General features: G+C 68.5%; 53 protein-coding genes and 1 pseudogene (1 of these 54 only partly in view). 23 read left to right on the top strand and 31 right to left on the bottom strand.

All coding sequences use genetic code 11. The features are described 5' to 3' along the window. Window positions 1–1,355, top strand: partial view of an alpha/beta fold hydrolase gene (locus CyaNS01_RS14250; RefSeq protein ID WP_186697841.1) — the 3' portion only. It extends 118 nt beyond the left edge of the window; 1,355 of the gene's 1,473 nt are visible here — the last part of the coding sequence; the start codon falls outside the window, past its left edge; it ends in the stop codon at window positions 1,353–1,355. Between the two features lie 30 nt (window positions 1,356–1,385). Here the strand turns inward: CyaNS01_RS14250 and CyaNS01_RS14245 are convergent, their stop codons facing one another. Then, a complete protein-coding gene (locus tag CyaNS01_RS14245; protein ID WP_186697839.1) occupies window positions 1,386–2,453 on the bottom strand; it encodes an LCP family protein in 1,068 nt (355 codons plus the stop codon). Window positions 2,454–2,503: 50 nt separating this feature from the next. Beyond that, window positions 2,504–3,700, bottom strand: coding sequence for a formate-dependent phosphoribosylglycinamide formyltransferase (gene purT, locus CyaNS01_RS14240; RefSeq protein ID WP_186697837.1), 1,197 nt, complete (start codon window positions 3,698–3,700; stop codon window positions 2,504–2,506). 89 nt (window positions 3,701–3,789) lie between these two features. On the opposite strand from purT, the gene CyaNS01_RS14235 reads away from it, so the two are divergent. Next, a complete protein-coding gene (locus CyaNS01_RS14235; protein ID WP_186697835.1) occupies window positions 3,790–3,951 on the top strand; it encodes a cytochrome B6 in 162 nt (53 codons plus the stop codon). An 11-nt stretch (window positions 3,952–3,962) separates the two neighbouring features. Here the strand turns inward: CyaNS01_RS14235 and CyaNS01_RS14230 are convergent, their stop codons facing one another. Genes CyaNS01_RS14230 through CyaNS01_RS14220 form a run of 3 tightly spaced genes read right to left on the bottom strand, consistent with a single transcriptional unit; the run spans window position 3,963 to window position 5,677 of the window. Next, entirely contained in the window at window positions 3,963–4,226 is a 264-nt protein-coding gene (locus tag CyaNS01_RS14230) for a hypothetical protein (RefSeq protein WP_186697833.1), read from the bottom strand. A 37-nt stretch (window positions 4,227–4,263) separates the two neighbouring features. Then, on the bottom strand, window positions 4,264–5,358 hold the full coding sequence (gene mraY / locus CyaNS01_RS14225; RefSeq protein ID WP_370561871.1) for a phospho-N-acetylmuramoyl-pentapeptide-transferase: 1,095 nt from the start codon (window positions 5,356–5,358) through the stop codon (window positions 4,264–4,266). A gap of 43 nt (window positions 5,359–5,401) precedes the next feature. Continuing rightward, window positions 5,402–5,677 carry a DUF3134 domain-containing protein gene (locus CyaNS01_RS14220; RefSeq protein WP_186697832.1) on the bottom strand — a complete coding sequence of 92 codons (276 nt, stop codon included), beginning with the start codon at window positions 5,675–5,677 and terminating at the stop codon, window positions 5,402–5,404. Window positions 5,678–5,777: 100 nt separating this feature from the next. On the opposite strand from CyaNS01_RS14220, the gene CyaNS01_RS14215 reads away from it, so the two are divergent. Together CyaNS01_RS14215 and CyaNS01_RS14210 are read left to right on the top strand one after the other, a co-directional pair. Next, a complete protein-coding gene (locus tag CyaNS01_RS14215; protein WP_186697830.1) occupies window positions 5,778–6,038 on the top strand; it encodes a hypothetical protein in 261 nt (86 codons plus the stop codon). Between the two features lie 18 nt (window positions 6,039–6,056). Then, a complete protein-coding gene (locus tag CyaNS01_RS14210) occupies window positions 6,057–7,268 on the top strand; it encodes an argininosuccinate synthase (protein ID WP_186697827.1) in 1,212 nt (403 codons plus the stop codon). Window positions 7,269–7,305: 37 nt separating this feature from the next. Here CyaNS01_RS14210 and CyaNS01_RS14205 read toward each other — a convergent pair whose 3' ends face one another. The 4 genes from CyaNS01_RS14205 to CyaNS01_RS14190 form a co-directional block, all read right to left on the bottom strand. After that, entirely contained in the window at window positions 7,306–7,608 is a 303-nt protein-coding gene (locus tag CyaNS01_RS14205; protein WP_186697825.1) for a hypothetical protein, read from the bottom strand. A 127-nt stretch (window positions 7,609–7,735) separates the two neighbouring features. Next, a complete protein-coding gene (rpsF, locus tag CyaNS01_RS14200) occupies window positions 7,736–8,095 on the bottom strand; it encodes a 30S ribosomal protein S6 (protein WP_186697823.1) in 360 nt (119 codons plus the stop codon). A 110-nt stretch (window positions 8,096–8,205) separates the two neighbouring features. Next, on the bottom strand, window positions 8,206–8,673 hold the full coding sequence (locus CyaNS01_RS14195) for a Tic20 family protein (RefSeq protein ID WP_186697821.1): 468 nt from the start codon (window positions 8,671–8,673) through the stop codon (window positions 8,206–8,208). A gap of 28 nt (window positions 8,674–8,701) precedes the next feature. Further along, on the bottom strand, window positions 8,702–9,589 hold the full coding sequence (locus CyaNS01_RS14190; protein WP_186697819.1) for a shikimate dehydrogenase: 888 nt from the start codon (window positions 9,587–9,589) through the stop codon (window positions 8,702–8,704). A 129-nt stretch (window positions 9,590–9,718) separates the two neighbouring features. Between CyaNS01_RS14190 and dnaK the strand changes: the two genes are divergently transcribed. Then, window positions 9,719–11,644 (top strand): molecular chaperone DnaK, encoded by a 1,926-nt coding sequence (dnaK, locus tag CyaNS01_RS14185; RefSeq protein WP_186697817.1) that lies wholly within the window; start codon window positions 9,719–9,721, stop codon window positions 11,642–11,644. 160 nt (window positions 11,645–11,804) lie between these two features. Here the strand turns inward: dnaK and pstS are convergent, their stop codons facing one another. The 3 genes from pstS to psbQ form a co-directional block, all read right to left on the bottom strand. Next, entirely contained in the window at window positions 11,805–12,809 is a 1,005-nt protein-coding gene (gene pstS / locus CyaNS01_RS14180) for a phosphate ABC transporter substrate-binding protein PstS (RefSeq protein ID WP_370561869.1), read from the bottom strand. Window positions 12,810–12,897: 88 nt separating this feature from the next. Then, window positions 12,898–14,007, bottom strand: a complete 1,110-nt coding sequence (locus CyaNS01_RS14175; RefSeq protein ID WP_186697813.1) for an FAD-binding oxidoreductase — start codon at window positions 14,005–14,007, stop codon at window positions 12,898–12,900. 53 nt (window positions 14,008–14,060) lie between these two features. Continuing rightward, the gene (psbQ, locus tag CyaNS01_RS14170) at window positions 14,061–14,555 is read right to left on the bottom strand and encodes a photosystem II protein PsbQ (protein ID WP_186697812.1); all 495 of its coding nucleotides are present in this window, start codon (window positions 14,553–14,555) and stop codon (window positions 14,061–14,063) included. A 116-nt stretch (window positions 14,556–14,671) separates the two neighbouring features. Here psbQ and purU point away from each other — a divergent pair, with 116 nt between their 5' ends. Then, window positions 14,672–15,538 (top strand): formyltetrahydrofolate deformylase, encoded by an 867-nt coding sequence (purU, locus tag CyaNS01_RS14165; RefSeq protein ID WP_186697810.1) that lies wholly within the window; start codon window positions 14,672–14,674, stop codon window positions 15,536–15,538. On the opposite strand, the gene CyaNS01_RS14160 is transcribed toward purU, so the two are convergent. From CyaNS01_RS14160 to acnB, 4 genes are all read right to left on the bottom strand, one after another. Continuing rightward, window positions 15,508–17,145: a radical SAM protein gene (locus CyaNS01_RS14160; protein WP_186697808.1), complete on the bottom strand. Its 1,638-nt coding sequence runs from the start codon at window positions 17,143–17,145 to the stop codon at window positions 15,508–15,510. The two genes, purU and CyaNS01_RS14160, sit on opposite strands and share 31 nt — an antisense overlap. A gap of 126 nt (window positions 17,146–17,271) precedes the next feature. Beyond that, a complete protein-coding gene (locus tag CyaNS01_RS14155) occupies window positions 17,272–17,694 on the bottom strand; it encodes a hypothetical protein (RefSeq protein ID WP_186697806.1) in 423 nt (140 codons plus the stop codon). Between the two features lie 55 nt (window positions 17,695–17,749). After that, on the bottom strand, window positions 17,750–19,249 hold the full coding sequence (locus CyaNS01_RS14150) for a ClC family H(+)/Cl(-) exchange transporter (RefSeq protein WP_186697804.1): 1,500 nt from the start codon (window positions 19,247–19,249) through the stop codon (window positions 17,750–17,752). Between the two features lie 14 nt (window positions 19,250–19,263). Beyond that, on the bottom strand, window positions 19,264–21,879 hold the full coding sequence (gene acnB, locus CyaNS01_RS14145) for a bifunctional aconitate hydratase 2/2-methylisocitrate dehydratase (protein WP_186697802.1): 2,616 nt from the start codon (window positions 21,877–21,879) through the stop codon (window positions 19,264–19,266). Between the two features lie 126 nt (window positions 21,880–22,005). On the opposite strand from acnB, the gene CyaNS01_RS14140 reads away from it, so the two are divergent. Next, the gene (locus tag CyaNS01_RS14140; RefSeq protein WP_186697800.1) at window positions 22,006–23,088 is read left to right on the top strand and encodes a 3-deoxy-7-phosphoheptulonate synthase; all 1,083 of its coding nucleotides are present in this window, start codon (window positions 22,006–22,008) and stop codon (window positions 23,086–23,088) included. 160 nt (window positions 23,089–23,248) lie between these two features. Then, window positions 23,249–23,572: a hypothetical protein gene (locus CyaNS01_RS14135; protein ID WP_186697798.1), complete on the top strand. Its 324-nt coding sequence runs from the start codon at window positions 23,249–23,251 to the stop codon at window positions 23,570–23,572. A 17-nt stretch (window positions 23,573–23,589) separates the two neighbouring features. Here CyaNS01_RS14135 and CyaNS01_RS14130 read toward each other — a convergent pair whose 3' ends face one another. The 4 genes from CyaNS01_RS14130 to CyaNS01_RS14115 all read right to left on the bottom strand — a co-directional run bounded on the left by CyaNS01_RS14130 (window position 23,590) and on the right by CyaNS01_RS14115 (window position 28,949). Beyond that, entirely contained in the window at window positions 23,590–24,267 is a 678-nt protein-coding gene (locus tag CyaNS01_RS14130) for a diacylglycerol/polyprenol kinase family protein (RefSeq protein WP_186697796.1), read from the bottom strand. 22 nt (window positions 24,268–24,289) lie between these two features. Continuing rightward, complete coding sequence (locus tag CyaNS01_RS14125) at window positions 24,290–25,279, bottom strand: sigma-70 family RNA polymerase sigma factor (protein WP_370561867.1); 990 nt, start codon at window positions 25,277–25,279, stop codon at window positions 24,290–24,292. A gap of 221 nt (window positions 25,280–25,500) precedes the next feature. Further along, the gene (ppk1, locus tag CyaNS01_RS14120; RefSeq protein WP_186697792.1) at window positions 25,501–27,657 is read right to left on the bottom strand and encodes a polyphosphate kinase 1; all 2,157 of its coding nucleotides are present in this window, start codon (window positions 27,655–27,657) and stop codon (window positions 25,501–25,503) included. Between the two features lie 38 nt (window positions 27,658–27,695). After that, a complete protein-coding gene (locus CyaNS01_RS14115) occupies window positions 27,696–28,949 on the bottom strand; it encodes an MFS transporter (protein ID WP_186697790.1) in 1,254 nt (417 codons plus the stop codon). Window positions 28,950–29,088: 139 nt separating this feature from the next. On the opposite strand from CyaNS01_RS14115, the gene CyaNS01_RS14110 reads away from it, so the two are divergent. The 4 genes and pseudogenes from CyaNS01_RS14110 to CyaNS01_RS14100 all read left to right on the top strand — a co-directional run bounded on the left by CyaNS01_RS14110 (window position 29,089) and on the right by CyaNS01_RS14100 (window position 33,966). Next, a complete protein-coding gene (locus tag CyaNS01_RS14110; RefSeq protein WP_225875703.1) occupies window positions 29,089–31,269 on the top strand; it encodes an HAD-IIB family hydrolase in 2,181 nt (726 codons plus the stop codon). Window positions 31,270–31,338: 69 nt separating this feature from the next. Then, window positions 31,339–32,184, top strand: a pseudogene (locus CyaNS01_RS14105) (HAD family hydrolase); the annotation flags it as partial. Window positions 32,185–32,220: 36 nt separating this feature from the next. Beyond that, window positions 32,221–32,715: a cyclic pyranopterin monophosphate synthase MoaC gene (gene moaC / locus CyaNS01_RS14690; RefSeq protein ID WP_225875964.1), complete on the top strand. Its 495-nt coding sequence runs from the start codon at window positions 32,221–32,223 to the stop codon at window positions 32,713–32,715. 6 nt (window positions 32,716–32,721) lie between these two features. Continuing rightward, complete coding sequence (locus tag CyaNS01_RS14100; protein WP_186697788.1) at window positions 32,722–33,966, top strand: molybdopterin molybdotransferase MoeA; 1,245 nt, start codon at window positions 32,722–32,724, stop codon at window positions 33,964–33,966. Between the two features lie 20 nt (window positions 33,967–33,986). Here the strand turns inward: CyaNS01_RS14100 and CyaNS01_RS14095 are convergent, their stop codons facing one another. Next, the gene (locus CyaNS01_RS14095; protein ID WP_186697787.1) at window positions 33,987–34,439 is read right to left on the bottom strand and encodes a molybdenum cofactor biosynthesis protein MoaE; all 453 of its coding nucleotides are present in this window, start codon (window positions 34,437–34,439) and stop codon (window positions 33,987–33,989) included. Window positions 34,440–34,441: 2 nt separating this feature from the next. After that, a complete protein-coding gene (locus CyaNS01_RS14090; protein ID WP_186697785.1) occupies window positions 34,442–34,759 on the bottom strand; it encodes a MoaD/ThiS family protein in 318 nt (105 codons plus the stop codon). 82 nt (window positions 34,760–34,841) lie between these two features. Here CyaNS01_RS14090 and moaB point away from each other — a divergent pair, with 82 nt between their 5' ends. Further along, the gene (moaB, locus tag CyaNS01_RS14085; RefSeq protein WP_186697783.1) at window positions 34,842–35,351 is read left to right on the top strand and encodes a molybdenum cofactor biosynthesis protein B; all 510 of its coding nucleotides are present in this window, start codon (window positions 34,842–34,844) and stop codon (window positions 35,349–35,351) included. Here the strand turns inward: moaB and CyaNS01_RS14080 are convergent. Continuing rightward, complete coding sequence (locus CyaNS01_RS14080; protein ID WP_225875702.1) at window positions 35,348–36,382, bottom strand: GTP 3',8-cyclase MoaA; 1,035 nt, start codon at window positions 36,380–36,382, stop codon at window positions 35,348–35,350. The two genes, moaB and CyaNS01_RS14080, sit on opposite strands and share 4 nt — an antisense overlap. A gap of 29 nt (window positions 36,383–36,411) precedes the next feature. After that, complete coding sequence (locus CyaNS01_RS14075; RefSeq protein WP_225875701.1) at window positions 36,412–37,101, bottom strand: molybdenum cofactor guanylyltransferase; 690 nt, start codon at window positions 37,099–37,101, stop codon at window positions 36,412–36,414. 149 nt (window positions 37,102–37,250) lie between these two features. Between CyaNS01_RS14075 and CyaNS01_RS14070 the strand changes: the two genes are divergently transcribed. Both CyaNS01_RS14070 and CyaNS01_RS14065 read left to right on the top strand, forming a co-directional pair. Further along, complete coding sequence (locus CyaNS01_RS14070) at window positions 37,251–38,816, top strand: NarK family nitrate/nitrite MFS transporter (protein ID WP_186697781.1); 1,566 nt, start codon at window positions 37,251–37,253, stop codon at window positions 38,814–38,816. Window positions 38,817–38,895: 79 nt separating this feature from the next. Continuing rightward, window positions 38,896–41,103, top strand: coding sequence for a molybdopterin oxidoreductase family protein (locus CyaNS01_RS14065; RefSeq protein WP_186697779.1), 2,208 nt, complete (start codon window positions 38,896–38,898; stop codon window positions 41,101–41,103). Here the strand turns inward: CyaNS01_RS14065 and CyaNS01_RS14060 are convergent. After that, entirely contained in the window at window positions 41,046–41,534 is a 489-nt protein-coding gene (locus CyaNS01_RS14060; protein ID WP_186697776.1) for a nitrate reductase associated protein, read from the bottom strand. The two genes, CyaNS01_RS14065 and CyaNS01_RS14060, sit on opposite strands and share 58 nt — an antisense overlap. Further along, window positions 41,524–42,642 (bottom strand): anthranilate phosphoribosyltransferase family protein, encoded by a 1,119-nt coding sequence (locus CyaNS01_RS14055; protein ID WP_186697774.1) that lies wholly within the window; start codon window positions 42,640–42,642, stop codon window positions 41,524–41,526. The genes CyaNS01_RS14060 and CyaNS01_RS14055 overlap by 11 nt, the downstream gene beginning before the upstream one ends. 246 nt (window positions 42,643–42,888) lie before the next feature. Here CyaNS01_RS14055 and CyaNS01_RS14050 point away from each other — a divergent pair, with 246 nt between their 5' ends. The 3 genes from CyaNS01_RS14050 (at window position 42,889) to CyaNS01_RS14040 (ending at window position 45,143) form a co-directional block, all read left to right on the top strand. After that, window positions 42,889–43,038: a hypothetical protein gene (locus CyaNS01_RS14050; protein WP_186697772.1), complete on the top strand. Its 150-nt coding sequence runs from the start codon at window positions 42,889–42,891 to the stop codon at window positions 43,036–43,038. 50 nt (window positions 43,039–43,088) lie between these two features. After that, window positions 43,089–43,295 (top strand): hypothetical protein, encoded by a 207-nt coding sequence (locus CyaNS01_RS14045; protein WP_186697770.1) that lies wholly within the window; start codon window positions 43,089–43,091, stop codon window positions 43,293–43,295. Between the two features lie 282 nt (window positions 43,296–43,577). Beyond that, a complete protein-coding gene (locus CyaNS01_RS14040; protein ID WP_186697768.1) occupies window positions 43,578–45,143 on the top strand; it encodes a ferredoxin--nitrite reductase in 1,566 nt (521 codons plus the stop codon). Here CyaNS01_RS14040 and CyaNS01_RS14035 read toward each other — a convergent pair. Beyond that, the gene (locus CyaNS01_RS14035) at window positions 45,075–45,461 is read right to left on the bottom strand and encodes a hypothetical protein (RefSeq protein ID WP_186697766.1); all 387 of its coding nucleotides are present in this window, start codon (window positions 45,459–45,461) and stop codon (window positions 45,075–45,077) included. The two genes, CyaNS01_RS14040 and CyaNS01_RS14035, sit on opposite strands and share 69 nt — an antisense overlap. Window positions 45,462–45,637: 176 nt before the next feature. On the opposite strand from CyaNS01_RS14035, the gene CyaNS01_RS14030 reads away from it, so the two are divergent. From CyaNS01_RS14030 to CyaNS01_RS14015, 4 genes are all read left to right on the top strand, one after another. Continuing rightward, window positions 45,638–47,023 carry a hypothetical protein gene (locus CyaNS01_RS14030; protein WP_186697764.1) on the top strand — a complete coding sequence of 462 codons (1,386 nt, stop codon included), beginning with the start codon at window positions 45,638–45,640 and terminating at the stop codon, window positions 47,021–47,023. After that, window positions 47,020–47,808, top strand: coding sequence for a uroporphyrinogen-III C-methyltransferase (gene cobA, locus CyaNS01_RS14025; protein ID WP_186697762.1), 789 nt, complete (start codon window positions 47,020–47,022; stop codon window positions 47,806–47,808). Before CyaNS01_RS14030 ends, cobA begins: the two co-directional genes overlap by 4 nt. A gap of 108 nt (window positions 47,809–47,916) precedes the next feature. Next, window positions 47,917–48,141: a hypothetical protein gene (locus CyaNS01_RS14020; RefSeq protein ID WP_186697760.1), complete on the top strand. Its 225-nt coding sequence runs from the start codon at window positions 47,917–47,919 to the stop codon at window positions 48,139–48,141. 690 nt (window positions 48,142–48,831) lie between these two features. After that, window positions 48,832–49,713: a formate/nitrite transporter family protein gene (locus CyaNS01_RS14015; protein ID WP_186697758.1), complete on the top strand. Its 882-nt coding sequence runs from the start codon at window positions 48,832–48,834 to the stop codon at window positions 49,711–49,713. Window positions 49,714–49,840: 127 nt separating this feature from the next. Here CyaNS01_RS14015 and cynS read toward each other — a convergent pair whose 3' ends face one another. Next, entirely contained in the window at window positions 49,841–50,302 is a 462-nt protein-coding gene (cynS, locus tag CyaNS01_RS14010) for a cyanase (RefSeq protein WP_186700865.1), read from the bottom strand. A 337-nt stretch (window positions 50,303–50,639) separates the two neighbouring features. Between cynS and CyaNS01_RS14005 the strand changes: the two genes are divergently transcribed. Further along, complete coding sequence (locus CyaNS01_RS14005) at window positions 50,640–51,116, top strand: redox protein (protein ID WP_186697756.1); 477 nt, start codon at window positions 50,640–50,642, stop codon at window positions 51,114–51,116. 41 nt (window positions 51,117–51,157) lie between these two features. On the opposite strand, the gene CyaNS01_RS14000 is transcribed toward CyaNS01_RS14005, so the two are convergent. The 3 genes from CyaNS01_RS14000 to CyaNS01_RS13990 are packed head-to-tail and all read right to left on the bottom strand — an operon-like array spanning window position 51,158 to window position 54,485. After that, the gene (locus CyaNS01_RS14000) at window positions 51,158–52,051 is read right to left on the bottom strand and encodes a transglutaminase family protein (RefSeq protein ID WP_186697754.1); all 894 of its coding nucleotides are present in this window, start codon (window positions 52,049–52,051) and stop codon (window positions 51,158–51,160) included. Continuing rightward, window positions 52,036–53,019, bottom strand: coding sequence for an alpha-E domain-containing protein (locus CyaNS01_RS13995; protein WP_186697752.1), 984 nt, complete (start codon window positions 53,017–53,019; stop codon window positions 52,036–52,038). The genes CyaNS01_RS14000 and CyaNS01_RS13995 overlap by 16 nt, the downstream gene beginning before the upstream one ends. Continuing rightward, the gene (locus tag CyaNS01_RS13990; RefSeq protein ID WP_186697750.1) at window positions 53,013–54,485 is read right to left on the bottom strand and encodes a circularly permuted type 2 ATP-grasp protein; all 1,473 of its coding nucleotides are present in this window, start codon (window positions 54,483–54,485) and stop codon (window positions 53,013–53,015) included. Before CyaNS01_RS13990 ends, CyaNS01_RS13995 begins: the two co-directional genes overlap by 7 nt. Window positions 54,486–54,527: the final 42 nt, after the last annotated feature.

Below are 54,527 nucleotides of genomic sequence, written 5' to 3'. Positions count from 1 at the left end.
TGCGGCTCAGCGAATTCGAGAATCCAGAACGTTTCTGGGCCGGCACCAGCGACCTGGCTGAACTGAACCGTGCCACCAATGGGGCCGTGGACCGGCAGATGCGGGCCATCTTCGACACGCCGTTGCCGGTGCAGACCCGCGACGTGGTGAGCCAGGCCGCCGGATCGCCCCTGCTTCAGCAGGTGTTGCTGGCAGCCTCAGCCCTCGGCCAGGTGGATGGACTGCCGCTCGACGCCTCCGGGCAGGAGCTCACCGAGGTGCTGAACCGGGCCAGCACCGACGGCCAGATCACCCTCTACACGCTGCTGCGGGCCATCCCCGGCGAGTCGGTCACCGTGGATCTCCCGGGCGCCGTGGCCAGTCTGCAGCGGCTGACCCGGCAGCAGAGCCAGGCCCGGGCCCTGGTGGAGAGCGTTCCAGCGGCCAGCGTGGCGCCGGCACGCAGCGCCCCTGGATCCCGACCGGTGCGGCGCAGGGTGCGCACCATGGCCGCACCCCACCGCGACACACCGCTGGAGGTGGTGCTCGTGGAGCCCAGCTCGGGGGCCAATGGCCGCGTGGTGGTGATCTCCCATGGCCTCTGGGACAGTCCGGAGGCCTTCGAGGGCTGGGCCTCCCATCTCGCCAGCCATGGCTACAGCGTGGCCCTGCCGAACCACCCCGGCAGCGACGCCACGCAGCAGAAGGCGATGCTCTCGGGTCAGACGCCCCCTCCGGGGCCCGAAGAGCTGCGGCTGCGGCCCCTGGATGTCTCGGCGGTGATCGATGGCATGGAAGCCTCCAGGGTGGTGGTGCTGGGCCATTCCTGGGGGGCCACCACGGCCCTGCAGCTGGCCGGCACGCAACCCAGTTCCAGGTTGCTGCTGGAGCGCTGCGACGACCTCGGCGATCCAGAGCGCAACATCAGCTGGGTGCTGCAGTGCAGCTTTCTCAGCTCCGCCGATCAGGCGAGTCTCGCGGATCCGCGGGTGATCGCGGTGATGGCGGTGAGTGCCCCCGCCAGTCTGCTCTTCGACTACGGCGCCGGGGCAGGGATGCAGGCCAGGGCCCTGGTGGTGACCGGCAGCCGTGACTGGGTGGTGCCCCCGGATCCGGAAGCACTGGATCTGGTTCCCCCGGTGCTGCGGTTCGGCCATCAGCTCGTGGCGGCCGACGGCGGCGATCACTTCAATCTGCGGGCTGAGGCTGGCGGCAACGGTGGTCCGCTGCGCGGCCTGGTGCTGGCCTGGAGCGATGCTGCCTTTGCGGCCGGTGCAGCGGCGAAGCCAGCACTCCAGGCGCCCCCCCTGCTGGGGCCTGGAGGCTGGGGCAACACCGACATCCCGCTGATCCTGATGCCGAGCCCCACCCCCTGAGGGGAATCGGCTGGGCCCAGGCCGCGGAACCTAAAACGCAGGGTTGTCGTAGGCGCCCTGCCCGCTGGCGCTGCTGCGCTCTGAGAGGGTGTGGCTGGGGAAGTCGTCCAGGCTGTGGCTTGGCAAGTCGTCAACTGGGGCCGGGTAATTCACATTGCTGTCGGGCATCCAGTAGCTCAGGTCGTTGTGCCAGAACAGGCGACCCGGCACCTGGGCTGAGGTCAGGCTTGGGGTGGCAGCCATGGCAGACACGAGCTGACCCATCTCGATCAGCGACAGGTCGGTCTGGATGTCATCGCCGGCGATCTCCGCCAGTTCCGGCACCCGGGAAAAGCCACTGGGTTGAATCAGCTTGCGAAACACCTCGGAGAGCACCAGTTTCTGCCGCTGCATCCGGCCCAGGTCGCCCAGTTCATCGTTCCGGTAGCGCAGGAAGCCCTCCAGGCTCTCGCCCCTGAGCAGCTGGGGTCCGGGATAGAGGTCGATGTAGAGGCCCTGGGCGTTGTCGATGTAGTACATCCGCTTGGGCACATCAACCTCGATGCCACCGAGCGCCTCGGCCAGGCGTTCCACGGCCCTCAGGTTGACCCGCAGGTAGCGCTCCACCGGGCGATCAAGCAGCCGCCCCAGCTCCCGCTTGGTGGTGTCGATGCCACCGAAGGCGTAGAGGGCGTTGGCCTTGATCACCCCCAGGTCCTCGGATTCCACGAAGGTGTCGCGAGGCACCTGGGTCAGCTGGGTGCTGCCATCCTTCACCTGCAGGATGAACATCACATCGGTGTTGTCGGCCACCCGGTCGGTGCCGAGCACCAACACCTGGCGGTTGCCATTGGCAAACGGGTTCACGATCGTGGCCAGCTGCTCCTTCGGAGCGTTCAGCCAGGGGCCCAGGGCCTGGCTCATCAGCCCTGGCAGAGGTCCAGCCATGGCCACACCACAGGCGAGGCCCACGCTGAAGGGAATCAGCGGCAGCCTGCGGCGACGGCCAGGCGTGCCCTCCTTTGGCGTCCCAACGCCGCGGCGCCGCTGGCCAAGCACCGTGAGGCGGCCTGGTTCCCTGGCTTCGTGGTGTGGGGGAACCTGTTGGGCCTGGCTCATGATGCTCCTGTCGCGCGCACCATAAGGGGCCCAAGCCCGTTGCACCAGGGTCAGCCGGCCACAACGTTCACCTGGCTGGCGGCCCGGTCCGCGCCTTGGCGGGCCGCCTCCACACTGCTGCCGCGGGCCAGGGCCACCCCCATGCGGCGATGGGGGCGCGCCGTGGGCTTGCCGAACAGCAGCACCTGGGTGCCTGGCTCCACCAGGGCTTGCGCCACTCCGGTGTAAGCCACGGCCTCCAGGTCGCGATCCGCCAGGATCACCCGGCTGGCCGCGGGCCCCAGGCTCTCGATCGCTGGGATCGGCAGCCCCAGCACGGCCCGCAGGTGCAGCTCGAATTCACTCAGGTTCTGTCCGATCAGGGTCACCAGGCCGGTGTCATGGGGGCGGGGGGACAGCTCGGAGAACACAACCTCCAGCTCTGCGTTGCCGTTCCCGTCCGCCCGGCGGCAGAGAAAGAACTCCACCCCGAACAGCCCCGCTCCCCCCAGGTTGTCGGTGACCCGCTGGGCCATGGCCGTCGCCTGGGCCAGGGCGCCTGCGCCGATGGCCGCGGGCTGCCAGCTGCACTGATAGTCGCCCCGTTCCTGGATGTGACCGATCGGAGGGCAGAACAGGGTGGGACCCTGCCACTGCTTCACGGTGAGCAGGGTGATCTCCAGCTCGAAGTGGAGAAACTCCTCCACGATCACCCTGGTGCCCGTGCCGCGTGCGCCGGCCTGGGCGGCGTCCCAGGCCGCCGCGATCTGCTCTGGCTCTCGCACCACGCTCTGCCCCTTGCCGGAGGAGCTCATCACCGGCTTCACCACCACGGGCCAGCCGAGCGGCTCGGCGGCGGCGGCCAGCTCCTCGGCGCTCTCGGCGTAGGCGAAGCGGGCCGTGCGCAGCCCCAGCTGCGTGGCGGCCAGATCGCGAATCCGGTCGCGGTTCATGGTCATGGCCGTGGCCCTGGCCGTGGGAATCACGGTGATGCCCTCGGCCTCCAGCTCCGCCAGGGCGTCCACCGCCAGGGCCTCGATTTCCGGGATCACCAGATCCGGCCGGTGGGCGCGCACCACCCGGCGCAGGGCATCGGCGTCTGTCATCGCCACCACCTCGGCGTGGTCGGCCACCTGCATCGCCGGGGCGCCGGGATAGCGGTCCACCGCCACCACGCGGCAGCCCAGGCGCTGGGCCGCGATCGCCACCTCCTTGCCCAGTTCACCACTGCCGAGCAGCAGCACCGTGCGGGGGAAAGAGCTGGTCATGATCCTGCGGTGTGGGCTGGTGCCGATCCTCCCTTACCCGGCTGCCGCCCCCACCCTGCTAGAGAGAGCACCATCAGCGGCAGGGAGCCATGGGCAGCCTGATCGGATTCAGCACGGCGGCCGACACGGCTGATGGACTGGTGTTCGGCTGGGACATCACCACCTTCCAGAACGGTGCCCTGCTCTATCTGGGCCTGTCCTCCCTGGCCTTCGTGGTGGTGTGGGTGCTGGGCTACCTGCGCAGCCGCTGAATGGCTGTGGCTCAGGCGTCGTCGCCAGCGGCCTCCTCGCCGCTCCAGAGGGCAAGCTGGCGCACGGCCGGCTCCTCGCTCACGAAGCCATAGGCCTCAAACACGGCCGGATCGCTGTGGGTGATCCTCTGGCCTTCCGGCCCGAGCTGGAGGCAGAAGCCTTCGCGGGCCATGCGTCGCATCAGCAGGGCGGCCTCCTCGAAGCGGGCGGCCATCGCTTCGAGGCTGGCGCAGTCCGCGGTCAGACCACTCTCGTTCCAGATGAAATAGGCCATGCGACGGACGCCCGGGAAACAGCGGCATTCAGCGGGGTCAGGGCAGCAGCACCAGGCCCAAGACCACCAGTAGCAGGCTCGCGCCCCAGAAACGGATCACCACCTGCTCTTCCCCCAGCCCGCCCAGCTCGAAGTGGTGGTGCAGGGGAGCCATGCGCAACAGGCGTCGACCCTGGCCATCGGCACGCTTGGTGGCCTTGAACACCCACACCTGGGCGATCACCGAGAGCGATTCCGCCAGAAACACCCCTCCCATCAGCAGCAGGGGCCAGAGACTGTTGCTGAGCAGGGCGACGGCGCTGAGGGCCGCCCCCATGGCCAGGGAGCCGGTGTCGCCCATGAACAGCCTGGCCGGGTGGCGGTTGTGGGCGAGGAAGCCGAGCCAGCAGCCGGCCATGGCCACGCAGAAGGCCGCCAGCGCTGGATCCCCCTCGTGGCCGCGCAGCATCAGCTGCAGCCCCAGGCCGGTGAACACCACTGCGCCGCAGCCGGCCGCCAGGCCGTCGAGGCCATCGGTGAGGTTCGTGGCGTTGCTCTCGGCCAGGAACACGAACAGGCCCAGAGGCCAGATCAGCAGCCCCAGGGGCAACAGCCAGCCCAGGGGCAGGGCCACGCTGATCGGCTCAGGGCCACCCAGCCACTGGCCCTGCCAGGTCCAGAGCAGGAACAGCACGGCCGCCCCCGCCTGGAGCAGCAGCTTCCCCCGGGGCTTGAGCCCGGTGTTGGTGCGGCGGGTGAGGCTGCGCCAGTCGTCGACCGCGCCGATCGCCATGTAGGCCAGGGTGATCGCCGCCACGGCCAGCAGGCGCGGATCGGCAGGGCTGATCAGCCCCCCCACGATCACCCCCACCGGCACCACCAGCAGGCCCCCCATGGTGGGGGTGCCGGCCTTGGTCAGGTGGGCCTGGGGGCCGTCCTCCCGGATCACCTGCCCCATCTTGAGGCGCTTCAGCCTGGGCACCCCCCATGCCGTGACGAGCGCCGCGACCAGGGCCGCCAGCAGCAGCGGAGCCGTGAGCATCGAGTTGGCGATGAAGCGATCGCTCGCCAGGCAGGCAGCCAGCAACAGCAGGCCGAGCAGCACAGCCGCCCGCTGGCTGCTGCCGGAGCGGGGAGGAGCGGTAGGGGTCACTGTCACCGGCAATGGTCGCCCCAGTGTCCCTGACGACCTGACGTCAGTCTTCCCAGGCTTCGTCCTGCTGCTCGTCGGCCTGGTTGTACTCCTCCTTCTCGCCCATCAGCGCCGAGAGCTCCTCTTCCTCCACGGTGCTCACATCGGTGGAGGCGGTTTCCTCGTCCGCCACCAGGCGGCCACTGGATTCCAGCCAGCTCAGCAGATCGGGCTCATCGCGCAGGGGCAGCACCGGCGCCAGCTCCTGGCGGCCGTAGCGGGTGAGCGAGGGGTTGATGCTGTCGAGACGGCTGAGGCTGGAAGGGGAGAGCGTGCTCATGCAATCAGGCGTCCGGAGGATGGCGGCGGCCCTGGAGCTGCCGCAGGCCTGCAGTAGGCCAATCCATTACCTTAGCCGCTGGGCTTGCCAGCAACACTCCATGCCAGTCCCGGCCCCTGTTGCCCCCGGCCCGTTCCGCTCGGTGCTGCGCCTGTGGGCCCTCGCCCTGGCCGTGAGCGCGGGCCTGAGTGCTGCCGGCGAGCGCTGGCCCCGTCCCCTGCCGGTGGATCCCGCCCTGGTCACCCTGCTGCTGCTGGGTCTGCCCCTGCTGGTGGGGCTCTGGCTGCTGCTGCGCTGGCGACTCCCCGCTGAGCCTGCACTGGGCACCCAGGCAGACCACGGTGGAGAATCGGGCGACTGAGCACATGGAGCGCTGTTGATGGGCCGGGCCAAGAAGGCTGTACTGGCGTATTCCGGCGGGGTGGACACCAGCGTCTGCATCCCCTACCTGATGAAGGAGTGGGGCGTGGAGGAGGTGATCACCTTCGCTGCCGACCTGGGCCAGGGTGACGAGCTGGAGCCGATCCGCCGCAAGGCCCTCGCTGCCGGCGCGGCCCAGTCGCTGGTGGGCGATCTGATTGAGCCCTTCATCCGTGAGTTCGCCTTTCCAGCGATTCGGGCCAATGCCCTCTACGAAGGCCGCTACCCGCTGTCCACGGCGTTGGCACGGCCGCTGATCGCCCGCCGGCTGGTGGAGATCGCCCGGGAGCTGGGCGCTGACGCGGTGGCCCACGGCTGCACCGGCAAGGGCAACGATCAGGTGCGCTTCGATGTGGCCATCGGTGCCCTGGCCCCCGACCTCAAGGTGCTCACCCCGGCGCGGGAGTGGGGCATGAGCCGCGAGCAGACCATTGCCTACGGCGAGCGCTGTGGCATCCCCTCGCCGGTGAGCAAGGGCTCCCCCTACTCGATCGACCTCAACCTGCTGGGTCGCTCGATCGAGGCGGGCCCCCTCGAGGATCCGGCCGTGGAGCCCCCCGAGGAGGTGTTCTCCATGACCCGCTCGGTGCAGGACGCCCCGGCGGAGCCCCAGACGATCACGGTGGACTTCGAGCACGGTGACGCCGTGGCGATCGACGGCGAACGGCTCGACCCGGTGAGCCTGATCCGCCGCGCCAATGCCCTGGCCGGCCTGCATGGCTTCGGGCGGCTGGACATCATGGAGAACCGGGTGGTGGGCATCAAGAGCCGCGAGATCTACGAAACCCCTGGATTGCTGCTGCTGATCCGCGCCCACCAGGAGCTCGAGAGCCTCACTCTGGCGGCCGACGTGCTGCGCACCAAGCGTCAGCTGGAGCAGCAGTGGGCCGATCTGGTGTATCAGGGCCTCTGGTTCGGCCCGCTCAAGGACGCCCTCGATGGCTTCTTCGAGCGCACGCAGCGGGGGGTGAACGGCTCCGTGCGGGTGAGGCTGCACAAGGGCAATGCGATCGTCGTGGGGCGCAGCAGCGCCAACGACAGCCTCTACGTGCCGGACATGGCCACCTATGGCGCCGAAGACCTGTTCGATCACCGGGCTGCCGAGGGGTTCATCTACGTGTGGGGTCTGCCCACCAGGCTCTGGGCCGCCCGTCACAGGACCAGCCCCTGACGAGCGCCGACCTGGCTGCAGGTCAGCGGCCCCAGGCTCAGGGGGGGGCAGGGCCCAGCCCGAGGGCGTGGCGCAGAGCCCCGCCGAGACCCTCTCGGGCCGGCGGAGCGGCCTCCAGCGGGGCCAGAGCCGGGGCTTCGGCATCGGGGGGGGCAGGTGCCTGCAGCTGCTGCTGCCGCAGCAGCGTGTTTTCAGCCAGCAGCCGTTCGCGGTGACCCAGCATCGGCTTCAGCCGCTGTTCAAAGCGCTGCTCGAAGATTTCCGGCAGGCTCTCAAGCAGGCCTCGATGGGCGTCCAGCTGCTCCCTGATGGCATCGAGCTGCTGCTGCAAAGAGCTCAACCTCTGGTTGAGCTGGTCAGCCTGGGCAGCTTTGTTGTGAGGCTGGGGGGATTTTCCTTGACCCATTGTCGCGATCCGTGGGTGCACTGTTCAGCGCACCCGGGCTGAGGAGACGGTGGGAACTGGCTCAGGCCGAGACCGGCTGAGGGGAGCCCTCGCTGGCGGCACCGGGCGCGACCCGGGGAGCCGGCATGGGGCCGTCCTGCTTGACGGTGAGGTAGCGGATCACATCTTCTGAGAGGCGCATGGCACGCTCCAGCAGGGCAACCTGCTGGCCGTCACCGTTGTGGTTCAGCTGGACGTAGACCCCTTCGCGGTGCTTGTTGATCGTGTAGGCCAGGCGGCGCTTGCCACGCATCTGGCAGTCGAGCACCTCAGCGCCGGCCTCCACGACCAGATCGCGGTATTTGGTGATGTGGCTCTCCACCTCTTCCTCCGGGATGTCCGGACGAAGGATGTACATCGTTTCGTAATAAGGCTGCGTCATGGGGTCGCCGTGTCGGGAAAGCCGCGCGGGGCAGGAGGAGGGCGGTGGCCGATGGCGAGAGGCCATCAGCGACGGACTGCCCAACCTATCAGCGCAGCCGCAGGGCCCACTCAGTAGAGCTGCATACGCACGGCGGCTGACACGGCGGGCAGGTCGGCCTCCTCGCCCCGCAGGCTCTGCACGATCCCGAAGGCCACCAGCACCAGGGCCCCCAGGAACACCGTGTTGCTGAGGGTGCGCAGGGCGAAGCCAGCCCCCAGGGGCGCCAGCAGGATGCTGAACACCAGCGACACCAGCACCAGCACGATGTCGATCAGAATGGCCTGCAGCACGCTGAAGCGGATCAGGTAGGGCACACGCTGGTTGCGCACCACCGCCAGGAACAGCACCAGGAACACCAGGAAGCCGCCGAAGGGCACCGCCTGCTGCAGCAGGGCCACCGGCAGGGCCGGCGCAGCGAGCCACTGCAGCAGCGGAAACATGGCGAAGAGGCTGCGCCCGAATGGCAAGGCATCTGCCCAGGGCAGGAGATAGGCCAGGGCGGCCAGCAGTCGCTGCCACAGCGGGGCGCCTTGCATGGTGGAACGCACAACGGATCAGCGCAGGCTAGGGAGTGCGGGCCAGGGCGCGTTCCGCCGCGGCGCGCATTGCCTCCACCGGCACCGCCTCGCGGCCGCTCCACAGCCGCAGCGCCTCCGCCCCCTGCTGCACCAGCATCTCCAGCCCATCGATGCCATGGCAGCCGCGTTCGGCGGCGGCCCGCAGCAGGGCGCTGGGGCGGGGCGTGTAGATCAGGTCGTAGACCCAACAGCCGCTGCCCAGGCCAGCGAGGGCTGCGGCCTCCAGCGGGCAGGCCAGGGCGGCGGCTGGCTGGCCGGGCGAGGCCATGCCCACCGGCGTGGTGTTCACCACCAGCTGGCTGGCCGGCAGCAGGGCCGGCAGCTCCTCCCAGCTGCTCCCTCCGAGCTGGGGTGCCCAGCTGCGGCAGGCCTCCAGCAAGGCCTGCCGCCCCGCGGCACGGCGGCCCACCACCTGGATCGAGGCGCAGCCGAGCTCCACCAGGCCCGCCACCACGGCCCGGGCGCTGCCGCCGCAGCCCAGCACCAGCGCCCCGCTGCCCTGCCAGCTGCCGGCCTGCCGCAGCGGCGCCAGGAAGCCCTCCACATCGGTGTTGGTGCCCAGCCAGCCCCCCTGGCTGCGGCGCACCAGGGTGTTCACGGCCCCCACCCTGGCGGCCAGGGGGCTGAGTTCGGCGCAGAGCGGTGCCACGGCCTGCTTGTGGGGCAGGGTCACGTTGAGGCCGCGGCAGTCGAGGGCCTCCAGGGCGCCGACCACGGCGGCCAGGCTCTCGGCCGGGGTGGGCAGGGCCAGGTAGATCCAGTCGAGCCCCAGGGCGGCCAGGGCGGCGTTGTGCATCGCCGGCGAGAGCGAGTGCCGCACCGGATCGCCCAGCACCCCCACCAGGGCCGTGGACGCGGAGATCGGCGGGGCCATCACGGGCTTGGGCGGCAGGGGCGGCCCCAAAACCGTAAGCGCCTGTTCGGGAACCACACCTCGCCTGTCACCGTCCCCTCTGATGAGGATGCATGAACGCACAACGAACCACTGAGGAGGTGGACATTCATGGGAAAGGTTGTTGGTATTGACCTCGGCACCACAAACAGCTGCGTCGCCGTGATGGAGGGCGGCAAGCCCACGGTGATCGCCAATGCGGAGGGCTTCCGCACCACCCCTTCGGTGGTGGCGTACACCAAGAACCAGGACCAGCTGGTGGGGCAGATCGCCAAGCGCCAGGCGGTGATGAACCCTGAAAACACCTTCTATTCGGTGAAGCGCTTCATCGGCCGCCGGGTGGATGAGGTGAATGAAGAGTCGAAAGAAGTGAGCTATGGCGTGGAGAAGGCCGGCTCCAACGTGAAGGTGAAGTGCCCGGTGCTCAACAAGCAGTTCGCCCCGGAGGAGGTGAGCGCCCAGGTGCTGCGCAAGCTGGCAGAAGACGCCGGCAAGTACCTCGGTGAAACGGTCACCCAGGCGGTGATCACCGTGCCCGCCTACTTCAACGATTCCCAGCGCCAGGCCACCAAGGACGCCGGCAAGATCGCCGGCCTGGAAGTGCTGCGGATCATCAACGAGCCCACGGCGGCGGCGCTGGCCTACGGCCTCGACAAGAAGAGCAATGAGCGCATCCTGGTGTTCGACCTCGGTGGCGGCACCTTCGACGTGTCGGTGCTGGAGGTGGGTGATGGCGTGTTTGAGGTGCTCTCCACCAGCGGTGACACCCACCTGGGCGGCGATGACTTCGACAAGGTGATCGTCGATTACCTGGCTTCCAGCTTCAAGAGCAACGAAGGCATCGACCTGCGCCAGGACAAACAGGCGCTGCAGCGCCTCACCGAAGCGGCCGAGAAGGCCAAGATCGAGCTCTCCAGCGCCACCCAGAGCGAGATCAACCTGCCCTTCATCACGGCCACTCCCGAGGGCCCCAAGCACCTCGATCTCACCCTCACCCGGGCCAAGTTCGAGGAGCTGGCCTCCAAGCTGATCGACCGTTGCCGCGTGCCGGTGGAGCAGGCCCTCAAGGACGCCAAGCTCTCCAGCAGCGAGCTCGACGAGGTGGTGATGGTGGGGGGGTCCACCCGCATCCCCGCCGTGCTTGAGCTGGTCAAGCGCGTTACCGGCAAGGCCCCCAACCAGACGGTGAACCCGGATGAGGTGGTGGCCGTGGGTGCTGCGATCCAGGGCGGTGTGCTCGCCGGTGAGGTGAAGGACATCCTGCTGCTGGATGTCACCCCGCTCTCCCTCGGGGTGGAGACCCTCGGCGGGGTGATGACCAAGATGATCACCCGCAACACCACCGTTCCCACCAAGAAGTCGGAGGTGTACTCCACCGCGGTGGACGGCCAGACCAACGTGGAGATCCACGTGCTGCAGGGTGAGCGCGAGATGGCCAGCGACAACAAGTCGCTCGGCACCTTCCGTCTCGACGGCATCCCCCCCGCCCCCCGCGGCGTGCCCCAGATCGAAGTGACCTTCGACATCGACGCCAACGGCATCCTCAGCGTGACCGCCAAGGACAAGGGCAGCGGCAAGGAGCAGAGCATCTCGATCACCGGTGCCTCCACCCTCAGCGACAATGAGGTGGAGAAGATGGTGAAGGATGCCGAATCCAATGCCGCCGCCGACAAGGAGAAGCGCGAGCGCATCGACCTCAAGAACCAGGCCGAAACCCTGGTGTATCAGGCCGAGAAGCAGCTCGGCGAACTCGGCGACAAGGTGGGCGCCGAGGACAAGAGCAAGGTAGAGACCTCCTCCGCCAAGCTCAAGGAGGCCCTGGAGAAGGAAGACTTCGACACCATCAAGTCTGAACTTGAGGTGCTGCAGCAGGCGCTCTACGCGGCCGGTGCCGCTGTGTATCAGCAGGCCGCAGGAGCTGAGGCGGCTGCGGCTGGCGCCAATGGCAATGGCACGTCCGCCGATGCCGCTGCCGGTGCCGGTGCCGGTGCCTCCAGCGACGACGTCATCGACGCCGAATTCACCGAGAGCAAGTGAGCTGGCCGGGGAGGTCCTCCCTCCCCGAGACTCCTCTCCCAACTCCCCATGAAAAAACTCCCCCATCTGGGGGAGTTTTTTGTGGGTGCACCTATGAGAGAGAAGACCAGGTGTGAGCGAGAGGACCAGGCTCACCCGCCGGTTCACCTGGTCGAGGGGCTCACTCCGAGATCATGGCCACCGCCGCCTTGGCTTTCTCCACAACCGAGGGAGGCAGGGTCACATAGCCCAGCTCCGGTGCCAGGGACTGGGCCGGTTCGGCGAGCATGGTGTTGAACACCTTCTGCAGCAGGGGGGTCTTGTCGCCGTTGCCGCTCTTGTAGGCCAGGATCCAGGTGAAGGTGACGATCGGGTAACCCTTGGCAGGATTGGGGTTGCTGCCGGTGAGATCCTCACCCAGATCGATCGAGGCGAGGGCTTCGCTCTCGGTGGCATTGGTGGGCATCACCACCTCGCCGGAGCCGTTTTCCAGCGCTGCGGACTGGAGGGGATCCTTGACGAAGGCCACTTCCACGTAGCCGATGCCCCCTTCGAGCTGGGTGAGCTGGGCCGCCACACCCTCATTGCCCTTGGCGCCCACGCCGGTGGGCCAGTTCACGGCCTTGTCGGCGCCGGGGCCAGCCTTCCACTCCGGGCTCACGGCGGCCAGGTGGTTGGTGAAGTTGAACGTGGTGCCCGAGCCGTCGGAGCGGTGCACGATGGTGATCGTCTTGTCGTCGCAGCCCAGCTCGCTGTAGTTGGTGATCTTGCCCAGGAAGATGTCAGCCAGCTGCTGTTGGCTGAGCTTGAGCTCGCAGCCGGGGTTGTTGTAGGCCACGGCGATGGCTCCGGCCGTCATCGGGATCTGGAGCACGCCGCGCGGCATCTTGGCGATCTCCTCCTCGCCCATCGGCTTGTCGGAGGCGCCGAAATCCACGGTTTCAGCCAGGAACTGGCGTACCCCGGCCCCGGAACCCACGGACTGGTAGTTGACGTTGACGCCATCGGCGCTCATGTCCTTGAACCAGCGCTGGTAGATGGCCGAAGGGAAGGAGGCCCCGGCTCCGTTGAGCGTGCCGGTGATGCCGCCCCCGCCTCCGCCGGTGCCGCCGCAGGCAGCGACAGAGAGGGTGAGGCCCGAGAGGGCAAGAGCGGCGGTGGAGCGGCGCAACAGGCCGGGAAGCATGGTCATGACTGCGGTGGCGGTGAAGAGAGGGAACGACGTCACCGTTTTGACCGTACGCAAGTCTGGCCCCGCTGGGATTAACGCCTTCTTAAGGGCGAGGCGTCGTCTGCTCGATCTGCTCCAGCACCCAGGCGGCCGAGGCCGGGGCCAGCAGCACCCCGTTGCGGTAGTGGCCGCTCACCAGCCAGAGGCCCGGTTGCAGCTGCTCGTGCAGCGGGGCTGGCCGGCCCACGGGCCTGGCCCGGCAGCCCTGCCATGCCTCCACCACGCTGGCCTGCTCCAACCAGTCGAGGCCGGCGTCGCCCCAGTGGCGCAGCCGTGCCTGCTGGTCGGGATCGGCCCGGCTGCCTGCTTCCAGGGTGGCGCCCAGCCAGAAGGTCGCTTCAGCCCCCAGGTCGGGCCGGGGCACCAGGTTGAGGCCGCGCCACACGGCCACCCCGGGCCAGGTCCAGGGGCCTGGGGCGGAGCGCCGCAGGGCGAGGGCCTGGCCGAGCACCGGCTCCATCGCGAGGCTGGATCCCAGCGACTGCAGCAGAGCAGGGCTGGCCAGACCGGCGGTCAGCACCACGTGGGCCAGCCCAGCCACCACCTCGCCGCCCTCCAGCAGCAGCCGCCAGCGCCCCGGACCGTCGCGCTCAATGGCGCCCACCCTCTGACCCGCCGTCGTCAAGCCGCTGTCACGGCCGTCGGCGAGCAGGGCGGCCATGGCGGCAGGGGGATCGATCTGGCCATCCAAGGGCGAATGGAGTGCCCCGATCGCCCCAGCGGGCAGGGCCGGCTGCAGCGTGGACAGCCGCTCGCGATCCCACAGCTCCAGCGCCAGGCCCAGCTGCTGCCGCTCGGCCACCAGCGCCTGTTGCCGCTGCCATTCCTCAGGCTCGGCGGCCAGCCACAGCAGCCCCTGGCGCCGGGACACCGGCTGCCCGCGCTCCGCCAGCTCCTGCAGCCAGCTGTGCCAGAGGGCCAGGCTCTGCTGACGCAGATTCCAGGCGCGGCCGCGGCTGCGGTGGAACACCTGCGCCATCAGCACCCCGAGGGCCGCGCCGCTGCCACTGCGCTGGCTGCCGCCGGCCAAGGCGTGCTTCTGGGTGAGGCCGGGGGCAGCCAGCGACGGGTCGATCAGCAGCACCCGGTGGCCCTTGCGCTGCAGCAGCCAGGCGCAGCACAGGCCCACCACGCCTGCCCCCACCACCGCCACGGACGGCGTGGACCTGCTGGAAGCTGGCGAGGCGGCGTCAGCCAGGGGGGCCGTCAGGTCTGCTTGAGGTCGGCCTGCACCTGCTCGGGGAGGATCTGGGCGTAGCGGCCGAAGCCACTGGCCACCTTGATGTAGGACTTGCGCAGCTGTTCGCCGTCCTGGAGCCGGGCGGCCTCATCGAGCTGGGCCATGGACTGCTTGAGCTGGGCGGCCAGCTTCTCGGCCTCAGGACGATCGGCCGGCAGCAGACGCTGGTTGATGTAGCTCATCTGCCGCCCCACCTCCTGCATGGGTCCGCGCAGCAGATTGCGGGTGAAGGTCCAGTCGCGATCCCCCACCAACGTGGCCAGTTCGGGCAGGCGATCCCTGGCGGCCAGGAAGCCCTCGGCCTGGCGCTCGATCACGGCGATGTCCTCGGCGCTGAGGCTGGGGGGCTTGGCCTGGCTGCCGCTGCAGGCGCTGAGACCGAAGGTGAGCACTCCCACCAGGGCCACCAGGGCAAGACGCTTCAGCAGGGCACGAAGCGAGGAGACCATCTGGGCGGCCATGGGCGAGCAGCTTGGGCAGGGCTGACTGTACGTCGGTCCCCCCACGCAGACCCGGGGCCGCGGCGGAACCGGCGGGGTCCGGCGTCACAATGCTCCCTGTGCCGGGCCCAGGGCCGATGAGCGTGCCGAGCGCGATCCTGCAGCTGATCTGCCCCGACCGGCCGGGGCTGGTGAGCGAACTCTCCGGCTGGGTGGCCGCCAATGGCGGCAATATTCGCCATGCCGATCACCACACCGATCTCGGCGCCGGACTGTTCCTGAGCCGGATCGAGTGGGCCCTGGAGGGCTTCGGCCTGCCGCGGCTGAGCATCGCCCCGGCCGTGGCAGCCCTGGCCCGGCGACTCGACGGGGAGGGCCTGCTGCACTTCTCCGATGCCATCCCCAGGGCGGCCATCTTCGTGAGCCGTCAGGAGCACTGCCTGGTGGACCTGCTCTGGCGCGTGCGCGCCGGTGAGCTGCCCATGCAGGTTCCCCTGGTGGTGTCCAACCATCCGGACCTGCGGGAGCTGGCGGAGGGCTTCGGGGCGACCTATGTGCACGTGCCGGTGGCCGCCGCGGACAAGGAGGCGGCGGAAGCGGCCCAGCTGGCCCTGCTGCGCCAGCACGGCATCGAGCTGGTGGTGCTGGCCAAGTACATGCAGGTGCTCAGCTCCGACTTCCTGGAAGCCCTGGGCCGCGAGCCCGCCCAGGTGATCAACATCCACCACTCCTTTCTGCCCGCCTTCCAGGGGGCCCAGCCCTACCAGCGCGCCTGGCAGCGGGGGGTGAAGCTGATCGGTGCCACGGCCCACTACGTGACCGAGGAGCTGGACGGCGGTCCGATCATCGAGCAGGCCACCGTGCACGTGAGCCACCGCGATGAGGTGGAGGATCTGATCCGCAAGGGGCGCGATACGGAGCGCCTCGCCCTGGCCAGGGCTGTGCGTCTGCATCTGCGCCGCCAGGTGATGGTCTACCGCGGCAGGACGGCGGTGTTCGACTGAGCGGGCTTCAGCGGCTCAGCTGCTGCCGGCTGCGGCAGGCTGCGGCGGGCGTGCTCCGCCAGCACCGCCTGGCTCAGGGGGCCATCGAGGTGGTCCCAGGGCAGCACCCGCCCTGGCTCCCAGGTGGCGTGGACCACCGCGTCCCAGGCGGGTGGCAGCGGCAGGCCGACGGGCCGTTGCACCGTGTCTGCCAGCACGGCCCGGTAGGCCCGTTTCCAACCCCCGAGGCTCTCGTGGCTGCCCCGGGCCGCCGCGATCACCGGTGCCAGGCGCCGGTCGCTGCGGGAGAGCAGGGCCTGGATCACACTCCAGCCGTAGCTCTCGGGGCGCAGCTCGACGCCCTTGGGCCGCAGCCGCTTGGCCAGCCGCTTGAGGTGCTGTTCGGCCTCAGGCCTCACCCCCTGCCACTGGAAGGGGGTGTGGGCCTTGGGCACGAAGGTGCTCACGCCGAGGCTGAGCCTCAGGCCTGGGGTGGCCTTCTTGAGCTGGAGCAGCAGATCGGCGGTGGCCTCGATGTCGGCTTCCGTTTCCGTGGGCAGGCCAGCCATGCCGTAGAGCTTCAGGCCGCTGAGACCTCCCTCGCGGGCATAGCGGGCCGCGGCGAAGATCTCCTCGGTGGCGAGTTTCTTGTTCACCAGCTCCCGCATGCGCTCGCTGCCGCTCTCGATGGCGATCGTGAGCGATTTGCTGCCCCGCTTGGCCAGGATCCGGCCCAGTTCCGGCGTCACCGTGGCGGCCCGCACCGAGCTCACGCTGACGCGGGTGCCCTCGAAGCGATCGCCATCCAGCCACTGCAGCAGCTCGGCGAACTGGGGGTGCTGGGTCACCGAGGCCCCCAGCAGCCCGAGTCGCTGGGTCACGGCCAGGCCGGCCTCCACCGCCGGGATCAGGCCGTCGTCCAGGGAGGGGGTGCGGAAGGGAAGGGTGAGGTAGCTCGCCAGGCAGAAGCGGCACAGCTCCGGGCAGCTGCGCACCACTTCCACCATGTGGATCGAGGGCCAGGCCGCCTCGGGGGTGACCACCATCGAATGGCTCAGGGTGTTCCCCTGCCAGGTCTGTTTGGCCACCCGCTCAGGCAGGCCCGGCGCCAGCGGCCTCACCCCCAGCAACGTGCCGTCGGGGGCGTACTCCGGCCGGTAGAGCGACGGCACATAGATCCCGGGCACCTGGGCCAGCCTGGCCAGCCGTTCGGCTCTGGGAGCCTGTCGGCAGGCCTGCAGGGCCTCGATGAACGCCGGCAGCAGCAGTTCGCCGTCGCCCAGCAGCACGGCATCGAAGAAGGGGGCGAGGGGCTCGGGGTTGGCCGTGAGCACCGGCCCGCCGCCGAACACGATCGGATCGGTGTCGCCCCGCTCGCTGGCCCAGATCGGAATCCGCTCCTGCTCCAGCAGATCCAGTAACACCGGCCCGTCCAGCTCCCAGCTGAGCGACAGGCCGAACAGGTCGAGGGCCGCCCCGCGGCCGCGGCTGCGGCCATGGGGCGGATCGCCCTGGTCGGTGAACAGGCGGCGCACGTCCACGTCGGTGCGGCGGGCCAGACTGGCCCACACCACCTGGTAGCCGAGGCTGGTGATCCCCACGCTGTAGCTGCTGGGGAAGGCCAGCACGGCCCGCAGGGCGCCAGCCTCGGGCTGGGCCGGCTCAAACAGCAGGGTTTCCTGGTGCAGGGGAAAGCGAGACCTTGGTCTCCCTAGCGTCTCACCCTGAGCAGGGGGGCGCTGCCCCCGCCTGCCTCACTTGCCGATCAGGGCTGAGAGCGGACCCATCAGCCCGGAGATGGCTGAGGAAGTTTCGCCCTCGGTCGGGTTGCTTTGGTCCACCGTGCTGATCAATTGCTGGGCACCCTGATCAATCATGGGCCACTTGTCCCCGGCCAGGGGCTGGATCACCGGGGCGGCCTTCTGCCACAGGGCTGAAAAACCGCCCAGGGTGGCCAGGGCCGACTGGAGGTTGCCGCTGTTGAGCTCGGTCTTGCCCTTGCTGAGCAGATCCAGCACCGGGGTTACGGCGGGGGTCAGGGCGGCTTGCCCGGTGGCGGTGGCGGCGTCCCTGACGGCATCCGGCATGGTCTGGCTCACCTGCTGGCAGCCGCTCAGCAGCAAACCCCCGGCCAGGGCTGCGGCGGCGAGTTTCGGCAGGGCTGGCTGGCGGACCATGGGGGCATCGCAACGTTCTCTATGAACGTATTGGCGATGGAACGGCCTGGCCACATCACTCCGGCTTCGTTTGCACGTCTTGATCTCCCTTGGTCCTGGGAACGGGGCGAGGGCGCAGCGGCACCGTGTTGAGCCGCAGGCTCTCCGAGCCGGAACTCCCCTCCCCTCCGCTGGTTTGCACCGGCACCATCAGCCGCTTGAACAGCGACTGGGGATGGAGCATCTGGGCCATCACCAGGCTGCCCAGGCAGGCGATCAGCACCGGCCGCAGGATCAGCAGATTCTTGGTCACGGCGAAGGTGAGAAAGGTGGCGCTGATCGGCGCCCGGGCGCAGGCGGCCATGAAGGCCCCCATGCCGGCGAACACGGCGGTGCTGGGCGCGTCCGGGCCCAGCTGTTCCACCAGCGCCGCCCCCGCCAGCCCCAGCGCTCCGCCCAGGGTGAGCATCGGCGCGAACAGGCCGCCCGGGGTGCCGGCGGCGGCGGCGATGCCGGTGGTGAGAAACACCACCAGGAAGATCGCCAGAGCCTTGGTGAGATCCACGTCGCCCTCGGCGATCGCCTGGCGGATCCCGGCCCGGTTGATGAAGTCGGCTGGCAGCCAGGCATCGGCCACCCCCAGCAGGCAACCGGTGACGCCCATGGCGGCCGGCAGGGGAACCTGCCAGCGCAGCCGCAACCGCTGCAGCCCCACCACGTAGCGGCAGTAGAGCTCCGCCGCCAGGGCCACCACGGCCCCCAGGGCGAACAGCCACAGCAGGTCGATCGGCCGCACCACCACGAAGGTGTTCACCTGGCGGGACAGCTGGAAGATCGCGTTGGATGGGCTGGCGGTGGAGTCCGGATCGAGGTTCACCAGGCGGGCCAGGCCGAGCAGGTCGGCCCAGGTGTCGGCCCAGAAGGTGGTGACCAGCACCAGCAGCATCACCACCGGCCTGGCGCCCTGCAGCAGTTCCTCAATGGCATAGAGAAAGCCCCCGATCGGAGCGCGGAACACCGCGGCCACCCCAGCGCCGCCGCCGGCGGCCACGATCATGCGCCGGAAGGCGTTGGGGGCCCGCAGCAGCCGGGCCATCTCCCAGCCCACCGAGCTGCCCATCTGCACCGAGGGTCCCGAAGGGCCGAGGGGAAAGCCGCAGCCGATCGCCACGATCCCGGCCACCAGCTTCACCGCCGCCACCTGGAATCCCATCGGCACCGACTGGCGGCGCAGGAACTGCATCACCTGGGGGATGCCCGAGCCCTGGGCCGCCGGGGCCAGGGTCTGCACCAGCAGCCCGGCCAGCAGGCCACCGCCGCCGCCGATGGCGGGCAGCACCAGCCAGTTCGGTCCGAGCTCCTGCATCTGGATGCGCCAGCGCCCCAGGCCTTCCAGGCCGCTGCGAAACAGCACGGCTGCGGTGGTGGCCCCCAGGCCCGTGATGATCAGGGCCAGCACCACCACGAACCAGCGGTGCTGCAGCAGCCGCAGGATCGAGGAGCTGGGAACCGGCTGCAGATGCGGCAGGCCCAGACCTCTCTGCTTCTTCGGCCTGCGCCAGAGGCGACCCAGCATCGGGTCGCCCTCCCCTACACCCCTGCCAGCACCTGGGCCTCCCGCTCGGCGCTCACCACCCGGCCGGAGTCGCCGAAGCCCTCGATCTGATCGAAGTTGAGGTAGCGGTAGAGCTCGGCGCCGTAGGGATCGATCTTCTCGGCGGCGATGGCCAGATACTCCTGCTTGCTGGGGATGCGGCCCAGCTGGGCACACACCGCCGCCAGCTCGGCGCTGCCCAGATACACCTGGGCGCCGTTGCCGAGGCGGTTGTTGAAGTTGCGGGTGCTGGTCGAGAACACGGTGGTGTTGTCCTCCACCCGCGCCTGGTTGCCCATGCACAGGGAGCAGCCCGGCATCTCCATGCGCGAGCCGGCCGCCTCGAAGGTGGCGTAGTAGCCCTCCTCCTTGAGCTTCTCCTCGTCCATGCGGGTGGGGGGGCAGACCCAGAGGCGGGCGGTGTTCTGGCCCTGGCCCTCCAGCACGTTGGCGGCGGCGCGGTAGTGGCCGATGTTGGTCATGCAGGAGCCGATGAACACCTCGTCCACAGCGGCGCCGGCCACCTCCGAGAGCGGTTTGACGTTGTCGGGGTCGTTGGGGCAGGCCAGGATCGGCTCGGTGATGGCGGCGAGATCGATCTCGATCACGGCGGCGTACTCGGCGTCGGCGTCGGCCTCCATCAGCACCGGATCGGCCAGCCAGGCCTCCATCGCCTTGATCCGCCGCGCCAGGGTGCGGGCATCGCCGTAGCCCCGGGCGATCATGTTCTTGAGCAGCGCCACGTTGCTGCGCAGATACTCACTCACGGTGTCCACCGAGAGCTTGATGGTGCTGCCGGCGCAGGAGCGCTCCGCGGTGGCATCGGTGAGCTCGAAGGCCTGCTCCAGCTTCAGATCCGGCAGCCCCTCGATCTCCATGATGCGGCCGTTGAACACGTTCTGCTTGCCCTCCTTGGCCACGGTGAGCAGCCCCTGCTGGATGGCCACGTAGGGGATCGCGTTCACCACATCGCGCAGGGTCACCCCGGGCTGGAGTGAGCCGGAGAAGCGCACCAGCACCGATTCAGGCATGTCGAGCGGCATGGCGCCGATGGCGGCGGCGAAGGCCACCAGGCCCGAGCCGGCCGGGAAGGAGATGCCGAGGGGGAAGCGGGTGTGGCTGTCACCGCCGGTGCCCACGGTGTCGGGCAGGAGCATGCGGTTCAGCCAGCTGTGGATGATGCCGTCGCCCGGCTGCAGGGCCACGCCACCGCGGGAGGCCATGAAGTCGGGCAGCTCGGCGTGGGTCTGGAGGTCCACCGGCTTGGGATAGGCGGCGGTGTGGCAGAAGCTCTGCATCACCAGATCGGCGCTGAAGCCCAGGCAGGCCAGCTCCTTCATCTCATCGCGGGTCATCGGCCCGGTGGTGTCCTGACTGCCCACGGTGGTCATCAGCGGCTCGCAGGCGGTGCCGGGTCGCAGGCCGCTGAGGCCGCAGGCCTTGCCCACCATCTTCTGGGCCAGGGTGAAGCCCTTGCCGGTATCGGCGGGAGCACTGGGGCGGATGAACAGGTCGGAGGGGGGCAGCCCCAGCTGCGCGCGCACCTTGTCGGTGAGTGAGCGGCCGATCATCAGGGGGATGCGGCCGCCGGCGCGCACTTCGTCGGTGATGGTGCTGGGCTTGAGCTCGAAGCGGGCCACGATCGTGCCGGCGTCGGCTTCACCGGCGGCACGCTCGATCGTGCCTTCGAAGGGACGGATCGTGATCACGTCCCCGGAGGCCAGGGCGCTGACGTCGCACTCGATCGGCAGGGCGCCCGAATCCTCGGCGGTGTTGAAGAAGATCGGTGCGATCTTGCCGCCCAGCAGCACGCCGCCGCCGCGCTTGTTCGGCACGTGGGGGATGGTGGAGCCCGTGTGCCAGAGCACCGAGTTGATCGCCGACTTGCGGGAGCTGCCCGTACCCACCACGTCGCCCACGTAGGCCACGGGGTGGCCCTTGGCCTTGAGCTGTTCGATCAGGGCAAGGCCGTCCGGCATGCGCGTCTCCAGTATCGCCATGGCGTGCAGAGGGATGTCGGGACGGGTGGTGGCGTGGGTGGCGGGGGAGAGGTCGTCGGTGTTGGTCTCACCCTCCACCTTGAACACCGTCACCGTGATCGCCTCCGGCAGGGGGGGCTTGGCGGTGAACCACTCTCCGGCGGCCCAGCTCTCCACCACCCGGCGGGCCTGGGGGTTGGTCTCGGCCAGCTCCAGCACGTCGTGGAAGGAGTCGTAGACGAGCAGGGTGCGGCTGAGGCCCGTGGCCGCGGCCTCGGCGATCGCCCCATCGCTGCTGCTGAGCAGCTCGATCAGGGAGCCCACGTTGTAGCCGCCGATCATGGTGGCCAGCAGCTCCACTGCCCGCACCGGGGTCACCAGGGGGCTGCTGGCCGTGCCCTTGGCCACAGCCGTGAGCCAGCTGGCCTTCACGTAGGCCGCCTCATCCACTCCCGGCGGAATGCGTTCCGTGAGCAGGTGCAGCAGCATCTCCTCCTCCCCCTGGGGAGGGGCCTGCAGCCATTCGGTGAGGGCCTGAACCTGTTCCGCCGTCAGCGGCAGGGCCGGCACGCCCAAGGCCTGCCGCTCAGCGGCGGCTGCGCGATAACGCGTGAGGAAGGTGTCTGCAGCCATGCCCGGAACGGTCGATCAGACCTCCATTGTTCAGCGCGGCGCCGCCAGTTGTTGGTGTGCGCTGCTGCAAATGGGCGCTGACTAGGGTGTCGGGTGGTCAAGAGCCCACCGCTGCAGCTTCGTCCCATGCACGCCACCACCAGTGATCTCCATGTGGTGGAGACCCGCCCCCTGGTGGCTCCCGCCCTGCTGCATCGCGAGCTGCCCATGGGGGAGGCCGCGGCGGCCACCGTGCAGGGGGCCCGGCAGCGGATCCAGTCGATCCTGCATGGCCGTGACAGCCGCCTGCTGGTGATCGTGGGCCCCTGCTCCGTGCACGACATCACGGCCGCCAAGGAGTACGCAGGGTTGATTGCGGAGGCCCGACAGCGCCACGCCGCCGAGCTGGAGGTGGTGATGCGGGTGTACTTCGAGAAGCCACGCACCACCGTGGGCTGGAAGGGTCTGATCAACGACCCCCACCTGGACGGCAGTTACGACATCAACACCGGCCTGCGCCTGGCCCGCGAGCTGCTGCTGCATGTCACCGAGCTGGGCCTCCCGGCCGCCACGGAGCTGCTGGATCCGGTGGTGCCCCAGTACATCGCCGACCTGATCAGCTGGACCGCCATCGGCGCCCGCACCACCGAGAGCCAGACCCACCGGGAGATGGCATCGGGGCTGTCGATGCCGATCGGCTTCAAGAACGGCACGGACGGCACCATCGCCACAGCCATCAACGCCGTGGAGGCCGCCGCCCGCCCGCACCATTTCCTGGGCATCAATCAGGAGGGGTGCGCCTCGATCGTCACCACCACGGGCAATCCCGATGGTCACCTGGTGCTGCGGGGGGGCAAGGGCGGCAGCAACTACCACCCCGAGGCTATCGAGGCGGCGGCCGGGGCCCTGGAGGCGGTCGGCCTGCCGTCGCGGCTGCTGGTGGACTGCAGCCATGGCAACTCCAACAAGGACTACCGCCGCCAGGCCGATGTGGCCGCCGAGCTGGCCGAGCAGGTGGCGCGCGGCAGCTGTCACCTGATGGGCGTGATGCTGGAGAGCCACCTGGTGCCGGGCCAGCAGAAGATCCCCGCCGACCTGAGCCAGCTCACCTACGGCCAGAGCATCACCGATGCCTGCATTGATCTCAACACCACTGAACAGGTGCTGGATCAGCTGGCCGCCGCCGTGCGCGCGGCGGCCTCAGAGCGGCGGCCCCTGGCCATCGCCTGAGCTCCCATGCTTAGCCATTGAGGCTGCAGTCATCCAGGTTGCAGTGATTTAGCACTCAACACTTGAGACTGCTACCTGTTGCTATTGCAATGAAATGTTCGCTCTGGACAGCTTGCCATTGAGCTCTCCATAGGGTTGTCTGGCTGTTGTTGGAGCCGTCATGACTTACCTTCTCCAGTTCTGTGGCCTCAGCGATCCATTGCAGGTGTTCTACCTGGAGCAATCGAGGGGCCCGGCTGTGGCCGGCTTCCGGCCGTTCCAGCTCGATGAGCTGCTCGGCTGGGCCCAGGGCATCGGTCAGCAGCGCCACTGGGATGCCGCGCTGATTCACCGCACGGTGATGCAGGCCTGGATGGAGCGGGCCGACCTGATCCGCCAGTGGCAGCTGCGGCTGAAGGAGGAGTCAGGCGACCGGCTGGTGGTGGCGGCTCTGGGCACCTCCGTCGACTGGGAGCGGCGCTGCGAGGATCTGTTTCGGGCCTGACGCCCAGCCAGCCCGACTCAGCTGGGGCCCAGGGCTTGCCACAGCCAGGCCACCCCCAGCGGCACGGTGAGGTTGTCGATCCCTGCCACCCCCACCTGTTCCAGGGCGGTGGCGGCCAGGGCGATCGGCAGCACCCAGAGAGGAGAGGGACCCGTAGCGACGCTGGCCAGCAGGATCAGCACGACAGCGCTGGCCAGAGCCATCACCGCCGTGCCCAGCAGGGAGCGTCGCTGGCCCAGCACCTGCCAGCTCGGCGACGGGCGCAGCGGCCCGATCAATCCGGCCAGGCCGTCCCCGACGGCCATCACCAGCACCCCCGCCGCCACTGTGGCCGGTTGCTGGGGCCAACAGCACCAGAGCAGCAGGGCAATGGAGGCGCCGTAGGCCACCGTGCCGTAGCTGCGGCGGCCCACATCCTCCACCGCCGGCAGCAGGCGCAGGCGGTGATTCAGGGCGGCCAGCAGAGTCACCAGGGCCGCTGCTGGCACGGCGATCTCCCGCGCGATCCCCAGCCCCCAGGCGATCGGCACGACCGCGCCTGTGCCGATGTGCACCAGCTTGCGGCTCCATTCCCGTGGTGCCTCGCCCGCTTCCTGGCCCCAGCGGCGCCGCAGCAGGGTGGCCCCGGCGGCCAGCACAGCCAGCCAGGAGAGCACGGCCAGCACCCCCACCAGCTGCTGCTGCCAGCCCTGCACGCTCAGTGCCGCCCCATCGCGTTCAGGCCGCCTGCTGGTAGTTGCTCATCAGCCGCAGCTTCATGATCGCCTTGGCCTCCAGCTGCCGCACCCGCTCGCGGGACACGTTGATCAGACGTCCGATCTCGGCCAGGGTGAGAGGCTCGGAGCCCTCCAGGCCGAAGCGCAAGCGGATGATCTTCTGCTCCCGTTCGTTGAGCTGGGAGAGCCAGGCGCCGAGGTGCTCCTTCTGGATGTGGCGATCCATCGAGTCGAAGTGTTCGTTGCTGGCCGGATCGGCGATCAGCTCGCCCAGGGTGCTGCGATCCTCTTCGCCGCGGGCGTGGGCATCGAGGGAGGCGCAGGGGGCGCTCTGGGCCATCAGCTCCTCCAGGTCCTGGGGGCGCATGTCCATGGCATGGGCCAGCTCCAGGCGGTTGGGTTGCCGTCCGAGCCGATGGGAGAGCTCCCTGGTGATGCGGCGCATCTTGGAGAGCTTCTCGCTGATGTGGATCGGCAGGCGGATCGTGCGGGCGCTGTTGTCGATCGCCCGGGTCATGCCCTGGCGAATCCACCAGTAGGCGTAGGTGGAGAACTTGTAGCCCATGGCCGGATCGAACTTGTCCACGGCGCGCTCCAGGCCGATGGCCCCTTCCTGGACCAGATCCAGCAGCTCCAGGCCCTGATTCTGGTACTTCTTGGCCACGCTCACCACTAGGCGCAGGTTGGCCGCCATCATGCGATCCCGCGCCCTCTGGGCCATGCGGATCTGGCGCGTCTGCTTGGGCGTGAGCTCCTCGAGAGGAACAACCTGCATACGCTTGCCGGCCTGAACGTGATGGGCCAGCTCAATTTCTTCGGCCGGCGTGAGAAGTGGCACACGGCCAATGTTGCTGAGATACCAGCCGATGGAATCGGCACTCAGGCGGCCCGAAGCCCGTGCACTTGGCGTGCGTGATTTTGAAGCTGATGCGGCCGGCTTTTTGACGTCAATCAAGTTGACGTCCGAACCGGATTGCAAAGGCGTCCCCACACCCATGCCTCCGAAATTGAATGTGGGCGGAATGTAGCACTACTGACCTGAAGGCAAGGGGTAAATTGCGAAGACTTTCGGAAATGCGACCCACCAATGCATGCTTTGGTGTCTACCGATGCATTTCTTTGTCTCAACCGGGTCCTCCGCCCTGCCTCGCTGCCTGAGTTGTTCTCGGTGGGAGGTTACCGCCTGGCCCGTTCAGGTCAAGCCTGGAGCCTTCAGGCCACGGCCTTGCGGGCCGGGCTGAGGCCGCCGCGCCAGCGTTCCATCAGGGTGGCCTGGGCCCGCTGGCCGTCGCCATCGCTGGGCAGCTGCTCAAAGCTGCCATCGCCGCGCATGTGCCAGCCGCCGGCGTCATTGAGGTAGAGGTCCAGCACCGCTTCCAGCTGGTGGCGCAGGGTCGGATCCTCGATCGGGGCCACGGCCTCCACGCGGCGGTCGAGGTTGCGACTCATCCAGTCGGCACTGCCTAAGTACACCTCAGGCTCGCCAGCGTTGGCAAACCAGAACACCCGGGAGTGTTCGAGGAACCTGCCGATCACACTCACCACCCGGATGTTGTCGCTGATTCCTTCCAGACCCGGCCGCAGGCTGCACATGCCCCGGATCACCAGCTCGATCGTCACGCCGGCCTGGGAGGCCTCATAGAGCAGGGCAATGATGCCCGGATCCACCAGGGAATTCATCTTCGCCCTGACGTGGCCACCTCGACCAGCCCTGGCGTGGTCGATCTCCCGCTGGATCAGCCCCAGCTTGCGCTTCCGCAGTGTCACTGGAGCCACCAACAAGCGGCGGAAGCTCTGCTGCTTGGAGAAGCCGGTGAGGTAGTTGAACAGCTCCACGAGATCGGCACCGAATTCCGGCCTGGCCGTGAGCAGTCCGAAGTCGGTGTAGAGGCTTGAGGTTCTGGCGTTGTAGTTGCCGGTGCCGATGTGCACGTAGCTGTTGAGCCGCTCCTTCTCCTTGCGCACCACCAGCAGGATCTTGGTGTGGGTCTTCAGGCCCAGTACCCCGTACACCACATGCACGCCGGAGCTCTCCAGGCGCTTGGCCCACTGAATGTTGTTGTCCTCGTCGAAGCGGGCCTTGAGTTCCACCAGGGCCATCACCTGCTTGCCGTTCTCGGCCGCCCGGATCAGGGCGGCGATCACGGCCGAGTCCTTCGAGGTGCGGTAGAGCGTCATCTTGATCGCCAGCACCAGCGGATCGTCGGCCGCCTGATTCAGAAACTCCTCCACGGAGGTGGAGAACAGGTCGTAGGGGTGCTGCAGCAGCACATCACCCCGGCGAATCACCGAGAAGATGCTCTCGAACTCCTCCGCCTTGAGGGAACCGTCCTCCAGCAGGCCCTTCTGGGCGCGGGCCAGCAGCGGGCTGGTGCGGCCCTTGTGGGGCCGGTCCTTGAGCTGGGGCAGCGGCACGACCAGCAGGCTCATCAGATCGTCGAGCCCGAGGGGGCCGCTGACCCGGTAGACATCCTCCTCTTCCACGGCGGTGCCCTGCATCAGCAGCTGCAGCACCGACTCCGGCACCTCGTCGGCCACCTCCAGACGCACCACCTCGCCACCGCGCCGACGCTTGCGCAGGCCCTCCTCCAGGGCCTCCATCAGGTCGTCGGCTTCGAGATCGCGCAACTCCAGATCCGCATCGCGGGTGACGCGGAAGAAGTAGTGGCCCTCCACGCTCATGCCCGGGAACAGAAGTTCCAGGTTGAAGGCCACCACCTGCTCCAGCGGCACGGCGCTGAACACCGGGGCGGGATGGCGCCCACTCAGCTCGGTGGGGATCTGCACGAAGCGGGGCAGGTTCTTCTGGGGCACCTTCACCCGGGCGAACTCCTGCTGACCGGTGTCGGGGTCACGCACCAGCACCGCCACGTTGAGGCTGAGGTTGCTGATGAACGGAAAGGGGTGGGAGGGGTCCACCGCCAGGGGCGTGAGCACCGGGAAGATGGCGGAGCGGAAGTAGTCGTCCACCCAGTGGCGCTGGGCCTCATTGAGATTGGCGTAGTCGATCATCAGCAGGCCGTACTCCGCCAGATGGCTCTTGAGCGAGTGGCGGTAGTGCTGCTGCTGCAGCTCCAGCAGGGGCCGCAATTTGGCCTGGATCGCCTCGAGCTGCTGCTGGGGCGTGAGGCCGTCATCGCTGAGGGTGGTCAGTCCGGCATCCACCTGTGACTTCAGCGAAGCCACCCGCACCATGAAGAACTCGTCGAGGTTGTTGCTGAAGATCGCGCTGAACTTGGCCTGCTCCAGCAGCGGCGTGCGTTCATCGAGGGCCTGAGCCAGCACCCTGTAGTTGAACTCGATCCAGCTCAACTCCCGGTTGATGTAGAGCTCGGGAACGACGAGCGGTGTTGTCTGGGCTGGAGGCATGGTTGAAAGGTAGCAATCGGGTCGGGCCGGCTCGGGTATCAGCCTGACTTGACGGAGCGGTTCGGCAGTCCTCCAGCCACCAGCGCCACGACCCCCAGCATCAGGGCGATGCCGAGCCACAGCGGGCTCCTCCAGCTGATGGTCTCGAAGGCCAGGCCCCCCAGCGGCGGGCCGATGAAGCCCGCCAGACTCTGCAGTCCCTGCAGGCTGCCCAGGGCGGCCCCCTGGCCGGAATCGTCGAGCCGGCGCGACACCAGGGAGCGCAGGCAGGGGGTCACCAACCCGGTGCCCAGGGCCAGCAGGCCCACACCGTTGAATACCAGCGTCGTGGCGTTGGCGCGGTCTGCCAGGGCCACCAGCAGGCAGCCTGCGATCACGAAACCGAGGCCGGCCAGGCTGAGCCGCCACTCACCGAAGCGCTTCACCAGCGGACCGATCAGCCCCCCCTGCACCACGGTGGCGACCAGGCCCACCACCAGGAAGGCGGCACCGGCCAGGCCCGGGCCCCAGTCGAAGGCCTGCTTGAAATAGAGCACCAGCACGGCGGTGAAGCCGCTGAAGCCGAGAAAGAACAGAAAGAAGGCGGCGCAGAGCCGGCGCACCTGGGGGTTGCTGAACACCCTTGCCAGCTGGCTGAAGGGTTGCAGGTCGCGGCGCCGCGGCAGGGGCAGGCGCGCCTCGGGGGGATGGGTCTCCGGCAGCACCGCCAGCACCAGCACCAGGTTGAGCACCGCGATGCCCACGGCGATCATCAGCGGCAGGATCACGTTGATGCGGCCCAGCAGTCCGCCCATGGCCGGCCCCAGGATGAAGCCGAGCCCGAAGGCCACCCCGATCAGGCCGAAGGCCTTGGCCCGCTTCTCCGGCGGGGTGATGTCCGCCAGGGCGGCGCTGGCGGTGGCGGCGGTACCGCCGCTGACGCCGTCCACCAGCCGTCCCAGGAACAACAGGCCCAGGGGCAGGGCACTGCCGGCCGCCCAGGGAATCGTGCTCCAGTCGATCGAGAGGGTGAGGGCGAACAGGCCCAGGCCGAGCACCGATCCGCCCACGCAACCCGCGATCACGGGGCGGCGGCCGAGATGGTCGCTGAGGGCGCCGATCAGCGGCGTGAAGCTGAACTGGGCCAGGGCATAGCTGCCGGCCAGCAGCCCGAGAATGCGGCCATCACTGCTGAACCCCGCCAGCAGAAAGGGCAGCAGCGGAAAGATCAGCGACTCGCTGAGGCGGTCGTTGAGCAGCGTGAGGAAGGCGCAGGCCAGGGTGGAGGTGCGCGAACGCTGCGGAGGGGCCACGGGCACGGAGAAACGTGATCTCACCCTCCCATGGCCCGCTGCCGCTGCTCCTGTCTCCCCCGGCGGCCAGACGCCTTCTTGCTCCCTGGGTCGTCTTCGATCAGGCTAGAGGGGCTCCCCGCTGCCTGTCGCCATCCCGTTGCCAGCCCAGTCCGAGTCTGAGCCCGGCGGTTCCGCAGCGCCGCTGCGCCTGCTGCTGATCAGCCTGCATGGCCTCATCCGCGGCCACGATCTGGAACTGGGCCGCGACGCCGACACGGGCGGCCAGAGCAAATATGTGGTGGAGCTCTCCCGGGCGCTGGCTCGCCACCCCCAGGTGGCGGGGGTGGATCTGGTGACCCGGCTGGTGGCCGATCCGGCTGTGAGCGCCGACTACGCCGTGCCGCTGGAGCCGCTCGGGCCCGGGGCCCGGATCGTGCGCATTGAGGCCGGTCCGGCGGAGTACCTGCGCAAGGAGGAGCTCTGGGACCACCTCGACAGCTTCACCGACAACCTGCTGGCCTGGATCCAGGCCCAGCCCCAGCGGCCCGATGTGCTGCACAGCCACTACGCCGATGCCGGCTATGTGGGAGTGAGGCTGGCCCACCGCACTGGACTGCCCCTGGTGCACACCGGCCACTCCCTGGGGCGGGACAAGTACCGGCGGCTGCTCTCGATGGGGCTGTCGCTGGAGCAGATCGAGAGCCGATACAACATCTCGCGCCGCATCGATGCCGAGGAAGAGGTGATCACCCAGGCCTCCCTGGTGATCACCAGCACCCGCAATGAGATCGAAGATCAATACGGGCTCTATGACGGTTCCATCCCCGCCAAGATGGTGGTGATACCGCCGGGCACCGATCTCGAGCAGTTCCACCTGCCTGAGGCCGCCCCGAACGGCTCGTCTGATCACGACATCGCCGCTGCCGAGTCGTTCAAGGCCAGCCTGGCGTGGTTTCTGAAGCAGCCGCAGAAGCCGATCATCCTGGCCCTGTCACGGCCCGATCTGCGCAAGAACCTGATCACGCTGGTGGAGGCCTACGGCGCCAGCCTGCCCCTGCAGGAACAGGCCAACCTGGTGATCGTGGCCGGCAACCGCGATGACATCCGCGATCTCGATGAGGGTCCGCAGGCCGTGTTCATCGAGCTGTTGGTGGCGATCGACAGCCATGGGCTGCATGGCCGGGTGGCGCTGCCCAAGCATCACAGCGCCGAGCAGGTGCCGATGATCTACCGCCTGGCCGCGGCCTCGCGGGGGGTGTTCATCAATCCGGCCCTCACCGAGCCGTTCGGGCTCACGCTGCTGGAGGCGGCCGCCAGTGGCTTGCCCGTGGTGGCCACCGAAAACGGTGGACCGGTGGACATCATCGCCAACTGCCGCAATGGCCTGCTGGTGGACCCCCTCAACACCGGGGCCATGGCCGAGGCTCTGCTGGCGATCCTGGCCGACTCCCGCCGCTGGCAGAGCTTCTCCAGTAACGGTGCCCGGCTGGTGGCCCGCCACTACTCCTGGGACGCCCATGCCGAGACCTACCTGTGCAAACTGCGCCACCTGGTGGAGGGCAGTCTCGACGTGCCGGCACCACCGATGGTGCGCAGCACCCGCGGCCACAGCAAGGCTCTGTTCTCGGCGGTGGACAACACCCTGCTGGGCGACCGGGCCGGCCTCGACCAGCTCAGCGCCGTGCTCAGGGAGCGCGGCAACGACTGGCTGTTCGGCATCGCCAGCGGCCGCCGCCTCGATTCGGTGCTGGGCATCATCCGCGAGTACGCCATTCCCCTGCCGGACATCCTGATCACCAGCCTGGGCACGGAGATCTACTACTCGCCGAACTGGTTGCCCGATCTGGCCTGGGCCTCCCACATCAACCACCTGTGGACCCCGTGGGTGATCCGGCGGCTGCTGCGGGAACTGCCTGGGCTGCACCTCCAGGCGCGCAACGAACAGAGCACCTTCAAGTTGTCGTATCACTACGACGGCGCTCTGGCTCCCGCGGTGGAGGAGGTGCGGGCCCTGCTGCGGCAGCACGAGCTGTCGGTGAATCTCACCCTGTCCTTCGGCCAGTATCTGGATCTGGTGCCGGCCCGCGCCTCCAAGGGCCAGGCGCTGCGCTTCGCGGCCCAGCGCTGGCGGATCCCCCTGGAGCGAATCCTGGTCACCGGCGGTTCAGGGGGCGATGAAGACATGCTGCGCGGCAACACCCTCGGCGTGGTGGTGGCCAACCGCCATTGCGAGGAACTCTCCAACCTGGGCGAGACGGAACACATCTACCTGGCCTCCCAGTCCCATGCCCGGGGCATTCTCGAGGCGATCGACCACTACGACTTCCTCAGCCTCTAGCCCCTGGACCAGCGCCCCCCCGCGCCAGACTTGTCGGGCGTAGACGTGTGGGGAGGGCCCCCTCGGCTGATGGCCTCCGATCCCCGCTCGGCTTTGCAACCGCCAGCTCAGGCTGGCCAACGGCCGCTGCCCCCCTCACGGCTGCTGCTCTGCAGTGATCTCGACCGCACCCTGGTGCCGAACGGCCACCAGAGCGAATCCAGCGCAGCCCGGAGCCTGTTCGCCCGCCTGGTGCAGCGGCCCCAGGTCACCCTGGCCTACGTGTCCGGCCGGGATCCGGCCCTGGTGGCCGAGGCGATCGAGCGCTACTCCCTGCCCGAGCCGGCCTGGGTGGTCGCCGATGTGGGCACCACCATCCTGGAGGTAGGGCCGTCCGGCTGGATCCGGCAGCGGGGCTGGGATGGGGCGATCGCCGCCGACTGGGGCGGCCGCAGCGGCGAGGCGCTGTGGCCGCTGCTGGAGCACCTGCCGGAGCTGCGGCTGCAGGAGCCCAGCCACCAGAGCCTCCACAAGCTGAGCTTCTATGTGGACCCGGCCCTGGAGGTGGCACCGCTGCGGGCCCGCATCGAGGCGCGGCTGGCGCAGGAGGGGGTGGCGGCCAGCGTGATCCACAGCCTGGATGAGCCCGCCGGCGTGGGCCTGCTGGATGTGCTGCCCGCTTCAGCCACGAAGCTGCACGCCGTGCGCTTCCTGATGGCCCAGCTGGGCTTCGGCCGCGACGACACCCTGTTCGCCGGTGACAGCGGCAACGACCTGCCGGTGCTCCAGAGCGAGCTGCGCTCGATCCTGGTGGCCAACGCCGATCCCGCGTTGAAGCAGGCCCTGGGCCTGCCCGCTGCCGCCCGGCAGCAGCTCTATCTGGCCCAGGGGGAGTTCATGGGCATGAACGGCAACTACGCCGCCGGGGTGGTGGAGGGTGTGGTGCACCACTGCCCCGGCGCCGCGGCCTGGTTGGAGGCACCGGCGCTCACCCACCTGAACAGCCGCGGCGAGGCCCGCATGGTGGAGGTGGGGGAGCGGCCCCCCAGCCTGCGCAGCGCCGTGGCGGAGGGCTTCATCAGCATGGACCCGGCGCTGCTGGCGGCGGTGCTGGAGGGCCGCACCGCCAAGGGGGATGTGCTGGCCGTGGCCAGGGTGGCGGCGATCCAGGCGGCCAAGCGCACCTCGGAGCTGATTCCCCTCTGCCACCCCCTGGCCCTGACCGGTCTGGACGTGACGATCGAGCCGGCGCAGCAGCGCTCCGGTCTCAGGGTGGAGGTGGCAGCCCGCACCACCGGCCCCACCGGGGTGGAGATGGAAGCGCTCACGGCCGTGCAGGTGGGTCTGCTCACCCTGTACGACATGGTGAAGTCCCGGGATCCCGCCATGACCATCGGGCCGGTGCGGCTGGTGCGCAAGGACGGTGGGCGGAATGGGGCCTGGGTCCGCCCCGAAGCGGAGGTCTGAGCCGCCATGACAGAACCGTTCCCCGCTGAGGGCCTGCCGCTGGACGTCGCCCGCCGCCAGGTGCTGGAGGCACTCCACCCCCTCCCCGGCTCGGAAGAGCTGCCCCTGGCCGCGGCGCTGGGCCGGGTCACGGCCGCGGCGGTGGTGGCGGCCCAGGCGGTGCCGGGGTTCCGTGCCTCGATCATGGATGGCTACGCCCTGGCTGGCTCGGCGCCGCCGCCGCCCCTCGGCAGCCGCTGGCGGCTGGTGGGACGCTCCGCCCCCGGCGCCCCGTTCGAGCGCCCGCTCCAGGCCGGCGAGGCCCTGCGCATTCTCACGGGGGCTCCGGTGCCTGAGGGCTCGGAGCGGGTGCTGCCCCAGGAGCTGGCGGGGGTCGATCCAGCCGGCACCGAGCTGGTGTTGCAGCGCGAGGCTGGAGCCAACCCCTGGATCCGGGCGGCCGACGAGGAGGCTGCCCCCGGCCAGGTGCTGATCGGGGCCGGCCAGCGCCTGGGGCCCGCCGACCTGGCCCGGCTGGCCAGCTGCGGCGTGGCCTGCCTGCCGCTGCGGCCGCAGCCGCGGCTGGGCCTGCTGATCAGCGGCGATGAGCTCACGCCGGTGGGGCAGCCGCGGCCAGCGGGGGCGATCTGGGAGAGCAACGGCACCCTGCTGGAGGCTCTGCTGGCGCGGCTGGGCTACGGCGTGCAGGCCCCCCTGGTGGTGGCCGATGACCCGCAGAGTCTGCGGCGGTCCCTTGAGCAGCTCGCGGCCAGCTGCGATGTGGTCGTGAGCACCGGTGGGGTGTCGGCGGGCGACAGCGACTGGATCCGTCCCCTGGTGGAGGAGCTGGGCGCCGTGGCGTTCTGGAAGCTGCTCCTCAGGCCGGGCCGCCCCTTTGCCTTCGGGGCGGTGCTGGGCCGGCCGTTCTTCGGGCTGCCGGGCAACCCGGTGGCGGCGGCGATCACGGCGCTGCAGCTGCTCTGGCCGGCCCTGCAGCGGCTGGAGGGCGCCGAGGTGACCCTGCTGCCGCGCCTGCAGGTGCAGCTGGCCACGCCCCTGCGGCGTTCCCCGGGCCGGCCTGAGCTGGCCCGGGCCCGCCTGGAGGTGGGGCCTGCGGGCCAGCTCCTGGCCCGGTTGGAAGGCAGCCAGGCCTCTTCCCGGATCGGCTCGTTGCAGGGGGCAGACCTGTTGCTGGAACTCCCCGCCGACTGCGCTGGCCTCGAGGCGGGGGCCAGCGTCTGGGCCCAGCTGCTGCGGCTGCCGATCTTCTAGGGCGGCGGCCCCTTGGGGCCTCAGAAGGCGGTGTTGCCCTCCACCCAGCGGCTTGCGCCGCTGCGCAGCCACTCCCGTTTCCAGAACGGCGCGTCGTGCTTGAGGGCCTCCAGCAGGGCCTGACAGCAGCGCTGGGCGGGCCCGCGCCGGTCAGCGGCCACGGCCACCAGCACGATCGCCTCGCCCGGCAGCACCCGCCCCACCCGGTGCTGCACCAGCAGGGCGCTGGCGCCATGGTGCCGGCCCAGCTGCTCGGCCTGGCTGCGCAGGCAGTGCTCCGTCATGCCGGGATAGTGCTCCAGCTCCAGGGCCTCCAGGGGCTCCCCCCGGCCGTCGTGGCCCCGCACCCGGCCGATGAACCAGGCTTCAGCGGCGCTGGCTCCACGTGGCCCATCGGCCTGCGCCCGCTGCCAGCCCTCCAGGTGATGCAGCGGATCGAATGGCTGGGGCTGGAGCGCGAGGGTCAGCTCCACGCTCAACCTCCGCTGATCGGCGGCAGGAAGGCCAGCTCGTCGCCCGCCTGCAGGGGCTGCTCCGCCGCGGCGAAGCGCTGGTTGATGGCAACGCGCAGACCGGCCGGCCAGCCCCGGCGGAGAGGGGTGGAGGTTCTGGAGGCTGGTTGTTCCGGCTCAGCGAGTCCCAGCTGCTCCCAGATCTCCAGGGCCGTGACCGGCTCCCGTGCCGGCAGGGCCAGTTGCCGTTCGCTCCAGCCGGCCCGCTCCCGCAGTGAGGCGAACAGCAGCACCCGCAGCGGTTGCTCCGCGTTGCTCTGACCCAGGGCTGGCTTCGGCATGGCTGGCGGCTGAGGGCCCTGCAGCGCAGGGGCCTGAAGCCGGGTTCAATGGACCCACAATGGCGCTTTGGAGCCGATTCGGGTGGGTCTTGCCATTGCCTTGCTCACCGTGTCGGACACGCGCACCCTGGCGGACGACCACTCCGGTGCTGCCCTGCTGGAGCGCCTGCAGGCCGCGGGCCACCGGCTGGCCGATCGGCAGCTGGTGCCCGACAACCGCTACCGCATCCGCGCGGTTCTGAGCAGCTGGATCGCCGACCCCGCCGTGCAGGTGGTGATCAGCTCCGGCGGCACCGGGCTCACCGGCCGCGACGGCACGCCCGAGGCCGTGGCACCGCTGCTGGACAAGACGATCGACGGCTTCGGTGAACTGTTCCGGGTGCTGTCCTTCGAGACCATCGGCACCAGCTCCCTGCAGAGCCGCTGCCTGGCGGGGGTGGCCAACGGCACCGTGGTGTTCGTGTTGCCAGGCTCGCTCGATGCGGTGCAGACCGCCTGGGACCGGCTGATCCAGGCCCAGCTCAGCGCCGAGACCCGTCCCTGCAACCTGGTGCAGCTGCTGCCCCGCCTGGGGGAACCCAGCGGCGACTAGCCGCCCAGGTAGGCCATCTCGGCGTGGGGAAGGAAGGCTCCCGGCTGCAGGTGGGCCCGCTCTTCGCTGTAGCGATCGTGGCGCTGGCCCCACAGCGCCTGCAGCCGGGCGCGCAGACCGGCCGCATCGGGCCGCGGCCGCAGCCAGGGCTTGAGGTCGGTGCCGGCGGTGCCGAACAGACAGGTGTAGGCCTGGCCATCGGCCGTCACCCGCAGCCGGTTGCAGTCGCCGCAGAACGGCGCCGAGATCGATGCCACCACGGCCAGGTGCAGGTCGTCGTCGCGATCCAGGTAGCGCCAGCGGCTGGCGGTGCCGTGGTGGGCCCGGCCCTGGGGCTGCAGGGGCCAGCGGCTCCCGATCCGCTCAACCATCTCGGCGGCGGTGAGCACCTGGTCTGGGCTCCAGCCGTTGCGGTTGCCCACATCCATGAACTCGATCAGGCGCAGCTCCACCCCCAGCTCTCTGGCCAGGCGCGCCAGGGGCAACAGCTGGTCAGCGTTGCGGCGCCGGTCGATCACCGCGTTGAGTTTGAGTTGCCCGCGCCCGGGATCGAAGCCCGCCTCGCGGGCATGGCGGACGCCTTCCAGCACCCGGGCCAGCAACAGCTCGCCCTGGTGGGCCCGGCCGCTCATGAGCGCCACGCTGGCGCCATCGGCGCCATCGAGGCTGATGGTGATCCGATCGAGGCCCGCCTGCCGCAGGGCCCTGGCCCGCGCGGCCGTGAGCAGCACCCCGTTGGTGGTGAGGGCGACCTCGCGCAGGCCGGCAGGTTGACGCAGGTCCTGCACCGCCTCGATCAGGGCCTCCAGCTCCTGGTGCAGCAGCGGTTCGCCGCCGGTGAGCCGCAGGCTCGAGAAGCCCAGGCCGGCGGCCACGGCGATCAGCGTGCGCCGCTCGCCAGGGCTCAGCAGCTCCGGTGGGTCGTGGTCATCGGGGCAGCAGTAGGGGCAGGCCAGGTTGCACCGGGCCGTCAGGGAGAGGCGCAGCACGCCGGGGCGCCGGCCCAGCTGGTCGAGAACGGCAGCAACCACGGCGGCTTAGCGCACAGAGAACGATGCCGTCAGCCTGTCGCCCGGGGCGCCGGACTGACGAGCCCGGCGGGCCGGGGCCCCGGCCAGTCTTCGGGGCGGTTGCAGTTGTGCAGGGCGCTGGCGGGCAGCAGCACGGGGTGGATGGTGTGGCGGGCCAGCCAGCTGTGCATGCTGCGGTGCCCCTGGGCCAGCCAGCTGTGCAGATCGCGGCGCAGGGCCTCACTGGCGGGGTAGATCCCCAGCAGGGGGTGCAGGCGCGCTCCATCGCAGGCCACAGATAGTTGCCGGGGCCGTTCCTCGGCGCTGCGCTGCAGCTGGTCGAGGCTGGGCCGATCCAGCCAGGGCATGTCCACCGGGCAGAGCAAAAGGCGCTCGCCGGGGTGGCAGTGCATCAGATGGCCCAGGGCCTGCAGGGGGCCCTGGGGGGGGATGGGTTCCTCGATCAGCTGCAGGGAGGCAGCCAGGGGCAGGCCCTGGCCCAGCCGGCTGAACCAGCGCAGCTGCTCTGCCAGCTGGCGATGGCTCGGGTGATTGCTGCAGAGGCTGATCGGGGCCTCCAGCTCAGCCAGCAGCCCCAGGGTGTGGCTGAGCCAGCTCCCCCCGGCGGGATGGTCCAGCAGGGCCTTGTCCCGGCCCATGCGCCGGCTGCTGCCGCCACTCAGCAGGCAGCAGCGCAGGGGGGCCTGGGGCGGGATCAGTTCCAATGGCGTGGAATCCAATGGCGTGGAACAGCATCGGCTGATCTCGGTAGCGTCAACCACAGAAATGAATCAGACGCTCTGGTGTAGTTGCCGAGCGGCTTGCATGAAGCGCCGCCCATCAGGTCTGGCTCAGCGTTCGGAAGCTTCGATCATAATTCCACCTCGACATGCTCGGTGAACTCTGGTCTCTCCAGGGGAGATACAAGACGCTGCATCTCACCTGGTTTGCGTTCTTTCTTACTTTTGTTGTCTGGTTCAACCTGGCGCCGCTGGCGACCACCGTCAAAGCTGATCTGGGCCTCACGGTGCCCCAGATTCGCACCGTTGCAATCTGCAACGTGGCCCTCACCGTGCCGGCCCGCATCCTGATTGGAATGCTGCTCGACAAGTACGGGCCCCGCCTCACCTACTCGGCGCTGCTGGTTTTTTCGGCTTTCCCCTGCCTGTTGTTCGCCTTCGCTCAGGATTTCAACCAGCTGGTGGTGGCCCGCCTGCTGCTTTCGATCGTGGGCGCCGGCTTTGTGATCGGCATTCGCATGGTGGCTGAATGGTTCCCGCCCAAGGAGATCGGCCTGGCTGAAGGCATCTACGGCGGCTGGGGCAACTTCGGTTCCGCTTTCTCGGCCCTCACCATGGTCACCCTGGCCGGCTGGCTCTCCTTCGGAGGTGGTTTCGCGGTCGATGGCGTGGTGCTCAACTGGCGCGGCGCCATTGCCCTCTCCGGCATCATCGCCGCCATCTACGGCGTCTTCTACTACCTCAACGTTGAAGACACCCCGCCTGGCCGCACCTACCAGCGCCCCGCCAGGACGGCTGGCCTGGAGGTGACCTCCATGCGGGACTTCTGGGGCCTGATCGGCATGAACGTGCCCTTCGGCGTGATCCTGGCCGTGCTGGCCTGGCGCCTTCAGAAGGTGAAGTTTCTCGATGACACCGGCTTTGCCATCGCCATCGTGCTGGTGCTGCTGTTCTTCGGGTTCCAGACCTGGGGCATCATCCGCACCAACAAGGAGTTGATCGCCGGAACCAAGGTGTATCCCAAGGAGGATCGCTATGAGTTCAAGCAGGTGGCCATTCTCGAGCTCACCTACATCGTGAACTTCGGCTCGGAGCTGGCCGTGGTGTCCATGCTCCCCACCTTCTTCGAAACCACCTTTGACCTGCCCAAGGCCACAGCGGGAATCCTGGCCTCGGCCTTCGCGTTTGTGAACCTGGTGGCACGTCCCGGCGGCGGCCTGCTCTCGGACAAGCTCGGGTCGCGCAAGTCGACGATGGGCTTCCTCACGGTTGGTCTTGGTTTCGGCTATCTGCTGATGAGCATGATCAAGCCCGGAACGTTCGTCGGTTCCGCCGGCATCCTGCTGGCCCTGGTGATCACCATGCTGTGTTCCTTCTTTGTGCAGGCAGGGGAAGGATCCACGTTCGCCATGGTGCCGTTGGTGAAGCGTCGGGTCACAGGCCAGATTGCCGGCATGGTGGGCGCCTACGGCAACGTGGGTGCCGTGGCCTACCTCACCATCTACAGCCTGCTGCCGCTGTGGTTGTCCGGCGCCGCCGATGCCGAACCCACCCCCGCCGTGGTGGCTGCCTCCAACAGTGCCTTCTTCCAGGTTCTGGGTGTGGCTGGTCTGATCGTTGGTTTCCTCTGCTACTTCGTGCTGAAGGAGCCCAAGGGATCCTTCGATGAGCTCCACGAAGGAGAAACGGCTGTGGCTTCCGCGCCGCTGGTCTGATCCGGGTCCTCAACCGCATCGCTGCTGAGGGGCAGGCCCTGGGTCGGCCCCTTTTTTATCCGCCTGTTCTCTGAGCCCCATGGCTGCTTCCCCACCAGGCTCGGTGCGCTCCCAGTGCCCCTACTGCGGCGTGGGCTGTGGCCTGGAGTTGCTTCCCCCTGCTGCCAAAAATCAGCCCACCCGGCGCGACGCCGACGGCCTTCCCCTCTGGGGCACCCGGGGGGATCGGCGCCATCCCTCCAGCCTTGGGCAGGTGTGCATCAAGGGGGCCACGGTGTGCGACACCCTGCGCCACGGACGGCTCAGCCAGCCGCTGGCTCGCGCCAGCCTGGACGAGCCCTTCCAGCCGATCAGCTGGGATCAGGCCATCGATCGCATCGTGGCCCGGATCCGCACCTCCCTGGCCAGCAAGGGCCCCGGAGCGATCGCCATGTATGGCTCCGGCCAGTTTCACATCGAGGACTACTACGTCGCCCAGAAGTTGCTCAAGGGGGCGATCGGCACCAACAACTTCGATGCCAACTCGCGCCTGTGCATGAGTTCGGCCGTGGCGGGCTATGCCCGCAGCCTCGGCTCCGATGGCCCCCCCTGCTGCTACGAGGATCTCGACCACTGCGCCGTGGCCTTCCTGATCGGCACCAACACGGCGGAGTGCCATCCGGTGCTGTTTCAGCGGCTGCTGAAGCGCAAACGGCGCCAGCCCGGCAGCGTCACCATCGTGGTGGTGGATCCCAGGCAGACGGCCACCAGCGACGCGGCCGACCTGCACCTGGCGATTCGCCCCGGCACCGACCTGGTGCTGATGCACGGCCTGGCCCATCTGATGGTGCAGGCGCTCACGATCGACGTGGAGTTCATCGAGGAGGCCACCGAAGGTTTCGCCGCCTATGCCGAACTCCTGCAGGCCTGGACCCCCGAGCGGGTCAGCCGGCTGTGCGGCATCTCTGAGGCGGCCCTGCGGCAGCTGGCCCAGCTCTGGGGCCAGGCCCCCAGCGTGCTCAGCCTCTGGTCGATGGGCCTCAACCAGAGCGTGGAGGGCACCGCCAAGGTGGCGGGCCTGATCAACCTGCACCTGCTCACCGGCCAGATCGGCAAGGTGGGAGCGGGGCCCTTCTCCCTCACCGGCCAGCCCAATGCCATGGGCGGCCGCGAAGCCGGTGGGCTGGCCCACCTGCTGCCGGGCTATCGCACGGTGGTGGATCCCTCCCACCGGGCCGTGGTGGAGGCGGCCTGGCGGTTCGGGGCCGGCGCGATCGATCCCGCGCCTGGCCTCGACGCCTGGCGGCAGGTGGAGGCAATGGAGTCTGGTGCCCTTGATCTCTGGTGGGTGGCGGCCACCAATCCCCTGGTGAGCATGCCGAACCTGGAGCGGGTCAAGGCCGCCGTGAGCCGCTGCCCGTTGGTGGTGCTCAGCGATGCCTATGCCGACACCGAGACCGCCCAGTACGCGCACCTGCTGCTGCCTGCGGCCCAGTGGAGTGAAAAGCCCGGGGTGATGGTGAATTCAGAGCGGCGGGTCACCCTGTGTCCGGCCTTTCGGCCGCCCCCCGGAGAGGCCCGCCCCGATTGGCAGGTGTTCGCGGAGGTGGGCCGCAGGCTGGGCTTCGTTGAGGCCTTCAGCTACGGCTCCGCGGCGGAGGTCTACGCCGAGCTGGCCGCCCTCACCGCCGATCGGCTCTGCGATCACTCCGGCCTCAGCCACGCCCTGCTGGCCAGCGAGGGTCCCCAGCAGTGGCCCTTCCCCTGCGGCTCAGCTCCCAGCCAAGAGCCCCGGCGCCTGTACACCGATCACCACTTCCCCACCGCCAGTGGTCGGGCCCGCTTCATCGCCGAGCAGCCCATGGGCCTGGCGGAGCCTCCCAGCGACAGGTATCCTCTGGTGCTCACGGTGGGCCGTTACCTGGGCCAGTGGCACACCATGACGCGCACCGCCAAGGTGCCTCGCCTCAACGCCCTGCATCCTGAGCCCCTGCTCGAGATTCACCCCGAGGATGCCGGCCCCCTCGGCCTGGAGGATGGCGCCATGGCCGAGATCCGCTCCCTGCGTGGCACGATCACGGCCCGGGCGACGGTGACCGAGCGCATCCGACCGGGCACCGTGTTTCTGCCGATGCACTGGGGCTTCATGCAGGAGCAGGCCTGTGAGGCCAACGCCCTGCTGCACGAGCAGGCCTGCCCGATCTCCAGGCAGCCCGAACTCAAGGCCGCCGCCGTGGCCGTCGCCAGGGTTCAGGAGGAGGCCCCGGTCGGGGCAAACAGCTCCACCAGCGCCGCTGGCAGGTTGTGATGGTCGTGGCCGGGGCGGGCCAGCTTGCAGAGAGCAAACCGCTCCAGCTCCGAGAGACCATTCCACTGGTCAGGCCCCAGCCCATAGCCCAGCTCTGCGGCTGAGCTGCTCACTTCAGCGGGGGGCGCTCCAGGGTGTTGCCAGGGGGCTTCGCGGGGGATGGGCAGGGAGGTGACCCCGCCGTCCGCCATGGCCGCCGTGCTCTGGCGCAGCTCGGCCGCCAGGGCCGCCAGGTCGTCGGGGCCGTCAGGCCAGAGCACGAGCTGATCCCGCTGGCTTCCCGTGAGGGCCAGCCAGTGGTTGAGCCGCAGTTTCACACCGCAGAGATCGAGCTTGCGGCGCAGGCAGAGGGGAATGCAGCGCCAGTTCCCGACGAAGTCGCGCTCGAAGCCGAAGCAGTGGGAGCAAGGATGGGAGCCTTCAGGAAGCATCGTGTCTCCACTGGATCAGGGCACGCAGCTGATCCAGCAGCGCTCCGCTCTGGACCAGATCTGTGGCGCGGGCCACGCCTGCAGCCAGATCCTGGCAGACACCGCCATACCAGAGATAGGCCCCGGCATTCCAGATCAGGGCGGTGGCCAGGGGCCCCTGGCCACCGAGAGCGGCCAGGGCCTGCTCGCGCCAGCTCTCGAGATCCTGCCAGAGGGCATCGTTGTCGTAACAGCCGTGGTCGCGCGGGTGAAGGATCAGGCGCTCCCCATCACCTCCCTGGGCCCGGGCCGTGATGCAGGCGCGGCTGATCGGCAGGTCGGTGCTGCCCTCGAGGCCTTTCACCGTGATGGCCATCGCCTCGCCGGCCAGTTCCAGGGCCTTCCAGGCCCGGCTTTCGGTGGGGGGATGCACGAAGCCGCTCACCAGCAGGTGGGGGCCCTGATGGGCGGTCCAGAGCAATTCGAGGCTGGCCACGGGGGGGCGCTTGCCCAGGTCGTCGCGGATCGGCGTGAGGCTCTCCGCCAGCGGGAAGTGGTCCGGTTGGTGCACCAGGGCCAGGCGGTGCTGCGTCAGCCCTGCCTGCACCGTGGTCAGGTCCAGCCCCTGCAGCTCCAGCCCCAGGGCGGCGAACAGCTCGATGGCCGGCACGCCATATTTCACCGGCATGCGGCCCCCCCCCTGCAGTACCACGGGCAGCCCGGCCGCACTCAGGGCCAGGGCGGTGAGCGGATAAATGGGGGCCGTGCGGGTGCGGCCGTCAAAGGGCATGCCGAAGCAGAGGGCAGGCTCGGCACTGCGCAGGCTCGGCCCCAGGCGCCGGTAGACATCCAGCATTCCGGCCAGTTCCTGGGGCTCGGGCCGACGGATCCGATGGGCGATCAGAAAGGCGCCGATCTGGGCCGGCGTGGCCTCTTCGAGCAGCATCAGTTCCAGCGCGTGGCCGGCCTCCTCCCGGCTCAGCCCCCGGCTGGTGTGCTCGCCACTGCCCACCTTCTGCAGATAGTGCTTGAAACGCTCACGGCCAGACAGAAGCTCCACAGCAGGGGCATGGCCGTTCAGTCCGGTCTCAGGCGAGGCGTTGGGCAGGGTGCCGGAAGGGAGCGCCATCAAGGGCTGAGGGGAGGGGGCAGCGTGGGCCGCACGGGCTGCATGGTCGAGAACTCCATGCTGTCACCAGTGATCGTCCAGCGTGTGCCCCACCGAACAAAGGCCAGAACGGAAAAAAGTATCAACCGACACTGAAGACATCCTGAAGATTGGCACCGGGGCCAGGCGGCTTCGGTTCGGTACCAACCGCTGCATCCCGATGGCCCCCTGGCTGGAGACAGTCGACCCTGAGACCTGGGTGCGCCGATGCGATTTGCTGCCTGCTGCGGGCTTCTGCTCGGATGCCTGCATGGTCTGGTGAGCCTTGAGCTGCGGCCCAACAGCGTCGTTGAGGCGCCTGGATCAGCTCTGGTGGGGGCCTGGAGCCCTGCCCCCCCAGCCGGCGCCGGCTTCTGAATCCCCTCATCCAGCTTCGATACTGGAGTTTGTTCTTCGGCAGCTCCGCCATGGCCACTCCGCTGCAGGCCACCCGTAGCGCCAGCTCCCCCCTCGGCGTCGCCCTCGCCTTCGTCGGCATGTTTGTGGTGGGGTCCCTGGGGGTTCAACTGCTGGCCGGTCTGCTACGCGACGCGGCGCCTGCCGCCTCCGCCGGGCGAGCCGCCTCGGTGGTGGCCCATCCCGCCACCCTCTGGAGTGCCCTGGGGGAGCGCTGAGGCCAGCCAGGTCAGGGATAACAGATCCGTAACGACCACGACACCCGGTCCTGCCCCGCGCCTGCAGGATCAGTGAAGGTCTGTGATTGCAGATCCCAGCTCATCTCGAAGGGGAGACGCAGCGCCATGGCGCTGCCCTCCCATTCCGGACAACGCATCCCTCATTGGCGTTCACCGGCCTCATCCCCTCCCGACCGATGGGGTGAGGTGTGGTGGTGCCGTGGGGTCCTGTTCACGGCCGCGTTGTCTGGGCGTGCCTCCGGTGCGCCGCTTCCCTCTTCCATGAGCACTCCCACGACCCCTGAAGCGACCACTCCCAGCTCCGGCCTCACCAAGGTGGAGCAGGCCAAGGCCGATCTCTGCGGCCTCGATCTGCAACCCCAGCTGGCCGAGCTGGCCGCTGCCGGCTGGGACAGCCTCGACGAGGCCACCCTCACCATCCGGCTGAAGTGGATGGGCATCTTTTTCCGGCCCGTCACCCCCGGCCGTTTCATGCTGCGGCTGCGACTCCCGAACGGCGTGGTCAGCGCTGAGCAGCTGGAGCTGCTCGCCGAGGCGGTGGATCGTTGCGGCGAGCACGGCAGCGCCGACATCACCACCCGCCAGAACCTGCAGCTGCGGGGCCTGCTGTTCGAGGACATGGCGCCGCTGTTGGAGGCCATGGAGCGGGTGGGCCTGACCAGTCGCCAGTCGGGACACGACAACCCGCGCAACATCACCGGCAACCCCCTGGCCGGCATCGATCCCGAGGAGATCGTCGACACGCGTCCCCTCGTGCAGGCGATTCAGGCGCGGCTGTTCCAGCCGGATGGCCCCCGCAACCTGCCGCGCAAGTTCAACGTGGCCGTCGGCGGTGCTCCCGACAGCTTCCTGCTCCACAACGACCTCGCCTTCCTGCCCGCCCATCACGCCGGCGAGCTCGGCTTCACCGTGATGGTGGGCGGCTTCTTCTCAGCCCAGCGCAACGAACTCGCCATCCCGCTCGGCCTGTGGCTGCGGGCTGATCAGCTGCCTGATTTTGCCCTCACGGTGCTGTTGCACTTCGAGCAGAACGGCAATCGCAAGCTGCGCAACAAGAGCCGGCTGATGTATCTGATCGATGAACTGGGGCTTGAGACCTACAGGGACACGATCAAGGCGGCCTATGGGGCGTTGGCCGGCGGCGAGGCGATGGCCTCGCTCCAGCCCCACGACGGCACGCACCTGGTGACACGGGCTCCCCGGGATGGCCTCGGCTGGAATGCCCAGGCCCAGGAGGGGCTCGGCTGGATGGGCCTGCACGTGCCGATGGGCCGTCTCGATGCCGAAGGGATGCTGGCCCTGGCCGGTCTGGCCCGGCAGTACGGCAGCGGTGAACTGCGGCTCACCGAGGCCCAGAACGCCCTGATCGTCAACGTGCCGGAAGCCAGCCAGGAGGCGCTGCTGGCCGAGCCGCTGCTGCAGCGCTTCCGCCCCGATCCCGGCCACCTGCAGGCCGAGGCTGTGAGCTGCACCGGCAACGCCTACTGCAGTTTTGCCCTGATCCCCACCAAGAGCACGGCCCAGGAGCTGGTGGAGGAGCTGGAGCGGCGGGTGGAGCTGCCCCATGGGGTGCGCACCCACTGGACCGGTTGTCCCAACGCCTGCGGCCAGCCCTACATGGGTCAGATCGGCCTGATGGGAGCCAAGACCCGCAAGGACGGCGAGATGGTGGAAGCCGTGAAGATCTTCCTCGGCGGCTCCATGGACGCCGACCCGAGGCTGGCTGAGCTGCATGACAAGGGTGTGCCTCTCAGCGACCTACCGGACGTGATGGAGCAGCTGCTGGTGGACCGCTTCGGTGCGCGGCGCAAGGCTGCGGCTGCCTGAGGGCCGCTGCCCGAACACCCTCTTCCGCAGCCAGGAGCGCACCGATCCACCCCCGGATCGGCTGTCCTGGCTGCCACACCAGCTCTGGTCGAGCTGCACCAGGGCCTGTCGATCGCTGCTCTCGACACCCGCGTAGAGCAGGTGGGTGAGCCGCTCAGGGTCGAGCTCCAGCAGTGCCGCTTCTTTCCAGAGACGACGGCTGCGCAGTTGATCCCCCTGGCGGAACTGGGCCTGAGCCAACTGCTGGGCCAGGCTCACCAGCAACTGCTGTTCCTTCACGGCGGCCAGCCGGGCGCCGTCAATTCGCTCCTGGGTCACGCACCTGCCGATTGCACTCCGGCCCATGGTCTTTTGCCTTTCTGCCTTGTTCAGTGATACAGCGGGTGCCTGAAGGCAGCTCTTGTCCCACATCAAACGTATCGGTGGCTACAGAAGAGTCCTCACCTGTCCCGTCGCCGGTGCCATTCTTGAGGCCCAGTCGGCTGGAGGGCGTTGTGGCAGGGCCCCCTGACTCCCCTCTGCTTCCCCGGAACCTGCCTGCCACCACAGATTCCGGGCGCTGGCTCTGGCTGCAGTGTCTGCGCCGCAGTGCCGCGCTGCCGCTGGAGCCATGGTTGCTGGCGATCGAAGCCGGTGAGCTCCGGCCAGACGCCGATCTGATCGCCGCCCTGGCCAGCCGCTTTGACGCTGCGGCGGCCCAGCGGCTGCTGGTGTGGTGGCTGCACAACGCCGGGGCCGATCCTGCCCTGCTGCAGGTGATCGGCCAGCAGCGGCACCCGTCTCTGGCGGCCCGCCTGCGCGCCGCTCTGGCTGAGCCCTGGGCCGCGGAGCGGGCCCAGTGGCTGTTGCCCCTGGTGGGCCACCAGCGGGACCCCGCCGACTTCGCCCTGCTGGCGGGCTGGTTGGCCTCACCCCAGCCCGGGCCCTGCCGTCGCGCTGCCCTAGAGGGGCTGGCGGTGGGTCTGCCGATCTGGCCGCTGCCGCCCCTGCGCCGCCTGTTGCGGCGACTGCTCACGGATCTCGATCCTTCCCTGGCGGCCACCGCCCTGGATCTGCTGGCACGGCTGCCCCAGCCCCGTCTCGCCCTGGCCGGCGTCGAGCCCGAGCGGCTGGATCCTGCCGTGCAGCGGCGGCGGCAGCGGCGACTCTCTGCCCTGCCGGCCAACCCTCTCGTGCTCGTGGTGCATGGCCGCGGCGGCGGCGTGATCCCTGCGGAGCTGGACGCGCTGCGGGCTGATGTGGAGCGACGGCGCCGAGCCCCGGTGGTGCTGCAGAGCCTCACCGGCGCGGCGGGGCCGGCCGTGGGACCGCTGCGGCAGGCGGCGGCAGGGGGGCCGATCACCCTGATGCCCCTGCTGCTCCTGCCGGGGGGCCACGTGCGGGGGGATGTGCCGGCCCTCAGTGCCGCCTGGCGCGGCAGCGGCCCGGTGCTGCGGCTGCCCTTTCTGGGCGCGTGGCCCCTCTGGCAACGGGCCCTGCGCCTGGAGCTCCTGGCCCTGGCCAGGGCATGGGCGGCGGCAGAGGGCACGGCCACGACCCCTCTGCTGCTCCACCATCCCCTGCAGGAGGGCCTGGCGAGCCGCTACCTGACCCACCTGGAACGCTTCTGCCAAGCCCGCTGCCACGCCACTCCATACACTGCGACGGTTGCTGATGAGCTGGTGCAGGTGTTGGCTGCCCCGAGCTGCCCACCTCCAGAGGGGGCGCGGCCGAACGGTTGGGCCCAGAGTGCGGGATCGGAATCCAGGTCGCCGGTGCTGCCGCTGGTGCTGGCGGCGAACCGGTTGACGGATGCCCTCTCGCCCTGGAGCGGACCACCGCTGCTGCAACGCCCCCGCCTGCGCGACGGCTTACTGGATCTGCTCGTGGCCCTGCCATGAGCGCTGTTCCGCCGCTCGGCACGGTGTATCTGGTGGGAGCTGGCCCCGGGGATCCAGAGCTGCTCACCCTCAAGGCCCACCGGTTGCTGCGCCACTGCGGTGCCCTGGTGTACGACTCTCTGGTGCCGAAGGCCCTGTTGGACCTGGTGCCCGTGGGTTGCGAGCGGCACTTCGTGGGCAAGCGGCGCGGTCATCACTCGGTGCCCCAGCCCAGCACCAACGCCGTGCTGGTCGAGCTGGCCGCCCGCCACCAGACGATCGTGCGGCTGAAGGGCGGCGATCCCTTCCTGTTCGGCCGCGGTGGGGAAGAGGCCGCCCACCTGGTCAGCCATGGCATTCCCGTGCAGGTGGTGCCTGGCGTGACCTCCGGCATTGCGGCCCCGGCCTATGCCGGCATTCCCGTGACCCACCGCAGCGCCGGCTCCAGCGTCACCTTCGTGACCGGGCACGAGGAGATCGACAAGGCCCGACCGGGCGTGGACTGGCAGGGGCTGGCCCGCAGCAGTGACGGCCTGGTGATCTACATGGGCCTCCACAACCTGGCCAGGATCTGCCAGGAGCTGATGGCAGGCGGGCTGGATCCGTCCACCCCGGCCGCCGTGATTCAGCAGGGCACGGTGCGGGGACAGCGCAGCCTGGTGGCGACTCTGGGTGGCCTGGCGGATCAGGTGGCCGCGGAGGGGTTCAGCTCCCCCTCCATCGTGGTGGTGGGGGCGATGGTGGCCGAGCGGGTGGAGGCCTGCGCTCCGCTGCCGGCGGACGCCGAGATGCCGATTCCGTTCTGATCTCTCCAGCGGCAGCACGCCACGGGGCGTGAGACTGGCTTTCGGTAGTGGCTGACACAGGATGACGCGCCCGCCTCTGGTGCAGTGGAATCCTGTGCGCTGAATGTCATGGCCCCCGGTGCTGTCCCCCGTGCCATTCCACGCTCCAATCGCGGCCAGGCCAGGGGGGCTGTCCGGGTTCCGCAGCGGGCTGCCTTCGTCCGTGGGGCGAGTGAGCCCCCTCCCCAGCGCCGCTCCGCCCTGGGGCAGGATTTTGTGGCCATGACCCAGGTGTGGCAGATGCTCAGATCCGGCGCTGTGCGGGTGTGGGGAGAGATCGGCCGCAAGACCTGAGCAAAGCGTCTCCAGCCATGTTGTCGAATCCTGGCCGAAGGTTCGTTTGGTAACACGAGCTACAGGAGTGAACATCATCCAGTGGCTTAATGGTTGGGCGCAGAGATCGGCTCGTTCGATTTCCTGCCTCCGTTTTTCGGATTGCACGTGTAGGCAGCTTCTGATTGCTTCGTTTTATGGAGCCCACGGGCTTCAGATTTTCAGACGCTGACTCCACAACTGTTCAACCTCCCTGCCTTGGGCGCCTCTACACCGGCTGCCCGAGTCGCTGTTGGCTTGTCAACTTCAATCCGCCTGGTCTCGGCCTCGCGGGCTCATGCTCCTCCAGCAGTCCGGTCGGCCTGCTGCAGCACCTTCCCCCGTGGACCGGTGGCGGCGAGTTCGTGGACGGATTTGATCGACGTTGGCATCAGCATTGCTTTTGATCTTCCCCTCCCTCCCATGGCTCCCTTCCCCACGTCTGCTTCATCTCCAACCACAACGCCTTCCCCCAAGGGCGCTGGTTCCGGAACAGATCCCTTCTCTCGCTTCGTGAACTGGTTCAGTTCCGTTGGGGCTGAGTCTTCCGAACCTGTGCGGTCCACCCCATCCAAGGATCCCTTCAGCCAACTGATGAATCGCATCAGTCGCTGATCACCAGCCAGCTCCCCAGGGCCAGCTGATCTCTGTTACTTCAATCTTTCCTCTTTCATGGATTACGTCTTACCTAATGAGCTCGTCGATGGGATGATTGCCGCTGGAGGCAAGAAGTCCAGCGTCAGCGTCAAGAACCTTCTGCTGCGAGGCTTCTACTCCGGATCCGTGCTTGGTCTGGCGTTGTGTCTGGCCCTCACCATCATGGTGCAGACGGGCATTCCCTGGATTGGATCATTCATCTTCCCCTTTGGCTTCGCCAGTATCGTGCTGTTTGGCATGGAACTGGTCACCGGTAATTTTGCCCTTCTGCCGATGGCGGTCTGGGCCGGCAAGACAACCTGGAAGAAAACCTTCCACAACTGGATGTGGGTGTGGATCGGCAATTTCCTCGGCACGGGCCTGGTCGGCATCCTCTTTGCCATGAGCCTCACCAGTGGAGGAACCGCAGATCTGGCCACCGGGGCCGGTGACTGGGTGGCCGTGGCCAATAAGATCATCGGCCTCAACAAAGCCAATGTGATTGCCAAGTATCAGAACCTCGGAGCCCTTGGATTCTTTCTTGCCTTCCTGCGCGGTCTGATTGCCAATTGGCTGGTCTGCCTGGGAGTCACCCTGGCCCTAGTCAGCAAGAGCGTTCCTGGCAAGATCCTGGCCTGCTGGCTGCCCATCACCGCCTTCCAGGCGCTGGGGATGGAGCATATCGTGGTGAACATGTTCCTGCACACCACCGGCCCCTTGCTGGGTTCAGGCGTGAGTTTCCTTCAGATCGCTTTCTGGAACTATCTGCCGGTGACACTTGGCAACATTGTTGGTGGCATGGTGTTTATCGGCATGCTCTTCTACAGCACCCATCGCTCTCCGATCAGCAATGTGTTGCCCACCAGGCATGATGAAAAGCTCGAAAGGGAACTCGCCGCCGAGCTGGGAGCGCGCTAAGTTCAGCCTATGGGATTCCACCGCAGCTGAACGTCTATCTTGAGAATCGGCGCAGCCTTCTTCTTATCAGTCACAAGTGCCGGGCAGCAACGCTGCCCGGTCTTTTTTTATGCGTTCAAGGAGTGGTTCACCACTTCTTGTAGGGCAGGAACTTGCCGCACATGGTGATCTTCACCCTGTCTCCCGTGGGGTTGGCTTCTTTGTCGACATGCAAGGTGAAGTCGATGGCGCTCATGATGCCATCGCCGAACTTCTCTTGAATCACATCCTTCAGTGGCATGCCATACACCTGCATGATCTCGTAGAAGCGGTAGATCAGGGGATCGGTGGGGATCACCGGATCCAGGCTGCCCTTGGTGGGGTAGGTCTGCAGGGCGGCTTCGGTGTCGCCATCCAGGGCAAGTAAACCGGCCAGGGCTGTGGCTTCGTCGCTGGAGGCGCAGGCCTGGCCATAGAACAATGAGGCGACCCACACTTCATCGCGACCAAGGGCCTCACCCAGCTCGGAGAAGCTGAGTCCTTTGGCTTTCTTGGCCTTCAGAAGTGCGGCCGTCAAGGGCGATCCGCTGGAGCCAGGTGTTGATGACATGGTCATAAAAGTTGAGATCTGATGTGGCAGCCAAGCAGCTGATCTGTGGGCCCTCTGCCGCTTGATGTGCTGCAAGATGGAGCCCCTTCATGATGTCGTCACGGCTGTGATTCCCGTGTGTTGGTCGATACGACCAGGCACTGAACCTGCTGCGCCGGCCACCTTCTGGCCCGTGCCACTCCCCCGCGGCCCAGTGCAGAAACTGCCCAGGCGGTCGGCCGTTTGGTAGTGGCGGCCACACTTGCTGGGGTACGGTGTTGGGTTCACTGGACCACGCCCAACCGGTGCGCGCCCAACACCGACTGCCATGACTGCCACAACGCCGAGACCGGCGCCGATGTTCGAGCTCATCCCCTACGAGAAGTTCCGCGACACCCCCGCAGTGCGCTTCTTCGACATCACTGTGGCCGCGTCCAATGCCCGGGATCTGGTGATCCACTCGGGGCCCGCCACCTCCCCTCCGGACGATCCGGCCACGGGAGCCTGGCAGTTCTACCTGCATCCCCACCAGGAGGACAATCTGCTCGCCCTGCACGGCGGCCGCACCTTCTATCTGGTGAACTTCGGCTGGAACTACCCCTTCCACATCGTGCGGCTCGATACGGGCGGCGACATCCTCAGGATTCCGCCGGGAACCTTCCATCGTTCCGTTTCCGATCCTGACGGCTCGGTGGTGCTCAACCAGGCTGTGCGCGAACCGGGTGTCAGCCTGGTGCAGGAATTCCGCGTCTACAACAGCCGGAGGATTCCAAGGCTGTTCGCCACCACCTTCAAAACCGCGCCGCTGCCCAAGCTGCACGGTCTGCACTGGTAAGCCGTGTTGGCTGAAAAGATGACCACCCAGCCCCGCCGCGATCAGCCCAGGGGCAGGCTGGCCTCCAGGGGGGCGACGGGATCGAGAATCTCCGCTTCGATCAGCCAGTCAAAGCTGCTGCTCACCCCAGCTGGGCCTGAAAAGCAGCCGGTGATGGCGGCGGTGAGTTCCGGCTTCGAGGACGTGGCCAGGGTGATGTAGCGATCGTCGACCGGACCCTTGCCGCTGGGGTCGTAGCCGCGCCAGCCGGCTCCCGGCAGGTAGACCTCCGTCCAGGCGTGCAGGTCGTACTGCTCGGGAGCGGGATCCACCAGGTGGTAGCCGCTGACGAACCGGGCCGGCAGGCCCACGCAGCGGCAGGCCTCAACCATCAGCATGGCCAGGTCACGGCAGGAGCCCACCCGTTCCTTGAGGGTGCGGCCGGCAGGCCAGGCGGGACCCACGTGGCGCTGGGTGTACTTCACCCGGTCCTGGATCATCTCCACCAGCTGATCGAGAAACATCAGGGCCCGCTGGTCGCTGCCCATCAGGGCCTCCTGGGCCATGTCCACGGCGGCGGGGTCGTGCTGGCCATTGGGCAGCCAGCCGCCGAGGGAGCCCTGCAGGTCGCCGTTGAGGTGGCCTACGGGGTAGGGCAACAGCGGCTCGTTGGCCTCCAGGCAGGTCTGCAGATCCGGTGGGGTGTGGGAGACCACCGTGCTGCTGGCCTCGACGCGGAAGCTGTCACAGGAGCCGCCGAAGCGGGCCCGCAGAATCTCATCGCCACTGGCGGCGATCAGAGGGAACAGGGAGTTGGGCTCAGGATCGATCGTGAGTTGGAAGTCCACCAACGTCTGAAATCCATGGCCCCGGGGTTTGAGGCAGAAGCGATGGGCTCCGAGCAGAACAGGCGCGCTGTACCGGTAGCTGAACGTGTGCTTCAGGCGCGCACGCATGCCGGATCCACGCTCTGGGACTCAAGGCTGGTGGCCACGAAGTAGCGCCCCTCGATCAGGTTGTGCAGGCGGTTGAGGTCGCTCTGCAGGGCGTCGATGGCCTCATGGAGGCCTACCGCGAACAGGTCGTCGATGCGGGTGTAGCTCCAGCGGGCCAGGGTGAGTCCGCTGAGGCATTCCAGTTCATCTGGAGCCCCGGGCACCGAGCGGCCCTGCACGATCTTGAGGGTGTCCTGAATCCGCTCCAGGCAGTAGCGCACCGAGCGCGGAAAGATCGGGTCGAGCAGCAGGAAGCCGGCCACGGCGCGGGGTTCGATCGCCTGTTGACGCGCCTGGCGGAACATCTGGTAGGCCCCGGCACTGCGCAGCAGCGAGATCCACTGCAGCTCATCGAGGACGCCGCCCACCTCATCGGGGGAGGGCAGCAGCAGGAAGTACTTCACATCGAGGATGCGGGTGGTCTTGTCGGCCCGCTCCAGCAGGCGTCCCAACCGGCTGAATTGCCAGGAGAGATCGCGGCTCAGGGTGGAGTCGGTGATGCCGTAGAAGAGCTGGCAAGCCCGGCGGATGTCGCGCAGTTGCTCCTGGGGGGGTTGTTTCCAGAAGCTTTCATTCTCCTGCAGCGTCCAGTAGATGTCGTTGAGCTGCTCCCACATCTCGGTGGTGATCACTTCGCGGATCTGACGGGCGTTCTCCCGGGCAATGGCGATGCAGTTGGCCACGCTGTTGGGATTTTCCTCAGCCCGCACCAGGAACTCAATCACATCGTCGGGGCTGCCATTGGTGTAAAGCTTGTCGAAGAGTTCCCGTTCGCCGCTGGCATCGATCAGGGGCAGCCAGGGTTCGGCGCTGCCTGGGGGGCAATCGAGGGCCATCGCCTCGCTCACCTCCACGAAGCGGGAGATATTCTCAGCCCGCTCCACATAGCGGTTGATCCAGTAGAGCGAATCGGCGACGCGGCTCAGCATGAGCTGGAGCCCTGCAGTTGGAGCTGGCCATCGCCACGCTCACTGACGATCCATGTGTCCTTGCAGCCCCCGCCCTGGGAGGAGTTCACCACCAGGGAGCCGCGCCGCAGGGCCACCCTGGTCAGACCGCCGGGGCTCACCCAGGCGCCCTTGCCCCGCAGCACGTAGGGCCGCAGGTCCACATGGCAGGGGAACAGCTCGCCCTCACTCAGGGAGGGCACGGTGGAGAGCTCCAGGGTGGGTTGGGCGATGTAGTTGCGTGGGTTGGCCTCGATGCGCTTGGCGAAGTCGTCGATCTCCTCCTGGCCGGCATGGGGGCCGATCATCATTCCGTAACCGCCCGCTTCAGCCACCGCCTTCACCACCAACTGGCTCAGGTGCTCAAGCACGTAGGCCCGATCCTTGTCGCGGGAGCAGAGGTAGGTGGGCACGTTCTCAATGATGGGCTCCTCCCCCAGGTAGTACTGAATCATCTCGGGCACATAGGCATAGATGAGCTTGTCGTCCGCCACCCCCGTGCCCGGGGCATTGGCGATCGCCACCCGACCGGCGCTGTAGGCCTGCATCAGCCCCCGCACGCCCAGCATGGAATCGGAACGGAACACGGCCGGATCGAGGAAGTCATCGTCGATGCGGCGATAGATCACATCCACCGGCTCCAGACCGCCGGTGCTGCGCATCCACACCCGGTCGTCCTGGCAGACCAGGTCGCGGCCCTCCACCAGCTGGATGCCCATCTGCTGGGCCAGGTAGCTGTGCTCGAAGTAGGCACTGTTGAACACCCCGGGGGTGAGCAGCACCACCGTGGGGCGCTCCGTCCAGGGCGCCAGCTCCCGCAGGCTCTGGAGCAGGTGGGAGGGGTAGTCGTCGATCGGCTGCACGGTGCGGCCGGAGAAGAGGCTGGGGAACATCCGCTTCATGACGCGGCGGTTCTCCAGGAAATACGCCACGCCTGAAGGGCAGCGCAGGTTGTCTTCCAGCACGCGCCAGGTGCCCTGGCCATCACGGATCAGATCCAGGCCGGAGATGTGGCACCACTTGTTGAGCGGCGGCTTGAATCCCTGCATCTGGGGCCGCCAGCCCTGGGAGGTCTCCAGGTCTTCCCGGGGCACGATGCCGTCCCGCAGGATCAGCTGGTCGCCGTAGACGTCCGCCAGGAAGTGATCGATCGCTTCGAGCCGCTGCACCAGGCCCCGCTCCAGGGTCAGCCATTCGCCGGAGGCGATCAGCCGCGGCAGGGGGTCGAAGGGCAGGATCCGTTCCACCCCCCGGTTGCCGGAGCCGTTCAGACGGAAGGTGGCACCAAGCCGCTTGAGCAGCATGCCCGCGGCCACGTGGTTGCGGTTGAGCTCTTCGAGGCCCAGCTGTCCCAGGGAGGAGAGCAGGGGGGAGAGGGCTCTGCGGGGTTCGTCCGCGGCGCTGAAGTACTCGTCGTAGCCGCGGTGGGGCTTGTAGTCCGTGAACATCCCTGCCCTGCTGGCTCCCCCTAATCATGGGCAGCCGGCCAG

Origin of the sequence: Cyanobium sp. NS01, from assembly GCF_014280235.1 — a bacterium.
Classification (GTDB): domain Bacteria; phylum Cyanobacteriota; class Cyanobacteriia; order PCC-6307; family Cyanobiaceae; genus NIES-981.
The sequence above is the reverse complement of the archived record's forward strand: the minus strand, read 5'-3'. Positions and strand labels throughout refer to the sequence as shown.

What these genes read in the sequence shown, in the direction of transcription:
- psbQ (WP_186697812.1), bottom strand. Translation starts at nt 14,555, where the DNA reads ATGGCCGCCCAGATGGTCTCCTCGCTTCGTGCCCTGCTGAAGCGTCTT.
- CyaNS01_RS14155 (WP_186697806.1), bottom strand. Translation starts at nt 17,694, where the DNA reads ATGGTCCGCCAGCCAGCCCTGCCGAAACTCGCCGCCGCAGCCCTGGCC.
- CyaNS01_RS14090 (WP_186697785.1), bottom strand. Translation starts at nt 34,759, where the DNA reads ATGCCGAAGCCAGCCCTGGGTCAGAGCAACGCGGAGCAACCGCTGCGG.
- CyaNS01_RS13990 (WP_186697750.1), bottom strand. Translation starts at nt 54,485, where the DNA reads ATGTTCACGGACTACAAGCCCCACCGCGGCTACGACGAGTACTTCAGC.
- CyaNS01_RS14195 (WP_186697821.1), bottom strand. Translation starts at nt 8,673, where the DNA reads ATGCAAGGCGCCCCGCTGTGGCAGCGACTGCTGGCCGCCCTGGCCTAT.
- CyaNS01_RS14150 (WP_186697804.1), bottom strand. Translation starts at nt 19,249, where the DNA reads ATGCTGGGTCGCCTCTGGCGCAGGCCGAAGAAGCAGAGAGGTCTGGGC.
- CyaNS01_RS14060 (WP_186697776.1), bottom strand. Translation starts at nt 41,534, where the DNA reads ATGCTTCCTGAAGGCTCCCATCCTTGCTCCCACTGCTTCGGCTTCGAG.
- CyaNS01_RS14015 (WP_186697758.1), top strand. Translation starts at nt 48,832, where the DNA reads ATGGATTACGTCTTACCTAATGAGCTCGTCGATGGGATGATTGCCGCT.
- CyaNS01_RS14020 (WP_186697760.1), top strand. Translation starts at nt 47,917, where the DNA reads ATGGCCCCCGGTGCTGTCCCCCGTGCCATTCCACGCTCCAATCGCGGC.
- CyaNS01_RS14005 (WP_186697756.1), top strand. Translation starts at nt 50,640, where the DNA reads ATGTTCGAGCTCATCCCCTACGAGAAGTTCCGCGACACCCCCGCAGTG.
- CyaNS01_RS14100 (WP_186697788.1), top strand. Translation starts at nt 32,722, where the DNA reads ATGACAGAACCGTTCCCCGCTGAGGGCCTGCCGCTGGACGTCGCCCGC.
- pstS (WP_370561869.1), bottom strand. Translation starts at nt 12,809, where the DNA reads ATGCTTCCCGGCCTGTTGCGCCGCTCCACCGCCGCTCTTGCCCTCTCG.
- cobA (WP_186697762.1), top strand. Translation starts at nt 47,020, where the DNA reads ATGAGCGCTGTTCCGCCGCTCGGCACGGTGTATCTGGTGGGAGCTGGC.
- purT (WP_186697837.1), bottom strand. Translation starts at nt 3,700, where the DNA reads ATGACCAGCTCTTTCCCCCGCACGGTGCTGCTGCTCGGCAGTGGTGAA.
- CyaNS01_RS14065 (WP_186697779.1), top strand. Translation starts at nt 38,896, where the DNA reads ATGGCTGCTTCCCCACCAGGCTCGGTGCGCTCCCAGTGCCCCTACTGC.
- CyaNS01_RS14040 (WP_186697768.1), top strand. Translation starts at nt 43,578, where the DNA reads ATGAGCACTCCCACGACCCCTGAAGCGACCACTCCCAGCTCCGGCCTC.
- CyaNS01_RS13995 (WP_186697752.1), bottom strand. Translation starts at nt 53,019, where the DNA reads ATGCTGAGCCGCGTCGCCGATTCGCTCTACTGGATCAACCGCTATGTG.
- CyaNS01_RS14055 (WP_186697774.1), bottom strand. Translation starts at nt 42,642, where the DNA reads ATGGCGCTCCCTTCCGGCACCCTGCCCAACGCCTCGCCTGAGACCGGA.
- CyaNS01_RS14230 (WP_186697833.1), bottom strand. Translation starts at nt 4,226, where the DNA reads ATGGCCTATTTCATCTGGAACGAGAGTGGTCTGACCGCGGACTGCGCC.
- CyaNS01_RS14140 (WP_186697800.1), top strand. Translation starts at nt 22,006, where the DNA reads ATGCACGCCACCACCAGTGATCTCCATGTGGTGGAGACCCGCCCCCTG.
- cynS (WP_186700865.1), bottom strand. Translation starts at nt 50,302, where the DNA reads ATGTCATCAACACCTGGCTCCAGCGGATCGCCCTTGACGGCCGCACTT.
- purU (WP_186697810.1), top strand. Translation starts at nt 14,672, where the DNA reads ATGAGCGTGCCGAGCGCGATCCTGCAGCTGATCTGCCCCGACCGGCCG.
- CyaNS01_RS14045 (WP_186697770.1), top strand. Translation starts at nt 43,089, where the DNA reads ATGGCCACTCCGCTGCAGGCCACCCGTAGCGCCAGCTCCCCCCTCGGC.
- CyaNS01_RS14245 (WP_186697839.1), bottom strand. Translation starts at nt 2,453, where the DNA reads ATGAGCCAGGCCCAACAGGTTCCCCCACACCACGAAGCCAGGGAACCA.
- CyaNS01_RS14215 (WP_186697830.1), top strand. Translation starts at nt 5,778, where the DNA reads ATGCCAGTCCCGGCCCCTGTTGCCCCCGGCCCGTTCCGCTCGGTGCTG.
- CyaNS01_RS14050 (WP_186697772.1), top strand. Translation starts at nt 42,889, where the DNA reads ATGCGATTTGCTGCCTGCTGCGGGCTTCTGCTCGGATGCCTGCATGGT.
- CyaNS01_RS14220 (WP_186697832.1), bottom strand. Translation starts at nt 5,677, where the DNA reads ATGAGCACGCTCTCCCCTTCCAGCCTCAGCCGTCTCGACAGCATCAAC.
- rpsF (WP_186697823.1), bottom strand. Translation starts at nt 8,095, where the DNA reads ATGACGCAGCCTTATTACGAAACGATGTACATCCTTCGTCCGGACATC.
- acnB (WP_186697802.1), bottom strand. Translation starts at nt 21,879, where the DNA reads ATGGCTGCAGACACCTTCCTCACGCGTTATCGCGCAGCCGCCGCTGAG.
- ppk1 (WP_186697792.1), bottom strand. Translation starts at nt 27,657, where the DNA reads ATGCCTCCAGCCCAGACAACACCGCTCGTCGTTCCCGAGCTCTACATC.
- CyaNS01_RS14135 (WP_186697798.1), top strand. Translation starts at nt 23,249, where the DNA reads ATGACTTACCTTCTCCAGTTCTGTGGCCTCAGCGATCCATTGCAGGTG.
- CyaNS01_RS14210 (WP_186697827.1), top strand. Translation starts at nt 6,057, where the DNA reads ATGGGCCGGGCCAAGAAGGCTGTACTGGCGTATTCCGGCGGGGTGGAC.
- CyaNS01_RS14070 (WP_186697781.1), top strand. Translation starts at nt 37,251, where the DNA reads ATGCTCGGTGAACTCTGGTCTCTCCAGGGGAGATACAAGACGCTGCAT.
- CyaNS01_RS14000 (WP_186697754.1), bottom strand. Translation starts at nt 52,051, where the DNA reads ATGCGTGCGCGCCTGAAGCACACGTTCAGCTACCGGTACAGCGCGCCT.
- dnaK (WP_186697817.1), top strand. Translation starts at nt 9,719, where the DNA reads ATGGGAAAGGTTGTTGGTATTGACCTCGGCACCACAAACAGCTGCGTC.
- CyaNS01_RS14190 (WP_186697819.1), bottom strand. Translation starts at nt 9,589, where the DNA reads ATGGCCCCGCCGATCTCCGCGTCCACGGCCCTGGTGGGGGTGCTGGGC.
- CyaNS01_RS14235 (WP_186697835.1), top strand. Translation starts at nt 3,790, where the DNA reads ATGGGCAGCCTGATCGGATTCAGCACGGCGGCCGACACGGCTGATGGA.